The sequence below is a fragment of the Arcicella sp. GW458-12-2-14-TSB2 genome (assembly GCF_059423785.1).
In genome coordinates this window covers 1-52,867 of record NZ_JBWKYN010000013.1, presented here as the reverse complement: position 1 = coordinate 52,867, position 52,867 = coordinate 1, and the positions used below count along the sequence as shown (strand labels likewise).

Genomic DNA, 52,867 nt, shown 5'->3' with positions numbered 1-52,867 from the left:
GAATTAATTCCCTCGCTAGTGATTTTTATTGTCAATTTTTTAATTTGCTTGTACGTACTCAGTAACACTTAAGTACATAGCTATAGACATTTTAAACTTTAAACTCATAAACCTTAAACTCCTAAACGCTATCAATTCTCTTCTTCATCCTCAGGTTTTTTCTTCGCTTTAGGAGCTTCGTAAATGATTTTTCCTTTGTTATCTCGCTCTTGCAGTACCACCGCTTCGGAATTATCAAATTTATCTTTGGCGTATAAAGTCTCTTTTTTCAAACGCCCCATTGCTCCAAACTGATGGTATTCTCGCCAACGTCCCACCTTCACACTATCATCAAATTTGCCTTCCTCTTTTAGCTGCCCACCTTCATAAAAAGAGCGATAATCGCCCGTTACTTTATTGAATCGTACAGGAATTACTTCTTTGATTTTTGTTTCAGCTTTATCGTAATAGCTGACCTTCGAATCTGCTAAAAAACCTCTTTTATACTTTTCTTTCGATAGTAGAATATAGTCTTGGTTATAAGTTTCCCAACGTCCATCTTTTACACCCACATAAAACGAGCCTTCTTCAACCAACTCATCATTTACATACTTTTTATAAGGGCCATGACAAATCTCTCCGTAGTTTTTATCTTTTCTAGGCACATTCGTTACCCTTCTAAGTTTAGGGTCATACCACCAAATCTCCTTAGCATAAATGCTTGGTTCGGCTTCATCAGGGTTTCGTAATACATGAATTTCCTCTACAGTCAATCTTACTCCAGAGCCATATTCACCAATGCGTATTTCAAATTTTATGTTTTCGTATTCGTCTTTTGGCTTTTTCTTGGCTTTACTTTTCTTTTTTGATTTATGGATTTTCAAGCCTAAATCTGCCGTTAAATCATCAACATCATTGCCTAATTTTTTAAATTCTTCTTTATTCTCTTCAATCGATTTTTTCGCATTTTTAACATTATCTAGTATGTCCGACTGTATTAATCCACCCAGCAGTCCCGCTTTTTTCTTGGCCGAACTATCAGTTTTTGGTTTTGCTTTTGTTTTGAATTCATCAGTTTGAGCAAATGTTATCCTGAAAGCAAACGAAAATATAAGTATTAAAAAGCAAACGAGAGACTTCATTTTTATGGGTGAAAAAATAAGCATGGAATCAAAAGAATTGTAAATCACACGGGGCATTATTCAATACCCTCATGCCATCCACATGAAATGGTTGTCCTTATAAACGAAAATATGAATATATTTATTTTTATAGGTAAAGATAAGCATTTTCATGCTATCCTAAGAATAGCGTAATTATTCTTTCAGCAGCACGAGTTTTCAACTCGTAAAAAACATTGACGAGTTGAAAACTCGTGTTACTGAAAAATTAATAAAATGCATCTTCAAAATGCGTTACCTCAAAAGTGTTATTTTTAAAAACAACAGCCACAATATCAAAGCGAATCTGTTGATGCCAGTTGTTTTTATAGACATAAAAGTCGGCAGCCTTGGTTATCATCGCAACCTTATGTTTGTTTACGCCAATTTCGGGCATTCCAAATTTTGTATTAGTGAGGGATTTTACTTCGACAAATACTAAGAAGATTCCTTTACGAATAATTAAATCAATCTCAGCCCGCCCATAGCGGTAATTTCGGTGGAGGATTTGATAGCCTTTTTCTATTAGAAAATTGGCGGAAATGTCTTCGGCTTTTTTGCCTGTTTCAAGGTGTTGTGTCATAGGGGTGTGTAGATTATATGCTTTTGGTCTTCGGTCATCAGCTTTCAGTTATCAAAAATGATAGCCGAAAGCTGATGACCGAAAGCCGACAGCTAATTAATATCCAAATACTTCTTCTAAAGTCAATTTCTTAACTTCTCCGTATTTTTTCAAAGTATCTAAGTTTACTTTTTTCTCAGAAGCCACCACACACATTGCATATGGTTTTTTCGCTAATAAAGTATCCTGAAATTTCTTTAAATCATCTAAGCTTAATTTATCTAAAGCCTTATAAATAGCCTGACGTTCATCTGTAGTTACGCCTTTATCAAGGCCACTTAGATAAGTATAAATAATATTATCTTGTGTGATTCTCTCAGTTTGATAATTCTTTTTCATGCTCGCTATAGCTGTTTCCAAGTTCTTTTCAGACGATGGGAAATCGTTCAACAACTCATCCATACCAGCGATAGACTCATGAATTTTATCTGCTTGTGTACCAATGTAAGCAATCATGCGGTATTTTTCATCCTTGATATTAGGTGTCTGATAATACGCATACGTTGAATAAGCCAACGCTTTAGATTCACGAATAGTTTGGAAAACAATAGAAGACATCCCTCCACCAAAGTAGTTGTTGTACAACTCTACGATAGGTGTTTCGGCTGAATTAAAAGCAATCGTAGGACGAACCCAGTTGATTTCTGCCTGAACCATGTCATAATCAGTAAACAATACTACTGGCTTAGTTGGCGACTCCATTTTGAAATCTGCTACTAAAGGTAAATCTGCCTTGAAAGTACTATTAATTTGGTGAGCACCTTTTAAAGCCACAGCCAGTTCTTCCACTGTTTTTGGACCATAATATATGATTGTATGTTTGTATGAGAACAAATCGTGTAAGAAGCTAATTAAGTCATCCGCGTTCAATGCTTTCAGTTCTGCATCTGTAAACTGTAAGGCATTTCTTGGGTTTTTAGCACCAAACGAAGCATAAGTAGCCAATCCTTGCAAGATGGCTCCTTTGTTCAATTTAGCATCGTTTCTTTGTTTCAATAATCTGCCTTTTAGTAATTCTAAAGCGGCATCATCTTTCTTGCATTTAGTCAATAAATCTTCAAAAAGGCTTACTGTTTTAGCAAAGTTTTCGTTCAAGCCCGACATTCCCAAAGTAATATGGTGGTCGGTATAAGAGGTATTGAAGCTACTAGCCAAACGATAAAATGCTGTACTGATTTGCTCAGCATTCATTTTATCTGTACCTACAAATTGTAAATATTGAAGGGCAATAGGCAATACTTTACTATTCCAAGAACCCATGTCAAAACGGTAGCTCAAACGGAAAAGGTCATTATCTGTATTTTTTACCGTTAGGGCTTCCAAGGCACCAATTTTCCCTTTTTTAATGTCTTTGTTGAAATCCAACCATTTTGGTTCGATGTTCGACATTGCCGTTGTGTTTACATCTTTCAAAAATTCAGATTGTGCCTCACGGTTTACTTCCACTGGCGTAATCGCAGGCTTATCAACCTTTGAAATATTAGGATCAGTACCCTTACGTTTGTAAACAACTACGTAACCATCACCACAGTATTTTTTAGCAAAATCCATTACTTCCTGCTTCGTTACTTTGCTCAAAGCATCGTTGATGGCAACATCTTTATCCCACTTGTTTGATTTATCCAACACAAAGCTTTCTAAAAGTTTATAGGCACGAGAAGAATTGTTTTCTAAACCCTGAATAGCCGTTAATTTATAGTTGGCGGCAATAGCTTTGATAATAGATTCGTCAAAATTACCCGACTTCAATTTATCTAATTCGCCTAAAAGCAATGCTTTTACATCGTCAAGGCTTTGGTCTTTTTTAGGAGAACCCGTCATTTGCCAAACTGAATAGTCTTTGTTCCATTCTGGGCTACAGCTTGCTCTTAATACTTTTTGGGCTTTCACTAAGTTCAAATCTATCAAACCCGCTTTTGAGTTCGACATCAATTCATCTACGATTGTCCCTACAATTTTTTCTTTAGTATTCAATGCACCCGCCCAACGCCAAGCAATAGTAAGGGCATCTGGCGTAGGGCCAAACACTTCGCGTACTAAAGGGGCAGTAATTGGTGCTTCAGGAGCTGGCTTGTATTCAGCAATTGGTTTGCTAACCATGTATTTGAAAGAAGCCTCAATTTTCTTGATTAAAACATCCGAATTGAAATCTCCCACCATAATAATAGCCATGTTGTTTGGCACATAGTATTTCTTGAAGTAATTGCGAATTTCGACTAATGATGGATTTTTTAAGTGTTCAATCGTACCGATAGTAGTTTGTTGTCCATAATTATGCGTTGGAAACAATGCAGCATTTCTAGCTTCATATACTTTCCAACCATCGTTGTCAAGGCTACGATTTTTTTCTTCGTAAACAGCTTCTAATTCTGTGTGGAAAATACGTAAGATTGGATTGCGGAAGCGTTCTCCTTGTAATTTCAAGAAACGGTCGATAGCATTTGCAGGGATGTCTTCTGTATAAACAGTTTGTTCATAAGACGTAAAAGCATTGGTGCCTTGTCCGCCCATCGAAGCCATCATTTTATCGTATTCGTTAGCGATAGCAAATTTAGCTGCCTCGCCCGACACACGGTCAATTTCTTTGTAAATAGCTTTGCGTTGTGCCGAGTCAGTAGTTTTATTATACTTTTCGTACAATGCATCCACTTGGTCTAGCAATGGTTTTTCTTTTGACCAGTCTAATGAACCAAATTTGTCAGTTCCCTTAAACAACATGTGTTCTAGGTAATGGGCAAGTCCAGTATTAGTTCTAGGGTCAGTGTTTGAACCCGCACGGGTAGGAATTAATGCCGCAATACGTGGTTCTTTGTGGTTTTCGCTAAGGATTACAGTCAACCCATTAGAAAGTGTGTAAAAACGAGCTTTCATTGGGTCGTTACTTACGTACTTGTAAGTATAGCCCGCGGAAGAAGCTGTTTTCCAGTCAAAAGTTTTTTGAGCAAATGCGAGAGTGTTTAGAAATAGCGATAACACGACTCCCAGCAGAGATAACCTAAGGTTTTTCATGCGAAGTAGGTTGGATTTTGTAAAAAGAAACAATTAATAGATTTATTGACAAAGTAACTATTGTTTTTTGATAAACGGTATTGTTAGTTGAAAGTTTTACCCCTTACTGTAAAAGATGCTCATTTCATAAGAAAAGTTGCATGGGTGTAATCTTGCACGAGTTAGAAACTTGTGCTACAGATTAAAAGCTCTTTGGTGAAAGCTGATAAAATCTCAACATAAATTACTATCTTTTCCGTTATCTTAACAATGGAATAAAAACCATCTTTATTCGCAATGTATAAGCAGAGAACTCTAACAAAAATAATCATGAAAAAATATATATACCAAGCAATTATCATCTTAGCAAGTGGCTTTCTGCTGATAACAGCATGTTCAAAAAAAGCCATAAATGATAATCCTCCAGCTAGTGAAACATCAAGCTTTAGCTTAATCCAAGATAGAATCATTACGCCCACTTGTGCTACTTCAGGTTGCCATGCCTCTACTTCAGACGGCACTTATGCTCAACACGGATTAGTCTTAGAAAAATCAGTAGCTTTTGCCAATTTAGTAGGAGTTGTCCCCAAAAATGAACTTTCTAAGGCAGATGGGCACCTGAGAGTAAAGCCATACAAATCGTTAGAAAGCTTATTTTACCATAAACTTAATTGGGATGTATCGCATCATGGCGGTAAACAATATGGTTCGCCAATGCCTTTGGGTGGAACGGCCCTTACGGTAGGTCAAATAGAATTCGTTCGTCGCTGGATTGAAGCTGGTGCGCCTAAAACAGGAGATGTTGTCGATAAAACATTGTTGGATGATAAAACACCGAGTGTTTCTAGCACTGATGATTTTAAAACGATGCAAACGCCTCAGCAAGAAGGTGCTACTGGGTATCAGATGCAGGTAGAAAAATTTTCGATTCAACCCAATTTTGAGAGAGAGATTTTTGTACGTAAGGCTGTAGGTAATACTACAGATATATACGTAAACCGTTTAAAATTCCAGTCTCGTACCAATAGCCACCACATGGTATTATACGATTTTAGAGATAAAACACCGAGTAATTTACCAACCATCAATACTATTAGAGATTTAAGGAATCCTGATAATACCTTGAATTTAGTGACAGCCTTACAGATGTCTAACCATGTTTTTTTGGGTGGAGGAACAAATGCTAGTCAGGAATATACTTTTCCTGAAGGAACGGCTTTGTTATTACCAGCAGGCATGACAGTTGATTTAAATCCACATTATTTCAACAAAACGACTGATTTTCATTATGGTGAAAACAATGTAAATCTTTATACGGTGGATAAATCAAAAGTGAAAAATGTTGTAAAAACAATTGACTTTAATAATACCAGTTTTAGTTTACCCGCCAAAACTGTTACTACGATTACGAAAGATTTTAAGTTTAGTGCAGATGTAAAAGTAGTAGCTTTGACATCGCATAATCATAAATATGGACAAAAGTTTGTTATAAAAATATTGGGAGGTACAAGAAATGGTGAAGTAGTGTATGAGAGTACCGACTGGGAACATCCTGCGATGATTAATTATACCACACCGATAGCCTTGAAAAAAGGAGAGGGACTCACGTCGGTGGTTACTTATAATAATACCTCTAACCAAACGATCTCATTTGGCTTAACATCCGAAGATGAAATGGATATTATTTTTGGTTATTATTATGAAGAATAGAGAAAAAATAACTTAGAAATGGAACTAAATTTATAAAAAGACTTCTCAGAAATGAGCGGTCTTTTTTTGAATAATGTAAATAATCCAGAAGAGGTATTATATTTGCTTGTAATACAGACAATAATTTGCCATTTTTTTGAATAAATTTTACTTAACCAACAAAAAATTGTAACAATCGATGTTACAATGGCTTCCTTTTTATGGAACATAAAAGTATGGACAAAGCCACCGCAGCAGGTCTGCTGGTAGCGATGGGAATTATCTATGGTGATATTGGTACTTCACCACTCTACGTAATGCAGTCAATTATTGGGAATGTGCCAATAGATGAAAGAACAGTCCTTGGTGGGCTTTCGTGTATTTTTTGGACATTAACACTGCAAACCACCTTCAAGTATGTAATCCTAATTCTTCGAGCAGATAACCGTGGGGAAGGTGGCATCTTAGCCCTTTTCGCTTTGGTGAGACGTCATGCTAAGTGGTTGACTTTCCCAGCAGTTATCGGAGCATCCACGTTGTTGGCAGATGGTGTTATTACACCACCTATCTCAGTAGCTTCTGCTATTGAAGGATTGCTGAAAATATATCCTGACCTCCAAACGGTACCTATCGTATTGGCTATTATTACGGGATTATTCATGTTCCAAATTTTCGGTACAAAGGTAGTAGGTAGAGCCTTTGGGCCTATTATGCTAGTGTGGTTCTCTATGTTGGGCTTCTTTGGGATTCTGTGGATTGCTAAGGACTGGACAGTACTAAAAGCTTTGTCTCCTTATTATGCCTATGATTTGCTGACAAATTCACATGGTGGTGAAAGTGGTTTCTGGTTACTAGGAGCTGTTTTTTTATGTACAACAGGAGCAGAAGCATTGTATTCAGATTTAGGGCACTGTGGCCGTGGCAATATCAGGATTAGCTGGATTTTTGTTAAAATAACGCTTTTGTTACAATACTTCGGACAGGGTGCTTGGCTCATTTTACATAACGGAGAACTTTTGAATGGTCGTAAACCTATCTTTGAATTAATGCCTGGAGATTTCTTGATTTGGGGAATTGTTATTGCTACAGCCGCAGCAGTAATTGCTAGTCAGGCTTTAATATCAGGGTCGTTTACATTAGTTTCAGAAGCCATCCGTTTGAACTTTTGGCCAAAGGTTCGCTTGCATTATCCCTCAGACCAAAAAGGACAGTTGTATGTGCCAAGTATGAATGTTTTCTTATGGCTAGGTTGCGTTGGGGTTGTGCTATGGTTTAAAGAATCCGCCAATATGGAAGCTGCCTATGGCTTAGCCATTACCCTGACGATGTTGATGACTACCGCATTGATGGCCTATTACCTACATACACGCAAAATTGATATGTGGTGGATTGTAGGATTTATCATTGTTTACGTAGCCATAGAAGGGGCATTCTTGGTAGCTAATCTTCGTAAGTTTGTACATGGTGGATATGTTTCGCTATTTATTGCCTCCGCCATTATTGCATTGATGGTGATTTGGTTTAGGGCGAATATCATTAAAATGCGATTGACAGAATACGTAAAACTGGCTGATTATATAGAACCTTTGAAGGAACTGAGCCAAGATATGAGTATTCCTAAATATGCTACCCACTTAGTATTTATGTCGAATGCGGCTAGAACGAGCGAAATAGAATCTAAAATTATTTATTCTATCTTCCAAAAACGCCCTAAAAGAGCAGATATTTATTGGTTTGTGCACGTAGATACAATGGACGACCCTTATACAATGGAATATAAAGTAAGTGTGATAGAACCCGACGATGTAATTAAAGTAAACTTTAGATTAGGTTTCAGGGTAGAACAACGCATTAACCTTTACTTCCGTAAAGTGGTAGAGGATATGGTGAAAAAAGGAGAAGTGGATATTACCTCTCGTTATGAGTCATTGAACAAACAAAATGTCATTGGCGATTTCCGATTTGTAGTATTAGAGAAATTCCTATCGTTTGATAACAAATTATCCTTGCTGGAAGGCTTAATCATGAAGGCTTATTTCTTTATTAAAGATTTTACGCCTTCGGAAGATAAATGGTTTGGATTGGATACCAGTGCCGTAAAAGTAGAAAAAGTACCATTGATTATCCGTCCAGTTGAAAACGTAGTATTAAAAAGAATAGAGTAAGTTTTAATTATAAATCTAGATATTTTGAAAATTCTTATCACAGGCGGAGCAGGCTTTGTTGGTTCTTCTCTGGCTATTAATATTAAAACGAATTATCCTACTTACGAGGTAATCTGTTTGGATAATTTAAAACGCAAAGGCTCTGAACTTAATTTGCCTCGCTTAGCGAAAGCAGGAGCCATTTTTGTTCACGGAGATATCCGTAATAAAGAAGATTTTGATGCATTGCCAGTGGTTGATTTTGTGATTGAATCTTCTGCTGAACCTTCTGTATTAGCAGGTTTGGAAGGAACGCCTGATTACTTAATCAATACAAATTTGGTAGGAACAATCAATTGCTTGAACTATACCAAAAAGTGTGGTGCAGCGTTTATTTTCCTATCTACCAGTAGAATTTATCCTATCAAAGCCATTGAAAAACTGAACTTTGAAGAAGCTGAAACTCGTTTTGTGTTGTCAGATGAACAGTCAGTCGGTGGGGTTTCATCAAAAGGCATAGCTGAAAACTTCCCCTTGGATGGTGCAAGGTCATTATATGGGGCTACTAAATTAGCCTCTGAATTGATGATTCAAGAATACAACGAATTTTATGGCATGAAAACCGTCATCAATCGTTGTGGCGTGCTGACTGGCCCTTGGCAAATGGGAAAAATAGACCAAGGTGTGATGGTGCTATGGGTAGCTAAACATTATTGGCAACAGCAATTGGCATATATAGGTTATGGTGGTTCTGGTCGCCAGACACGTGATATGCTACACGTAAAAGATTTATACAGACTGATTGATTTCCAACTTCATAACATTGATACTGTAAACGGTGAAATTCTGAATGCTGGAGGAGGCGTTGAAGTAAGTGCTTCTTTACAAGAACTTACACAGATTTGTCAAGAGGTAACTGGTAAAACCATTCCAATTAGCAAAGTAGCAGAAAATCGTGCTGCTGATATTCGTTTATATGTAACAGACAATACAAAAGTAACAGCTTTGACGGGCTGGAAACCTGAAATTTCGATAAAACAAATTGTGACAGAAATTACTGAATGGATTACTGAAAACGAGGAGGCTTTGGCTTATGTATTGAAGTAATAATATTGATTTTTAAAATCATAAAAAAACGGTCTAAACTAATTTAGACCGTTTTTTTTATGATTGATGGACAACGAATTCCTACTGTTTGAAAAGATATACATTATGATAATCTTCCTTGAGATCAACTATTATTTTTTAAATACTCCTTATAATTTTTATAAACTTGAATTACCAGCTATTCTACCTACCTTACATCGTAGCCAGAGCTTTCCGTAAATATACGTATAGGGTTAAATATTTTTAACCCCAAGGGAGAAACGGAATGAGGCTAGTAGAAAAAGTAAATGCTGTAACAAATTTTTATACCGAACTAAATGCCGATTTGGCTAATTTACAAGCAAAAAGTGGACTGTCGTGTTTGAGTGGCTGTTCCAATTGTTGTAAGTCGCCAAATGTTGGAGCCACTATCTTAGAACTTCTTCCATTTGCTTATCATCTTTATCAGGAAAACAAAGCCGAGCTTTTTTATAATGAGCTGATAGCCAATCCCCAAACAGCTATTTGTATGTTGTATAAACCTGCCTTAACTCCTTTAAACAATGGAGGTTGTAGCGATTATACTTATCGAGCCATGATTTGCCGCCTTTTTGGCTTCTCTTTTCGCCGAAACAAAGAAAATAAACCAGAAATGGTTACTTGTAAAGAAATTAAAGCCGCTTATCCTGTAGCTTATCAGGAGCTTACTCAACAAGCAGAAGCAGGAATGCTAGTGCCACAAATAAGTTATTACCATTCAAAACTTTCAGCGATAGACTATCCGCTGTCTCAAGAACAATACCCCATCAACAAAGCCATAGAGCTGGCATTAGAAATGGTTTTAAATCATTTTTATTATGCTGAAAGTCTTGAAACAATAGAAATTTAAGGTCTTTCGGGTATAAAAAATACATTTTCAATACATGCTCAGGTCGTAACTTTAACATAGGTAAATATAATTCTGTCTACTATTATTTCTAAAAGTATTCTTAACTACAGAGCATATTGTTACTGAATCTACTCGACCTAATGACTTTGATTTTTTTGTAAATCATACAGATTTGCTACTAACCAACCAACTATGTACTAAACTTGTATATTCTATGAATGTTAATTCTTCTTTAACCCAACTTTCACTTTCACACAATTGTGGTAAAATATTCATAAAAGCTTCGTACTTATTTAGTAGATTAGGAGAATGAGGAAGTTTTCTTTGCGTTTTATTTGAGAGCCAATCTCTAATACTACGTATAAGCATTTGAGGGTTATTCTGATGAGCTTTTACATCTTGTCCACTAAGGTCAGAAATAAACTTTTTGGATTGATGAGCTTCTTTTTCTAAAATCAAATATTTCTTTTTTTGTTGTTGAACATCTCCAAATTGTTTACATCCAATAAAAATACCTAACTCTAATGGCATATTAAAACGGGGTTCAGATAATGATAAATCATGAATACCATACTGGCAATTTGCAATAAGGCTATTGATTTTTTGAATGCGTACATCATCAGAATCGTCATATTCTAAAGCGCATCTTGGTATAAACCCGCAAGCTTGGATAGTAAAAACAATCGTTTGGAAAAGAGCTTTATAAGTATCATCAAATGGGCAATTGATAAATACATTACTGGTGTAGTTTGGGTCTATATTCTTTTTCACTATTTTTTGCCTAAAACTTTTACTACTGCGCGTTCAGCCTTAGTCGCAGTTGATTTTTTAACAGAAGGGTTTGCTTTATAGTCTATTTCAGGAGCTTCTTTACGAACACCTTTAAAAGGTAGCCCATCTTTTTTTACCTCTAAAATTCTTCCTGTTTCAGTATCACGTTTAATGTAATGACCAGTGGAAGCATTATAAAATTGAGACCTTTTTTTTACCGCACCTGTACGATGTCCTTTATTAGTATTTACTGCCATAGCTTTTAATAGTTGAAGATTTTTAAATATAATACTTTTCGATTAATTAAATAAAAAATATTATCAGTTTCTAGTGGATGTCTGCTCATTTTTCAAACAAGTAAAAAAAATGTGATGATTAATTGTATAATGTTAGGTCGTGGAAAACCCACGACCAGTTTTAGTGACTAACTTGGTATTTCATTAAACATATCTAGCATTATCTGCAAACCATTTGGAGAATGCATCCAATCGGTATTATTCAAGGTTTCTTGTGCTACTTCCGCAAACCTTAAACACATCTGTTTTTCATAATGTGCAATGGCTGATTGTATCGTTGGATATGCTGAAGTAGTTAAAGCCTCGCTTAATTCTACTGCATCCAACATGGCCATATTGACACCCTCGCCAGCATAAGGGGGCATTAGATGTGCTGCATCTCCAAGCATAGTAATATTCGCTTTTGCCTCCCAACTTTGGTCTAAAGGCATACAATATAAAGGTCTTGGAATAAAATAACCTTTATCATATTCAAATAATTCTTGCCAAATAGCATCCCATGCTGCATATTCGTTTTTAAACCACGCTAATACTTGTTTATTATCGGTAAAATCAATACCGCTGTCTTTTACCCAAGTGGCATCCATTTTACAGCCTGTGTAAAAAGCTAAACTGCCATCTCCTTTGGCACTTACTATCAATGTTTTAGCATCACCAAAGGCAAATATTTTTCCTCCCTTTAATAGCTCATGAATCTTAGGAGCATTTTTTGCTGAATCATAAACATTACCTTCTAGGGCTGTTATGCCTGAATAAAAAGGCTTAATGGGCGTAATAAAAGGTCTGATTTTAGAGTTTGCACCATCTGCACCGATAACTATATCAGCGATGGCAATATTACCATTTTGAAAAACTAATTTCCATGTGTTTGCTATCGGTTCAAGGGATAAAATATGACTATCCCATACAACAGTATCAGCTTGTAGGGAATCTAATAGGATTTCCCTTAGTGGACCACGGTCTATTTCTGGTCTAAACCATTCTTCTCCAAAAGCTTCGATGCTCTCTCCTGCGTGTTGGTCATAGAAAATCTTTGCATGCTCGTCTAAGACACGGATTCTATCTGCCCCAGGTCTATAATTTGCTTTAAAGGCATTCATTAAACCTGCTTCTTCTAAGGCTCTAAGTCCTGATTCCAAATGAAGGTCTAAAGTCGCCCCTTGTACTCTTACATTTCTATTAGCATCTCTTTCATATACTTTTACATCAGCACCTTTCATTTGTAAAAGTCTAGCAAGGGTGAGTCCGCCAGGACCACCTCCAACAATTGCGATTTTTTTATCTTTGATTAACATTTTGATAGCTTGTTTTAAATACGCTACAAAGCTATTCAGGTGGTAGTGCTAAAAATTGTATAAATCGGTCGTTTTTATTTTTGCTCAACTCTTTCGGTACTACTCCCGAAAACCTTTTTACCTCTTTAATAAAATGTGCCTGATCAGTAAAGTTTTGTTCTGGGAAAAGCTTTCCTTCTTTCAGATGTGTAAACGAAGCCCTGAAGCGTAGGATATTACAGTAGGATTTTAAAGAGATACCAAAGGTTTGATTAAAATATCGGTTTATTTGTCGGCTACTCCAAGCTACTTCCTCAGATAATGTAGTGATATTCATTGAGCCTTTTGAGGAATAGATTAACTCAAATAGTTTCCGTTTACGGTTGTCAATATTGCCTTTTATCAATTGACTGATTTTATGCGTGGCTTTTTGGCAACAAAGCTCAAAGTTGCTTAAATCTTCTTGTTTAAATTCCCAGAAGCTAGTGGGCAAAACTTGAACATCATCGAGTAAAGAAGAAATACTAGTATGAAGTAAATATTCAATAGCTAAGAGTTTGAGGCTAACACCAAAAATGACTGTTTGGCTGGCAAATGTTGTTTGCGTAGCTTGACTTTCTAAGCCCAAAAGAACAACATGGAAAGGTTCGGAAGCTGAATAGGAAAATAAAATATCGACCCTGCCGTCAGGTAAAACAATAACCTGTTTATCATTTTCAGAATGATTGGCAACCAACCAAAAATAATCAACGTAGTCTGAAAGCAACACATCAGGCTTAATAAATTGATATTCAAAATCGTTTTTCAGCATGGTGAAAACATTAACTGGAGAAAACAAAAACTTATTAGACCGTAATTAATCGTTTAAAATTAATCATATCTACCGCTAGTAACTACCTCTTTTTTCTCTTTTTCAGTTTTATATGAAGAAATTTCAAGATAAGCTCTCAAATAATTGACAGTCAGAAGACTAGCAATATAAAAAAGTTGTATATTCGTTATTGTATATAAACCGAATTGAATATGAAAAAACTGTTACTTATTTTGATATTCTTCCCTCTTTTCCTTCAAGCGCAAATCCAAGTCAGCACGGGAATTAGTTATGTAACAGAACCAACTTTTGGTGACGATGGCAGTTATTCTGGTTCGGGTTTAGATATCAGCCTACGCAAGCACCTTTCTGAAAAGCTAAAATTAACAGCTTATTCTGGCATTAATAAAATGAGAGTCGCATTAGCGGTACAATCTCGGTTTGATTATAGCACAAAAATTTATGGTTATTACTACAAAGATGTTGTTCCAGTATCTTTCGGAGCAGAGTATTATCTCTATAGCAAGAAATTCATTAAACCATTTGTGGGACTAGAAACTGGTGCTTATTTCACCAGTTACGAAACTCAGATAGACCCTAATTATATTGGTTTTGCCAAAAACATTCCTTCTGGAAGCTCAGTCAATTGGGGCTTTTCCCCAAGTGTAGGGATACAGTTTCAAGAAAATGCTGACAGAATGGGATTGTTCTTGAAAATAAAGCATACAGGAATTGTTTATGGCAATACTGGATTATCGAATATGCTTAGTTTTAGTGCTGGTTTTACGTTCAAATTCGGAAGAAAAATTATGTGGAAACCGCCCGTAATAGATGTGCCAAGTCAAGCTCCTTATTATGAGAAAAAAGATTTTGACTAAGCGACTAAATACCAGTCCAGAATTTCATGAGGTTGTATTTTTAGCACATTGGCCAGTACCAACAAAACTAAGGTTCTAGAAGCTAGCCAAAGAGGAATATTGGCTATTTTAGCAAATTCTGGAAGGGTAATTTTTGTGTTTTCTGATAGATATGACATTAGAATTTTTTCCTTATCGCCAAAGGTGAATTGAATACCTTCTTCATTTTCACGGCGTAGGATTTGCTTCATCTCCTTACTAGCCTGTACTGAGCGGTCGGCAACACGCACATAGGCCTTACCCATTTCTTCGGATTCAAGCTGTACGTAATGAGGCTTTTTTTTACTTTTCGGAATCGTGATGACCAAAACCTCACGGTCGTCAGTCACGCTAACTCGTTCAATTTCGTACGAAATAGGAGGGAAGCAGTTTCGTTCAATGGCTCGGACTAAGATATACTCTTCTTCATCGACGAATTTGAGGCCTGGAATACTTTTATCATCACCTACACCAATCAGCAAAGTACCTCCTTTTGTATTGGCAAAGGCTACAACTTCCCGGATAATTTTTTCAGGGTGATTTGCTTTCAGCTTAAACTCAAGTTGAATATTCTCTCCTTGACGAACAAGGCTCTTTAAATCCTTTAATTTCATTCCTGACACGCGACTGTGGTTCTCAGTCTTCTCAAAATAGGATACAAGTGCCTGATTCATACAGATTTATGATTTAGGTATTCTTATAAACAGATATGGATTTGTTTTAAAGATAACAGATTTAGCAGTACGAAATTTTTTTTGCTTTAAAAATATTTTAGCTAAAATCTACCCAATTAATAGACTTTATATGATTTTTTTTAATAGACTTTGTCTAACTTTGTACTCCTAATTACTTAGCTACCAGTTAGAACTAATTGCTAAAGGATTAACAAGTCTAAAAGCCGAAAAGTTTGCCAAGTGTAACTAAGCAGATATGAAATTTTGCCAAGCTCGGATACGAGGATAAAATTCAGGATTGCTTATGTCAGATTTAAGTCAGTTAAAACAAGCCTTAGAAGGTCTTTCACTTACGGAAGGGCTAAGTTATATGGCTGAAAACTATGGAAATGTAGTTTTCTCATCATCGTTCGGTCAGGAAGACCAAGTAATTACCGATGCTATTTTTAAGAACAATCTTCCTATCAAAGTTTTTACGCTTGATACTGGTCGTTTATTCCAAGAGACTTATGAGCTGATGGATACCACCAAAAATAAGTACGGAAAAGAATTTGAGACTTATTTTCCGAACACTGCCAAAGTAGAAGCTTTAGTAAAAGAAAAAGGATTTAATAGCTTTTATTTTTCTGTTGAAAACCGTAAAGAATGTTGTGGTATTCGTAAAATAGAGCCTTTGAAAAGAGCATTGGCAGGTGCCGAAATCTGGATTACAGGCTTGCGTGCGGAGCAATCAGAGAACCGTTCTGATATGGAAATTGTTGAATGGGATAATAACAATAATGTCATTAAATACAATCCGCTTATTCATTGGACTTACGAAGATGTGTTGGCTTATCTGAAAGAAAACAGGGTTCCAGATAGCCCTTTACACAGAAAAGGATTTATTTCAATTGGTTGTGCACCTTGTACCAGAGCCATCCAAGAAGGAGAACATCCACGTGCAGGACGTTGGTGGTGGGAAGCATCACAAAAGGAATGTGGCTTACATAGTTAGTGATGAGTTATGAATTTTGAGTGATGAGTAGTCTAGTCTATCGTTGCAATTGTGATTAATATAAAGTACAAAAAGCTTGTAGCTCATTGCTTAAAGCTGACAGTCAAAGAGTTAATAAAAAATTAAAAATATGGTTGATAATTTAAAAAATCCAAGTCCAGAAGTTTCCACTCCGAAATTTGGTTTTTTCCCTCGTGAATTAGAAGACGAAGCAATCTATATTATGCGTGAGGTTGTAGCTCAATTCGAGAAACCAGCGCTTTTGTTTTCTGGTGGGAAAGATTCTATCACGTTAGTACGTTTAGCTCAAAAAGCTTTTTATCCGGGAAAAATTCCTTTCCCTTTACTTCATGTAGATACGGGTCACAATTTCCCAGAAACCATTGAATTTCGTGATTGGTTAGCTAAAGAGACGGGGGCAGAATTGATAGTACGTTATGTACAAGATTCTATCAACCAAGGAAAAGTAAAAGAAGAATCAGGAAAATATGCTTCTCGTAATGCCTTGCAGACGGTTACTTTACTAGATGCTATCGAAGAGTTTAAATTCGATGCGTGTATTGGCGGTGCAAGACGTGACGAAGAGAAGGCACGTGCGAAAGAACGAATTTTCTCTGTTCGTGATGATTTTGGACAGTGGGATGCTAAGCGTCAACGTCCAGAATTGTTTGATATGTTGAATGGTCGTATTGCTATCGGTGAAAACGTAAGAGTATTCCCGATTTCAAACTGGACAGAATTAGACGTTTGGAATTATATCAAAGAGGAGGAAATGGCGATTCCTTCTATCTATTATTCACACAAACGTCAGGTAATTCAACGTGATGGAATGCTTTGGGCAGATTCTGAATATTTGAATAAAGATGCAGAAGAAATTCCTTTTGAAGAAACCGTTCGTTTCCGTACCGTTGGCGACATGACGTGTACGGCGGCTGTAGCGTCTGAAGCAATAGAATTAGACGATATTATCGGTGAAATCCTATCAGCAGAAATCTCAGAACGTGGTGCCAGAATAGACGACAAACGTTCTGAAGCAGCGATGGAAAAACGTAAACAACAAGGATATTTTTGATGAGTTGTGAGTTAGTGAATGAGTGAGTTGTGATTTATTATATCATCCAAAACTAATAAAGTTTAAAACTCACTCATTCACTAACTCACAATTCACTCAATCACTCAATAGAAAAGATGGATATTTTAAGAATAGCAACAGCAGGTTCGGTGGATGATGGAAAAAGTACCCTCATCGGACGACTTTTATACGAAACAAAATCAATCACGCGTGATAAAATTGAAGCATTAGAAGCTGCTTCAAAACGTAAAGGTTTAGACTTTTTAGATTTATCATTATTAACAGACGGCCTTATCGCCGAACGTGAACAAGGTATCACTATCGACGTAGCCAATATTTATTTCTCGACGCCAAAACGTAAATACATCATTGCAGATACGCCTGGTCACTTTGAATATACCCGTAATATGGTTACTGGGGCTTCAAATACAAAGGTTTCTATGATTTTAGTAGATGCACGTAATGGCGTTTTGGAACAAACTTTCCGCCACTTCTTCATCTCATCAATGCTTCGTATTCCGAAAGTAATTGTGTGTGTGAATAAGATGGACTTAGTAGGTTATTCGGAAGAACGTTTCAACGAAATCAAAGATGCAGTTCAGGCTTTGGCTGATAAAGTATCTTTTGAAGGACAGGAAATTACTTTCATTCCAATGTCTTCTTTGTACGGACAAAATCTTTCTACTCAGTCAACTGAAATGCCTTGGTTTACAGGTGCGCCATTGTTAGAAGAATTGGAATCTACCAATTTCGACGAAATTAAAAAGCCAGCCCGTTTCCCTGTTCAATTTGTGGTTCGTCCAAAAACGGAAGAATTCCATGATTATAGAGGCTATGCAGGTAAAATTGCTAGTGGTTCTTTCTCTGTTGGAGATGAAATCACAGTTTTGCCAACTGGACAAAATTCTAAAATTGCAACGATTGAAAAATTCGGTACGCAATTAGAAAAAGCTGGAGCGAAGGAATCTGTAGTAATTACTTTAGAAACAGACGTAGATGTTTCTCGTGGTAATATGTTGGTGAAATCTACTTCAACACTTGAGCCATTGAAAGAAATCACTGCAAGAATTTGCTGGATGGATTCTAAACCATTGGTTTCAGGTAAAACTTATATCCTTCAGCATGGCATTAATGATTCAAAAGCGAAAGTAGTAGCTTTGAATAATAAAATTGACGTAGTGAACCAAGATACGATTGTAGATGCAGTTGCTGAATTGAAATTGAACGAAATCGGAGAGATCGTCTTGAAAACTGCCAAGCCAATTTTTGCAGATAAATATGAATACAACCCTGCAAACGGCGCCTTTATATTAGTGGACGACCAAACAAACTCAACCGTTGGGGTTGGATTTGTTTTATAGTAATAACATATTACATTTGTTTATAAATCACTCTTTCATTCTTTGGAAGAGTGATTGTTGTTTACGATAAATACTTTTAAGCGATGTTAAGAACAAGTATTATTCCACAACAGAGAGATATTCTTTTATCTGTACCACAAGAATATGTAGGGAAAAAGATAGAAGTACTCGTATATGCGATTGAAGAAATCGTTGAAGAGCTCCCTAAGAAGGTTACCATGGCTGACTTTTGGGGAAAAATGTCAGATGAATCTGCTCAAAAAATTCATGATAATATTAAACAAATGCGTAATGAATGGGAACAAGATATTTAATAGACACAAATGCTATTATTGATTTTTGTAATGGAAAAATTCCTGCTAATGGAAAAGACTTCTTATTGAATATCAATCCAGAAATATCTATCATCACCCATATAGAATTATTTGCCACTAAAAATATTACTCATGAAGAATACGAACTACTTCAAAAGTTTGTATCATTTTCACAGATTCATGACGTAGATACAACCTTAGTTGATATTACCATTAATATCAGACAGGAATACAAAGTAAAACTCCCAGATGCAATTATTGCTGCTACAGCTTTAGCAAAAGATTTAACATTAATCTCACGTAATTTAAAGGATTTTCATGGAATTACTGATTTGAAATTTATCAATCCTTATGAGTTGTAACCGAGGTTGAATCATATTTTGACTTTATTACTTATTCTATCTATCCTCAAATATTATTATCATTGGCGAATGGTCACTTAAATGTTTCCAATTTTCAAAAGGTTCTACTGTAATATTGTTTAGATTATCAACGAATTGCATTGAAGCAAAGCAATAGTCAATATGATACGGTTTTAAAATATTCCTATGTAAGTAAAAGGTAGGTTGAGATTCTTTTCCTTGTTCTTCGTTTGTGAAAGTATGATAAAGGCTTTCAATCCCTATTTCTTTCAACTCCTTTACTACGTCGGAATGATTCCACCATCTGTCCCATTGATCCCATATTGTATTACTATTAAAATCACCTGCAATGATAGCATTACTTACTTTATGTTTATTTATCTGTAAATATTTCCAGAACTGACCTATATAGCCAAAATTGGGTGAATTATTTTGATGTGTCCAAACTGCAAGTAGGTCAAATTTTCCATTTATAGAGCAAGGGAGAAAATGTTTGACTCTATGACCGTTATAAATATCCGACCAATCTAAGGGCTTCAAATCAATGTGCTGTTTGGCAAATACACCAAGACCTTTGTTTTTTGTATCTCCTATCCATAAGTAGTTTATCGCCCAATCGATGTATTTTTTATCTTTTGATTCAGCAGGATTTTCACATTCTTGAACAATAATCAAATCTGCATTAAAGTCTAAAATACTTTCAAACTTTTTTCTCAAAGCTCCATTACAATTCCAAACAATAATTTTCATGCTGTACATGCTGTATATAATATCTAGAACAATTTGTTTTAATGCTTATGACTATTATCCTGCAAGGACGAAAATAATTAGCATTTATTGATAATTATTTTAACCATTCCATCCAATCTTTGGCTACATCATTCCCACGATAAACCTTATCAATTACTTTTCCAGTAGTATCTTTTTTCAATTCAAAAAACTGGTGATTATGGTTTGGATAAGCTTTCAATGTTAGATTCTTTTTTCCTTTTTCTATAAAATCTAGCGGTAAATAATCTAAGCCTATCGTAATTTCATTATCCTCAGTACCATAAGCGATATATAGCGGAGTATTGATTTTAAGCAAATTATCAATATTCTTTGTAGAAAATGAATGCCATGCATAGTAGGTATCACCCAATGTTTTATCTGTTGCCTTTGGATATGTAGTAATATCTTTCCAAAACTTATAAAGTTCTTCTATTTGCTTTTGTCCCTCATTTGCATCCATTTTACCTTGTTTGATTGCATCGCGAATCTGATAGATTTCAAACTCAAATCGTCTGCCAGTATGGCCAGAAAAAAGAATAGTATGGGTTATAGATTTATTATAATTAGCTACCAAATTAGCCCCAATCGTAAATCCTTCAGAACCTCCGCAAAACACGATTTTACGAGTATCAATCCAAGGCTGTTTTACTAAAAAATTAAATACTTGGTTACATTGCTCCGTTGCTTTGTCAAGATTGTTATTTTCTTGGTATTCTTTCGTGAAGAATCTTGGATTGCCAGTTTTTAGCCCATCTTCTAATTGAGCCATATAAGCAGAATCTGCTACAAAAACAGTCCCTGATTTTTGTAGCATCACAAAATGATAATCCTTTTGATAGGGTTTTATACTAAAAGGCATCTGGGGGTAGTATTTGCCTTGATAAATCTCGAGTAATGGTCTTGGCTGTGAACCTTGGCGGAAAAAGAAAAGAGGTTTTTTGATTTTTAAATCTTGTTTTGTACCAAATACAATAAAGGTGATGGTATCTTTTTTATTTGGCAGATGAAAAACTTGACAGAGTTCTTCTAGGTTTTTAGTTTGAGAAAATCCATCAATATTAATAAGAAGAAATAAGAGGAGTAAAACTGTTTTTTTCATGGTTTTCGGATAAAATTATTCATGAAATAAAACAAAGCAATTTAACTTTAAATGACAATCTGTTTAACATCTTTTAAGAAAATTAAATTAGTATCTACCCTCGCTATTTCTAATATTCTTGCTTAGCAATGGTCATCGTGTTCTGCCACAAATAGGAATAAATCTAAGGTTCTCATTGGTGTTTATTCAACATTCGTTATTGATAATAAATCGATAAATACAATGCCTATCAAAGAAATACATTTCCATGATAGGCATTGTAAAGGTAAATCTACATTCCAAACTCTACTCAATTCCCAATAAAATATCCGTAACATTTTCAGAAGAAGTCAAATCTACCCACTTGATATATACCTCTCTCGTTTGGGTGGTTGGCTTATGCCCTTGTGCGAATAAATTGTTGAAAAGCTCTTTATAAACAGGCATAATGTTGCTAAAATCGCCATAATGGGTATAGGCGAAAGCTTTGAAAGCGGGATGTTCAACTAGTTCGTAAGGTGAAGGAACTTCTACTGTTTGATTTCCCACAGGCAATGCAATTTCCAATGTAAATGGTTTTTCTACATCACCTGTAGCTCCCCAATAGATAAACTCAAGAGGTGCTGTGGTGTCTAAGCCCAATTGTCCTGCTGTAGCATACAGCGTGTCAATCTCACGCATGGCAATGGCATTTATGTTCAAAAGCGTAGTCTCAGTACGGTAGATAAAATACTTTTGAGCAGGGATTTCTTTTACTTGTACTTGCATGTTAATTTATATTTTGAGGTTTATGTTTTTTGTTAACAATGCAAAGTAAATAGGGCTTACTGACAACAGTATGTCAGTGCAAAAATCAATTATACATTTATTTTCAATATTTTTTCTTGATGGATTCTACCCCAACGCCTAATTTCCTTTACAATCGGATATAGTGTTTCGCCATATTCCGTTAAACTATATTCTACCTTCAAGGGTACTTCGGCAAATACCGTTCTTGTTAAAATACCATCGGCTTCAAGTTCGTCTAATTGCTTGGCTAACATTCTTTCGCTAATGGTTGGCAAGGTTCTTTTCATTTCGCCAAAACGGTTTATTCCTTTTTTTATCAAAACAATCAAGGTGGTTTTGCATTTTCCCTTCAGGATTTTCATAAATACATCCGAAGGACAATCGTGTTCGATATAGTTTTTTTCTAGTATCATAAAAATTAAGTACTTGATTATCAGAAGAACTGTACTTTTTGTAAGTAACTGTAAGGTTTGTAACTACTTGACTTTCAATGTTTTTTTGTAGAGGTTTACAATATAAATATAGCTTGTTTCACCAAACAAACACAAAACCATGAGCCATTCTTTTAAAGCCTTAGTGATTTCCGAAAATGCCGAGAAGCAGTATGTCAGGAATATTATAAAAAGAGAGATTTCAGATTTGCCTGTAGGTGAAGTATTAATAAAAGTAGAGTATTCAGCCTTGAATTATAAAGATGCCTTGTCGTCAGTAGGAAATAAAGGTGTAAGCAAAAACTATCCGCATACCCCAGGCATTGATGCCGCAGGTGTCGTTGAAGCCAGTGATTCTGCTGATTTTCAGGTAGGAGACCAAGTAATAGTTACTAGCTATGATTTAGGGATGAATACTGCTGGAGGTTTGGCAGAATATATTCGTGTACCAGCCAAGTGGATTGTGAAATTGCCTGATGGATTAACATTAAAAGAAGCCATGATTAACGGAACGGCTGGTTTTACGGCTGGTATGTGCATCAATGCGTTACTTAATCATGGATTAAATCCTGAAAAAGGGAAAGTATTAGTAACAGGCTCGACGGGCGGAGTAGGAACGCTAGCCATTGCGATGCTTGCAAAATTAGGTTTTGAAGTTGTAGCAGTCACAGGGAAACCTGAAGCCGTTGATTTTTTAAAGAAAATAGGCGCTAGTGAAATAGTCGGAAGAGAAGCATTAGACGACCAGTCGGGGAGACCATTGTTAAAATCTGTTTACGCAGGGGTGGTTGATACCGTTGGCGGGAATATTTTGGCAACAGCGTTGAAGTCTTTAACGTATGGTGGCTCGGCGGCCATTTGTGGATTAGTGGCTTCTGCTGAATTACATACTACTGTATTACCTTTTATTTTGCGTGGCAATACATTGTTTGGAATAGATTCAGCAGAATGCCCAATGCCTTTACGACAGAACATTTGGCAAAAATTAGCGACAGACTGGAAACCAAATAATTTAGCATTGCTTGCCCATGAAATTTCCTTAGAGGAAGTACCCGACAAATTAGATTTGATGTTGAAAGGAAAAGCTGTGGGGAAAACGATTGTTAAGCTATAATTTAATCCGTAGCACGAGTTTTCAACTCGTCAAATTAATGTGACACGAGTTGAAAACTCGTGCTACGGATTTATTATTCTTCCCACTCAAAGCTACGAGTCACGGCTTTTTTCCAATAATGATAAAGTTTATCTCTTTTTGATGCCTCCATATTAGGAGTCCACGTTTGTGCAATACCCCAGTTTTGTTTTAAGTCTTCTAGGTCTTCCCAATAGCCAATGGCTAAGCCTGCGGCATAAGCAGCACCCAAAGCGGTGGTTTCTATCATAGCAGGACAAACCACAGGGACATCTACCATATCTGCCTGAAATTGCATTAACGTTTCGTTTACTACCATCCCGCCATCTACTCTTAGCGAAGAAATTTCAATGCCCGCATCCTTTTCCATCGCCTCTAATACTTCCAAGGTTTGATAAGCGGTAGCTTCCAAAGCGGCCTTAGCAATATGGGCTTTGGTAACATAGCGTGTCAATCCTACAATTACACCACGTGCATCTGCTTGCCAATAAGGGGCATACAAACCAGAGAAAGCAGGGACGAAATAACACCCTCCGTTATCTTCTACAGCATTTGCCAATATTTCAATTTCCGCACTATTTTTAATGATTTCTAAATTATCACGAAGCCACTGTACCAATGCCCCCGTAATGGCAACCGAGCCTTCCAATGCATATTTTACAGGCTGATTTCCGAATTGATACGCTACCGTAGTGAGTAACCCAAAAGTCGAAGGCGTTATTTTCTCGCCTGTATTCATCAACATAAAACAACCTGTACCATAAGTGTTTTTGGCTTCACCAGCCGCAAAACACGTTTGCCCAACAAGGGCCGCTTGCTGGTCGCCTAAATCTCCTGCTACGGGTACACCAGAAAGTACACCACGAGCTTCGCCATAGACTTCACTGCTTGATTTTATGGCGGGCAACATTGCTTTAGGAATATTTAATTTTTGGAGTATCTCATCGTCCCAAGCTAAGGTTTTCAAATTCATCAATTGGGTTCTACTCGCATTGGTTACATCGGTAATATGGATTCCGCCATCTGTTCCGCCCGTTAAATGCCAGATGATAAACGTATCCATATTCCCAAAAATAGCCGTTCCTTCTTCAGCATCTGCTCTTAGTCCTTCAACGTTTTCTAAAAGCCATTTTAGCTTCAAACCGCTGAAATAAGTAGCTAAAGGCAACCCTGTCTTTTCACGGAAACAATCGGCTCCGCCTTCTTTGGCTAAATCTGCTACCATGTTGCCAACGCGGGTATCTTGCCATACAATGGCATTGTAATAAGGCTGACCAGTGAATTTATTCCATACTACTGTTGTTTCTCGTTGATTGGTAATGCCTACCGCTGCAATATCTAAAGGCGAAAGGTTGGCTTTGCCCAATGCTAGCCCGATTACTTCCTGTGTATTGCTCCAGATTTCGTCTGAGTCGTGTTCTACCCAGCCAGCTTGTGGATATATCTGAGAATGTTCTTTTTGTCCGACAGAAATTTGATTGCCTTGTTTGTCGAAAATGATGAAGCGGGTACTGGTAGTCCCTTGGTCAATAGAGCCTATATACATTTTAAAGAGTGTTTTTGATAGTTAATTAGGTAATTGAATAAATTAGAGCGTTGTAAATAATTGATTAATTACTAATATTTTGATGATTGATAAATGTTTTTCCAGTACTTAAAAAAGCCTCTACCAAACCTTCTGATTCTTTGGCGGCTTGCGCATCTCTTAATCCTAATCCTAACCTCCTGTTTAGCACGTCTTGGGTAGTAACAGCCATTTCTTCTTGGATAGCATATACAATCTCAGCTTTGATAAATGGATGATTAGGATGAACCAACTCTTTCAGTTCAGGCTGATTGTTCGTTAAACTTAATACTGTTGCTGCCAATGAACCATATTTTTTCATTAAGTGCTGTGCTATTGTTGGGGAAACATGATATTGACTGACAAGTTGTTGCCAATCCTCAAAATGATACCCTTCTGCACCATGCAATAATTGATGTTCAGATGTACAAAGTACAGGTTCTTTATGCCAGATGGTTTCATAGATATGGTCAATGGTGTCTTTAGCCATTAAGCGATAGGTAGTCCATTTTCCACCCATGATACTTACTAATTGACTGCTCTTGTCAATCTCCACCTCGTGGTCACGAACTAGCGATTTGGTATCAGAACTTTTTTCAGCTTTTCCGAGCAATGGTCTTTGTCCCGCAAAACCACTGGTGATTTCTTCGGGTGTTACGTTTTTTTCTAAATAACGATTTACATAACTTAATAAATACGGAATTTCGTATGACTCTAAGTCTGGATTTTCAGAAAGTTTATCTTCTTCGTCGGTTGTACCTACCAACAAATGGTCTTGCCAAGGAATGATAAACAAAACTCTTCCATCATCCGTTTTGGGTACTAAGATAGCAGTTTCATTTTTCATCAAACTGGTAGGCAAAACAATGTGAGCCCCTCTGCTTACTTTCATCCGAGGTTTCAATTTTGTGTTAGCCATCTTACGGATATGGTCTGCAAAAGGCCCCGTAGCATTGATAAATACTTTCGCCTGAACAGTTAATGTATTATTGCTCACATTATCTTTAATCGTCAAAGCAGTTAGCTTTCCTTCATTATCTTTTTCAAACCGAAGGGCTTCTGCATAGTTCAAAACGGTTGCTCCCAAGGCTTCTGCTTTTTGGATAATCGCTAAACAATAACGGGCATCATCCAATTGTCCATCGTAATATAATACTGCGGAGGTTAGGTTTTCTTTTTTTAGTTCAGGAATGGTTTTCAACGCTTCTTTTCTTGATAGCCATCTACTAGCACCAATACCATGATTACCTGCTATCCATTCATAGAGTTTTAAGCCGATTGTGAGGTAAATACCTTCAATCCAAGAATAACAGGGTGTTAATAAGGCTAATGGACGAGTGAGATGAGGGGCATTTTTGATAAGGGTATCTCTTTCATGGAGACTCTTTTGTACCATTTTGTACTGTTCCCAATCCAATTTTTTTACAGCTTGCTCAAGATAGCGTACTCCACCATGAATAAGTTTGGTAGACTTAGATGTAGTTTGACCTGCAAAATCAGCTTTATCAATTAACAATACTTTTAAACCTCTTAGGCTTGCATCTAATGCAATACCTGCACCTGTTGCTCCGCCACCTATGATGCACAAATCAAATTGTTCTATTGACGAGATTTTACTTAATTGTTCTATACGATTCATAATGGATAATTTACCTGAATATTAACAAAATATACTCATAAAAAAGGACTGACAGCAATAAGCAAAAATAGAGGATATTTAATAATTTACAGCAATGATATGCTGTAAGTTATCTAATGGTATAACAAACCTAAATGCCATAACATTTCATAAAACATAAAAACAAAAAAGCGGCTCATCTACTTACAAAAATGTAAATAAATGAGCCGTTTGAAGATTAAATTTTTCATGAATGACTAACTATAGAATAACCACTCTATCGCTTTAGGGAATTCTTTGCCCCATTGGTCTTCGTTGTGCATTCCATCAGGGTCATACGAAAGATGAATATCCGTTTTTCTGATGCCTTGTCTCTGGAAAGTCTGCTTTAGTTTTTCCACATTTGGTAACATCATCGTTCCTTCGTCACCACCCGCATATACATAAATGTCGGTTGGCAAATGTGAAATGAAATCAATCGCATCAAAGTAAATATTAGGTGAAACCCACAGTGATGGCGAGAAAACCATCAATTTCCCGAATACTTCTGGAAACATCAAGCCTGAATAAATACTGATTAAGCCTCCTAGCGAGCTTCCGCCAATACCCGTAAATTCTCTTTCTGGGCGTGTACGAAAGTTTTTGTCAATATATGGTTTTAGCGTTTTAGCCAAAAACTGAGTATATTTTCTACCCTGTCCTTTTCCCATTTTTGGGTTGTTATAGGGCGAATATTCTTGATAGCGTTGTTCACCACCGTGTGCTACTGCCACAACAATGATATCGCCATGCCCACGAGCTGCCAAAACGGCTAATTGCTTATCAATTCCCCAGTTTCCAAATACAGAACCTCCGCCAAATAAATTCTGAGCGTCTTGTAAATAAATTACAGGATAGTGTTTGTCGGATGTTTCGTAATCATGAGGCAAAAGGATATATACAGCACGTTTTCTATCAAACTGCGGCATCTCAAAAGCATCAGAAATTAAGCGGATTTCAGGCATTAAATCCCCAGAAAGATTTTCGCCATCTAGTCGCCAGTGTGGTACAAAGTCTTTTAGAACTCCTGTTTTTACTTTAGATATTCTGTTGGCTGTAGGTTTACCAAATTCATCTAATTCTACTTGATTCCATCCTCCTTTGGTATATTTATACTCAAAGCTTTCTGGCAGTTTGATATTATCTGGTAACTTGAATTCATATTTTCCGTCTTCAACTTTGTTTAAACGGAATTCTTCTTTATTGGGCAGCCATTCGTTGAAACTCCCTGAAATAAATACGGGTCTATTGTCTTCAACGGGGGTTGTTAGTTCAAAATATAATACGCCTTTACTCATTAGTGATTTATTTGTCGAACCACAAATTTAATTAATAATATTTGCTTTTTTATAACAATATTCCAATATAGAATATTGTGTGTAACAAGCTGAGCATCAGTTATGAGACCTTTCTTTTCGATATACAAGTATTAATGCAACTATTGTACCAAACGCATCCTTGTTCTTTAGCGATAGTCTAAAGCTTTGTACTGCACTATTCACACAATACATACAAATCTGCCAGATTTCTTCCTAATCCATCATAATCTAATCCATAGCCCAATACAAATTTATTCTCCAAATCAAATCCGACATATTGCACATCAATAGGCACTTTTAAAGCTTCTGGTTTTTGAAAAAGCGTAGCAATTGACAAAGAACTTGGATTTTGAGCCAACAATTGTTTTTTGATTTCAACCATCGTTAGTCCAGTATCAATAATATCTTCAATAATGATGATGTCTCGATTTTCTATATTTTCAGTTAAGCCCAAAATCTGATGTACTTTCCCTGTAGATGCTGTTGCTTGATAAGAAGAAACTCGCAAGAAAGTGATTTCGCAACTCACCGAAATAGATTTCATCAGTTCAGCAGCGAACATGAATGAGCCATTCAGAATAGCTAAAAACAAAGGTTGTTTTCCTGTGTAGTCTTGGTTGATTTCAGTAGCAAGGGCATTGATGCGCTTTTCTAAAATGCTTTGTTCGATAAATACTTCAAAATGTTTATCGTGTACTTGTATCGTGGATTTCATAAATACTTGATTTCTAATTTGTAAAAATACGCTAATCTATAGAGCTCGCCAAATCATTAGAAAGCAAGTAATTACTCTTGTGAATAGAATATCTGGATAAATGACACTTTTTAATAATGCTTTTCGTTGTATCATTCGTTAGAGCAATACTTAAAATTTCCTTAAATTTACATCCAGAAAAGACAATCACCATGAAAAAAGTATTTGATTTATCGATTTATATAAAAGTATTCCTCTTGTGCAGTTTGTTGGTTTCACAACAGCAAATGGCTAACGCACAATGGTGGAAAGATACAGAGAAAGCAGAACAGGAACGTTCAAAAGGAATGCTTTTGCTTACGACAGAGGTACAAATAGAGGCGACACAGGCTATTAATCACATGTATAATTTCAAGTTTTATGAAGCCGAACGCGAGTTTAATTATTTGAAAGTAAAATATCCCGACCATCCTCTTCCTGAATTTTTATTGGGATTGATGGAGTGGTGGAAAATTGTGCCTAATACTGAAAATGTCATTTACGATGAGCGATGTATAGAATACATGGATAAAAGTATTGAAAAGGCTGAGAAAATATGGGATGATTCTGAAAACCCCGAGGCGGCATTCTTCATGGCGGCAGCCTATGCTTTTAAAGGTCGTTTGCATTCTGAAAGAAAACATTGGACGAAGGCTACTTTTGCTGCAAAAAATGCACTAAAATACCTTGATAGGTCAAGAAGTTTCTCTGATTTTAGTCCAGAATTGATGTTTGGTGATGGTCTTTATAATTATTACTTCCATTATGTAAAAGAAAATTATGCCATGCTTCGTCCAGTACTTTGGTTGTTTCCTAAAGGAGATAAACCAAAAGGAATAAGTCAGTTAGAAAAGGTAAGTTATAATGCTTTTTATACCCGTACAGAGGCACGCTACTTTTTATTACAGATTTATGGATTAGAAAACATGAATGAAAAAGCGTTGAATTTGTCAAAATACACGTATGAGACGTACCCAGACAATCCGTTTTTTCAACGATTCTATGCTAGAAGTGCCTTTGTTGCTGGTCGTGTTACTGAGGCTAAAACCATTGCCAAAAGTATTTTGCAAAAAATAGACGAGCATTATCCTGGTTATGAAGGCGTGAGTGGTAGATATGCTGCTTATATTCTGGGTTATTATGCAATGAATTATGATAGAGATAACAAAGAAGCAAAGACGTATTTTCAAAAAACAATAGACTTTGCTAAACAAACTGGGTCGACTAATTCTGGTTATTATTGGTCATCGATGATAGCCCTAGGAAAAATAGCTTCGCAAGACCAAGATTATGATACTGCGATAGAGTATTACAAACAGGTAATAGATGATTCTGAGCGAAAATCTTCCCAAAGAGAAGAAGCAAAAAAATTACTAACCGAAGCAAAAAAGGCACGAAGGAAGAAAAAATAATTAAAACTAAAAAAAGTCGCTTTATTCTATAAAGCGACTTTTTTATTATCAAGCCTTAAATTTGTGATTAATTATTTGGTAAAACCCATCAAGTTTAGCTATATTTAGGATTCATTATCTTAAAAAATAATGACTTCTTTGCTTTATTGAATAACTTTTTTAGTTAACTAAAACCTCTACTTGGTCAAAAAAATGAATTTGACTAATCTATCATGAAAGTTTCTACTTCTCAGCCATTTCAGATTATTTATTCGATACTCAACCACGAGTACCTCGGCTATCTCTTTGAGGCCTTTGTCGTTCAGTTAGATGACAAACAAGAATTGACTTTGCTCAACCAAAATGTTTCGATAAAAAACATCAACGAGTTTGCACACGGCTTAGACGAAAACGATTTGCAGTTAGTAAAGCTCATTGATTACCTTCAATCAGAAAATATTTATAAAAAATTCGTTGGCTCAAAAAAAAGAACAGTCGTTGATTTTTTCTTGAAGGTATATGATCAGCAAAAAGGAGAGAAGGCTTTACAAGAAATTATAGCCTCGTATGTAGAAAAAATAAAAGCAGAAATGTTGCCTTTGTTGCTAGGCAAGCAATTGTTTATCATGGGAGGAGACGGCAACCCCATCTGGCAAAAAGTAGAAGTATTGCCCGAAAAAGCAACGGTATTTTTTCATTTTATGCGCAATGAAGAAAATACTCATTACTATCCTACGATTAAATATGAAGGGGAAAAAATAGATTTTCAATATAAGAATGCCTACATCGTTTGTGACGAACCCGCATGGATGATTCTTGAAAATAAGCTTTATCATTTTGCCAAAGAAGTGGATGGTAAAAAGCTAAGGCCTTTTTTAAAGAAAAAATTTATTGTAATACCAAAGACCATTGAGGAAGATTATTACCGCAAATTCGTTACATCTATCATCAGTATGTTTGATGTGCGACCGAAGGGTTTTAAAATTTTGAACGAAAAATATGCCGTTATTCCTATTTTAAACCTAGCCGAACAAAAGAGTCATCAAACAGTATTGGTTGAAGCGAATGATGTGGATGTTCAGAAAGAAGAAGATGTTACGTTAGCCATTAGCCTGTCTTTTCAATACGGGAAATTCACTTTTAGATTCGATAGTTTTTCTACCGAAGTAAATGTGAGTATGGAAAAAAATGGAGACGATTATGTCTTTCATAAAGTAGAAAGAAATTTGACGTTTGAGAAAGCTACTTTAGCAAAGCTTGAAGCGTTGGGCTTAGAACTGAAAAATGGGCGAATGATTCTCCCTAAAAGTGATGCATTGGCACTCATTCAGAAAAATTATGCTGAACTAACAGCAACAGGTTTCACCATAGAACAAAGTGTAGAAGAGGATGCTAAAAAATATTTCTTAGGTTATTCAAATATTGAAGTAAATATTACCGAAGGGAATGATTGGTTCGATATTCATGCGATTGTACATTTTGGTGATTTTGAAATTCCTTTTCTGAAACTCAGAAATTTGATTTTACAGAAAAAGAGAGAATTTACGTTACCCAATGGTGAAATCGCTGTGATTCCAGAAACTTGGTTTACTCAATATTCTGAGCTTTTTGCTTTTATTGAACATCATTCAGAACGAGATGGCTTTATCTTGAATAAACACCATCTTTCATTGGTGCAAGATTTACAAAGTGAGTCATTGGCATCGGCAGTGTTGAGTAGAAAGTTGGAGAAACTGAGGGATTTTGAAGAAATGCAAACCTATCAGTTACCCAAAGGCTTTACTGGCAGTTTGCGTCCCTATCAAAAAGCAGGATACGATTGGATGCGATTTCTGAATGATTATCATTTTGGCGGATGTTTGGCGGATGATATGGGCTTGGGTAAAACCGTTCAAACCCTTACGTTGTTACAATCACAAAAAGAACAAAAGAATAATCAGCCAAGTTTGTTGATTTTACCTACTTCCTTGATTTATAACTGGGAGATGGAAGCACGAAAATTTACGCCAGAACTTAGGATACTGACTTATACAGGCACTTATCGTGATAAAAATATTGAAGTTTTTGATAATTATGATGTAGTCCTTACCACTTATGGCATCATCAGAATTGATATTGATTTACTGAAGAACTATCGTTTTAATTATGTGATTTTGGATGAATCACAGGCCATTAAAAATCCATCTTCTTATATCACTAAAGCCGTAATGCAATTGAATTCTCGGAATCGATTAGTATTAACAGGAACGCCTTTAGAAAATAGTACAATGGATTTATGGTCACAGATGACTTTTATTAATCCGGGGTTATTAGGCTCACAGCATTTTTTCAGGAATGAGTTTCAAGTGCCGATTGAAAAAAAAGGGGACGATGTGAAAATGCAAAGGCTTTATTCTATCATCAAGCCTTTTATGCTGAGACGACATAAGTCGCAAGTAGCCACCGAACTACCACCAAAAATTGAAAGTATTCATTATGCCCAGATGACAGAGCAACAACAAAAGGAATATGAAGAAGCAAAATCGTACTTTAGGAACTTAATTTTAGAACATATCGAAGAAGAAGGGATGGCGATGTCACAAATGGTTGTGTTGCAAGGCTTGACAAAATTACGTCAATTGGCGAATCATCCACGAATGACCGAACCTGATTATCAAGGAGATTCTGGTAAGTTGGAAGATGTGATGGAAAAGCTAGATACAATTCTAGAAGAAGGGCATAAAGTATTGATATTTAGTCAATTTGTAAAGCATCTCGATCTGTTCAAAGAACGCCTTGACCAAGAATCAAGAACGTATGCGTATTTAGATGGAAGTACCCACGACCGACAAGCGCAAGTAGAGAAGTTTCAGAATAACGAAGACATACAGATTTTTTTAATTTCTTTGAAAGCAGGAGGACTGGGATTAAACCTCACAGCGGCTGACTATGTATTTATTTTAGACCCTTGGTGGAATCCTGCTATTGAGGCTCAAGCAATAGATAGGGCGCATAGAATAGGGCAAATAAATACTGTTTTTACGTATAAATTTATTACTAAAAATACTGTTGAAGAAAAGATATTAGCATTACAGCAAAGCAAACAACGCCTAGCGAACGAATTGATTACAACGGAAGAGAGTTTTGTGAAATCCTTGACGAAGGATGATGTATTGGCTTTATTGGAGTAGATAAGTAGAACTTTTAATATAAAATGATAACGTCATTAAATGATATTGATTTAAATGGGCATTATACTTATGCAGACTATGTTAAATGGCAGTTAGATGATTATATAGAGTTGATTAAAGGAAAGATATTCAAAATGTCACTAGCTCCTCTAAGTCAGCACCAAGTATTGGTTCATCGGTTGGATGTTGAGCTAGGATATTATCTCAAAAAGAAGACTTGTCAGGTCTTTCCTGCTCCATTTGATGTACGTCTTACTACCAATAATCTTCTTTCAGATGAACAAATTACGACAGTTGTTCAACCTGATTTATGTATCATTTGCGACCCATCAAAAATAGATAGAAGGGGTTGTATCGGTTCGCCAGATTTAATTATTGAAATTATTTCAAGCTCGACAGCTAAAAGAGATTTAGATGACAAGTTTCATTTATATGAAGAGTCTGGCGTAAAAGAATATTGGGTTGTTTTCCCTGATGAGCAAGTCATAAGTGTTTATCTGCTCGACGAAACTATTTCTGAATATCATTTATTGAAGCATTACGAAAAAGGAGAAAAGTTAAAGGTTAATATTTTGGAAGATTTAACAATAGACTTGAATGATATTTTTGATTAATAAAAAAGCCGTAACCAGCAAATTGTTGATTACGGCTTTTCATTTTTACTAAACAATTTTATTTTTTAGCATCAATATCCTTCAATAGTGTTTCCACTGCTACTTTCAATTGTTCGTCAGTTCCTTTGGCAATCCAGTCTGGTGTGTTTTCAACGATAACATCAGGAATGGCAGCACCTAACTCTTGGTTTTTATCAGTTGTTTTAGTGTACCAACCTCTTCCCGGCAATCTAACAAATGAACCATCCATTAATGATTTTCCTCCTGTTGAAATTACCGAACCATTTGTTGGTAAGCCTACTAATTTACCTATACCCAAAGATTTGTATGCGTGTGAGAAAATCTCAGCATTAGAATAACTTCCTTCATTACAAAGTGCAATTGATGGCTTTGTCCAAGCTGCATATACCAAACGTTCGCCTATTGGGTAGTAGTCTCTAAATTTTTTCTTGTCTTTCTCTAAATCAGCACTTGCTCCTCTTGGAATAGTATAAGCATGTTGTTTATAATTTAAAATAGTCATTAAATAATCCGTTGTCGACCCTCCGCCATTATAACGAACATCAATCAAAATACCTTCTTTACCATAACCAGCAGCAGTGAATTCTCTTTCTACGACTTCAAAACTAGGGAAATCCATGCTTTTAATGTGAATATAACCCAGACGACCATTCGAGAATTTTTCTACTAATTTCTTTCTGCCTTCAACCCATTCATTGTATAAATTATCACTAATGCTTTGTGTAAGACGTACTACTACTTCCCTACTTTTACCTGAGGCATCAACTACACTGACGATTACTTTTTCGTTCGCTAATCCATTTAACAAACTATAAAAGTTTTCGTTTTCACTTACTTGTTGTCCGTTGATAGCAGTAATGGTTTCGCCTTCGTTGATAACACTCTTAATTTTTGTTACAGGTGTTTCTGGTACAACATGGTTTACTTTCATACCCGTTGGCGTTGGAATAAGTTCCGTTCCTAACAATCCTGTCAATTCTCTCTGCGTTTCAGCACGGTCTGGTGCGGTTAAGCCCATGTGGCTAGAATTTAATTCACCCAATAGTAAATTAAACATATCTCTAAAGTCATTAGAGGTACTAGCATTGATACAACGCTCTTTGTATTTATCATGCAATTGTACCCAGTTGTTTCCGTGGAATTTAGGGTCATAAAAACCATCGCGAATGGTTCTCCAAGCTTCTTCAAATACCTGTGTGCGTTCTGCTAAATAGTCTATTTTCATTTTGGCAACAAATGGCATAGGTTCAGACACACCCGTTTTTACATCAACGCGAGATAAACTACCACCCATTTTTGTATAGTAGATATATTTACCTTCCTTATCTAATGTTAGGTTATTAGGATTACTGCCACCTTTGGTAATTTCTTTTAATTCTTTCCCATCCCATTTGACACTGTATAAATCTCTGCCTTTTGCCGAGCTAGTTGATGTAGTATAAAAGAATGTTTCACCATCTTTTGAAATCACAAAATCGTTTTCATCTCCAGGGAAATTGGTTACTTGTACTACTCTTTCGTGGATATTATCAAAATCGATAACGATTGGTTTTACACTTTTTTTCTCTGGTTTAGCATCAGGAGCAGGTGCTTCTTTTTCTTGCCAGTCTTGTGTTTCTTTTTCCCAATCTTCTTTTTTCAACCATACGAACCAAACGTCAGCACTACGACCAGCACTTCTTTCTGAAACAAAACCTAATTTAGAACCATCAGCACTCCAGAATGGATTGCTATCACCACGTGGGTGCATACTAACATTGACAGGTTTGCTCGAGTTATCAGCAGTTCTGATATACACTTCTTGGTTATAATATAAATCAGATTGACTATAAGCGATGTATTTGCTATCAGGACTCCAAGCGATGTCTGAAGGATTATTCCAACCTTCTGATAAGATTTTTTCGTTCGTTAGTTTTCCATCAGCACTAATATCAGCAACAATAAAGTTGCCTCTGCCTCTTACGTAAGCAATCTTTTTGTTATCTGGTGAAACTGTAGGAGAAGTCTCGTCGTCTGGCGTTTTAGTAAGTTGTACGATTTGATGTTTTAACGATTTGAAGATATTATGCTCAGCACCATCAGCAGAATTTACTAGGTATAAGTCAAAATTGCCATTGCTACGGTCGCTAGTAAACAACAAAGTTGAGTCATTCAACCAAGCTGGTGAAACGTCACGGAAAGCATGTTTAGAAACATTAATGCTTTTTGTTTTTTCCTTATCAGCTTCCTTGATGAAAATTTCTCCACGAATGCTATAAGCAAGTAATTTACCGTTCGGAGAAACTTTGTAATTATCTAGACCAGTAGCCAATGTTTTTTGTTCTGATGCATCAAAACGCTCATCTGCATTGATGATTACGTTGATTTTATCAATAGCTCCATTCGCAATTTTATAGGTGAAAAGTGCCATTTCTTTTTCAAATACGATAGTATTACCATCATTTGAAATACTAAAATGACGAATAGATTCATCTTTGAATTGTGTCAATTTTTTAGGAGTTCCTACGGCTTTGCCTTCGTCCGAAATTTTGATTTGGTATAAGTTATACGCTCCGTCAACGCTACTCAAAAAGTAAAGTAAGCCATTCTTGCCCCATTGAGGAATGATGTCGTTGGTATCAAAAAGGGTTATTTTATTAAAGCTCTTGTTTTTGGTATTGTACATCCAAATATCTCTGTTCGAGCTACCATTATAAGCCTGACGAGCTACAGGGTTAATGTCTCCACGGACAAAGGCTACCAATTTTCCATCAGGTGACAGCACAGGGTCGAAACCAACGGCTTCTAATAAACGAGACTCTGTTCCCCCTTTGGGACTAATCGTATAAACTTCTTGTGGGCGTTCAATTTGTTTAAATTCACGGCTTGTAGAGAATAATATTTTATCGCTCTGTGTCCAGCTAGCTACTACATCTTGACTTGAGTGATAAGTCAACCGTTTAGGCAAGCCACCTGTTGCAGGTATTACAAAAATATCGTTATTGCCAAAGCGAGTACCTGAGAAGGCTATTTGCTTGCCATCTGGACTAAAAATAGGATTACTCTCGTAGGCTTCATGAATGGTAAGCCTTGTCGCATTCCCACCTGAGCTTGGTACAGTCCAGATGTCTCCTTGATATGAAAATGATACTACCGAACCGTCGTTATTAATACTTGGTTGGCGAAGTAACAGCGGGCTTTGAGCTATAGTACTTCCTGCGGAAAGCAATGAAAAAAGTAATAAGAAATGTTTTTTCATGAATTTGTTAATGATTTGATGAAGATTTAAGCCACAAATAAGTAATAATTTGCCAAATTAATAAATTATCAAAAGAATATTCGCCCAACAGCCCTTTTTATGCGATGTTTGCTGGGAGACCGGTTATGGACTTTAAGATTAGAAGACTTTAGGATTAAAAGATTAATCAATGCTGAATGAACGCTGTTATTCGTTTATAATATATCATAAAAATAGGCTATCCATTGCTGAATAGCCTAATAGAAAAAACATATTTTTAGTGCGACTGCTCTAGTTTAACATCTAACATCTTCTAGTCTAACATCTAGCATCTTTTAGTCTAATATCCAGAGTCCTCTAGTCCTTAAGTCTAAACATCTTCAAGTCCGCCCAAAAAGCTATCGATTACAAGCCTTACAAACCCCTTGTACTAACAAATTAGTCTCAACACGTTTATATCCTTCGGGCAGAATAAAATTAGGAATCACCACATGATCTAAACAAGTTGTTAAACCACAAGTAGTACATTTAAAATGCACATGGTCGTGGTGATGTGTATGGTCTTCTGAATGGCAATTATCTTTACAAAGCGCATATTTAATACTACCCTCATCGTCCAGCACTTTATGAATTAATCCCTTATCTACAAAAGTTTTTAATGTTCTATATACCGTTACTCTATCAAACTGTTCAGTTAATTGCGATTCCACATCTGCATGAGCCAAAGCATGTTCTTTGCTCATAAAAACATCTAAAATACCTTCACGACAGTCTGTTTGGCGAAGGTTATATGATTTTAATGTGTCTTTTATTGCTGGTTTCATTCTATTATCATTGCATTTTCAAACTGCAACTTTACTAAGTTAGCATAAATTCCTTCATCAATCAATACCAATTCGTCATGTGTTCCTTTTTCGGCTACTTTGCCATCTTTCAATACATAGATTGTATCTACATTACGAATAGTTGCCAAGCGATGGGCAATAATTATTGTAGTACGGTTTTGCATCAAGCGGTCTAAGGCATCTTGTACCAATCTTTCAGATTCCGAATCTAGTGCACTTGTTGCTTCGTCTAACACCAAAATGGCAGGGTCTTTTAAAATCGCACGAGCAATGGCAATACGTTGACGTTGCCCACCCGAAAGTTTTACGCCACGTTCACCCACAATCGTTTTAAAACCTTCAGGAAATGAATTGATAAAATCTAAAGCATTTGCTTTTCTGGCAGCTTCAATGACCAAATCCTCTGTTGCTTCTGGATTACCATAGGCAATGTTTTCATAAATTGTGCCACCAAAAAGCATTACTTCTTGCGGTACAATGGCTATATTTTTTCTTAATTCTGTAATATCAAAAGTGTTGATGTTTTTACCATCTACTAAAACTTCTCCTTTAGCAAGATGATAATAACGCATTAATAATTGCACAATGGTTGATTTTCCAGCCCCCGAATGACCAACTAAAGCTATTTTTTCACCAGATTTTACAGATAATGAAATATTCTTCAACACTTCCATATCTGGGCGAGAAGGATAATTAAAAGCAACATTCTTGTATTGAATTTTAGGGATAGCAATCTCTCCATTTACCTTCGCAGGTGATGCTATAACGGCTGTCTTTGATGCTGTAATATCAACAATTTTTACTTCCGATTCTTCATCCAAAATTTCTAAAATACGTTCAGAAGCACCTACTGTTTTCTGAATCTGGGCATACATATCGCCCAAACCACCTACAGAACCTCCGATAAAACCTGTGTAAATGATAAATGTGAAAAGGTCTTTGAAGGATAATTCGCCTTGCAATACCAAATTACCACCATACCATACTACGCCCACTACGCCACCAAACAGTACGAAAATGATAAACGAAATAAAGCCTCCTCTGAAAGTGGCAGCCTTTAAGGCATAATCTACTACTTTTTGAACAGATAGCCCATATCGATACGCCTCTAGACTTTCATTGGTGAAAGCTTTTACAACATTGATAGACTGTAACGTTTCTTCAACAATGATGTTAGTAGCGGCTAGTTCGTCTTGTACTTTTTTAGAATTTTTACGAATAAATCTCCCAAAAACAATGGCAGCAATGACCAAGAATGGGAAAGTAAGCAACATAAAAAGCGTTAGTTTGCTCGATAAATAAGAGATTAATACAATACCACCGACTAAAGTAAATACTTGACGAAAAAGTTCTGCCAGTGTAATAGATAGGATATCTTGTAGCTGACCAATGTCTGTTGTAATTCTACTCATTAATTCACCCACACGATTTTTTTCAAAAAAAGGAACTGGTAACGTAATGATTTTGGAATAAAGGGCATTGCGTAAATCACGCATTGATTGTTCAGAAACCCTTGTGAACGTATATACCCTAAAAAATGAGAAGATGGCTTGTAGAATAAGTAATCCAACAAAGATAAGGGTTACTTCATTTAACGTAAATCTTGGAGCTTCATGAAAAACGCGTTGTAGTTTATCCGTCATCATACCACTACTTATTCCCGAACCTGAGTCTGGCATTTGTTGTGGCGAAACGATTGATCCCACCATCTGACCCATCAATAAAGGGATACTCATCGTAGTAATCTGTGAGAGAATCAGAAAGATGAAACCTATTAAAAATGTGCCTTTATAGGGAAGGGTAAATCTAAAAATCTTGAAGGCCTTCTGAAAGCCTTCTTTACTTACTTTTTTCTTGTCTTCTGGAGAAACCTCTGCTCCAAAATTGCTACTTCGCTTTGCCATTTTTTGGTTTAATTACTAAAAAGCTATTAATTTAGTTATGAATTAGTGATTAAGTGATTGTTTAAATATCAAGCATAAAGCTCGAGTATGTAACCCTAAATTTAATAAGTGTGCAAAAACTTTAGGTATATTTATCACACACGTACAATATTCACTTTCTATTAGGGGGCGACTTAAGTCGCCCCCTAATAGAAAAATTGGAGAGTTTGCTGTTCAAAGCCTAAGCCAAAATTACTCTTCCTCGTCTGGTAATCCTTTATAATGAGACTCTTCAAAAATCTTCTGGGCATTTGTTTCCTTCATCAATTGTTGAATCGTCAGTTTATCATTTTCGTCAAAATATTTTCCTACAATTCGCCAACCTAGCCAACGACCGATTCCTCCTGGACAAGATGCTCCAATCTCAGGCGTTGTAGGTCTATCCATGATATACTTTGCTTTGATAGGGTCTTCATTGGTGTACAATAATTTATTATCAATAAAATGAGCCCAAATATCTTTTTGGAACGTATAACAGTCCGTCAGTTGTGCATCTGAATAACCAATAAACAGGCTGTCAGCCTTTGATGGCATCATCGTATGACCAAAAACATAACTTTTTCCATACCAAACCATATCTGCTAATAACGATTTTTCAGAAGGTTTGGTTGCATTGTATTTGGCAGAAAGTAAAAGCACAGCTTGTGGCACAATAGCATGAGGAGAAGCTTTCCTTAATTGATAGTCATAAATGTCTGGTAAGAATTTCCCTTTTTTCCCCATGAAATAATCTAGTCCGATAATAATTAAAGAGTCCGAAATTATTAATTCTGGACTACTTAGGATATCCTGCGCAAAAAAACCTGTAAAAATTGTAATAATTTTAGGCTCTTTGAAGTCAGGATAATAATATTTCAGGTGCTGAAAAGCTTCTTTAAAATCATCTTCAAGCTCGGTATTTCCAAAAAAAGCTGGTTCTTGAGATTGTTTATAAAAGTCTTGAAAAGCCTGATTGGTGATTACTGGGAGTAATCTTTCAGCTAGTTTATCAAAGTCTTGTGGTAAAACTTGAAAGTAAGTACTCACAAAGCTTTTATGTGCATTGAAGAAATTTATTAACTGATTTTTGTCTTTACACGCAAGTAAATCTTTGTCAAGTCGTTGAATAGCTACATTTACTTTTATCGAACTAACGTCGGGTTCAGAAGAACTATCTTGTTCGGAAGTACAAGCAAAAACTAAGCTTGAAAAGAGGAGGATAATGTAATATTTATACTTTTGAAGCATAAGTTTTTTAGATTAATAGTTTTAAGCAGTAGTATTCGTCTAAGTTTCAAAACCATATTTAACAGTACAAAATTATGAAGAAAAACGCATTTTTAGTCCTTTTTATTCTGTTGATGATAACCAGAGGTTACGCTCAAAATTACGGATACGGTTCTGGATATGGCGGAGGGTATCGTAACGGACTATATAAATTAAAAATAGGGTTTAAATTTTCACCCACTATTACACTCAACGAAGTAGATGCTTCAAAGGAGTTCCGTAGTTTTGATGCTTCGGGAATCAACCTGAAAATGAGCTTAGGGCCTGTGATAGATTGCTATTTTGCCGAAAAATATGCTTTTAGTACGGGACTGTGGTATAGTGTCAAAGGAGTTAGTTATGCTGTTGGAAGCAATTTTTATGATAATGATTTGTTTGGTACGTATCCCCTCACTGCTGATGAGCATATAGGAAATAAAGCGGCTTATAACCTGCAATATTTACAAGTACCCGTTACACTCAAGATTTTTAGTGATGGAGTTTTTTCAGATACACCTGTTTATTTACAATTTGGAGGTACGTTCGATTTAAAAATTGCCGAAAAACCCATTGATAGAACCTCCAATCCACTTTATCAATATAGCCAGCGTGTATCAAATCAGCCAGATGTTTTTAGTTTGGGAGATATCAATCTGTTATTAGGATTTGGGATTGAAAAGCGGATAAATGGTGGAGACGACTCTTTTATATTTGGCATTCAATACCAAAGAGGCTTAACCGAAATTAATCACACCAAGGGGTATAGCAATTTAATTACTAAAAATGGGCTAATTTCTCTAGACTTAGGCTTGAAGTTTTAATACTTCTCGGCCTTGAATTCAACGAGTTTTTTGTTTTTTATTTTTACGACATACAAATTGTCATATTCGCTCTCTGGAATTATTTTTAGGTCAAAGTTTGCACCCAAAAGCCTAACAATTTCAGGAACAGTATTCGAATGTCCAATAATTAGAATATTCTTACGAGGCTCAACTTTATCCAAAAAATGGGCATTTCTAGCGCTATAAATAGTGGTATCTATTTGATTATTGATTCGTAGAGAGTCGCCAGTCTGTTGTACTCTTAGGTATTCAGTAGCATAAATTTTAGTGATTTTTTCATTCGCTAAACGCTTGGCAAGTTTACCAGCACGTTGATGCCCCGAAGTACTTAAAGGACGAAAATGGTCATCACCTTTATAGACTAAATCTTTCTCTGCATGGCGTACCACAAAAACTGTAGAGACTTTGCTTGTACAAGCAGACAAGAAGATAACAATTGCTAAAAAGGGTATCCATTTTTTCATAAGAATAGTCAATGAGAAATATAAATTTGGAAATCGGATGTCAGCTGTCGGCTATCAGTTTTTAACAATAGCTTTTAACGATTGTAATTTACCTAAAACCAAAAACATAAAAAAGGGCTTCTCGGTTTAAAACCTAAGAAGCCCTTTGTATATTTCAACATCTATTTGAATTCAATCACTTCTGGCATTAAAGCCATGATACCTTCACGGGCTTTCAAGTCTTGAATTTGTTTTACGTAAGGTGCTAATTCACCAAATTGTGCTTTCATTATTTTAGCTTGTGCTTCTTCCTCTTTTTTCTCGAAAACCTCTTCAAAGAAAGATTTTGGTTGTGGATAAAACTTCGCTTTATAATCACCATCTTTTAGTTTTGCTTTTTTCGCTGCAATCTTAATCGCATCGTCCAAGCCTCCTAATACATCTACCAAACCATTCGCTTTTGCTTCTATTCCCGACCAAACGTGTCCACCTGCTAATGATTTCAATTTCTCAATCGTCATTTTTCTACCTTTTGCCGCTTTAGAAGTAAAGGTTTCGTAGCCTGCATCTACACTTCTCTGAAACCAATCTTTTTCAAAATCAGTCATTTCACGCGTAACTGTTGGGAAATCAGAATGAGCATTCGTATTTACACGGTCGTTGGTAATACCTAATTTATTCTTCAAGAAGTTTTCAAAGTTGAAAAACTGAGCAAAAATCCCGATAGAACCTGTAATAGTCGTTGGCTCAGCAACGATAGTATCAGCCGCCATTGCCATGTAGTATCCTCCAGACGCTGCGTAGTCTGCCATTGAAGCAATCACAGGTTTTACTTTTCTGGTTAATTCTACTTCACGCCACATAACATCAGAAGCTAATGATGAACCCCCTGGGCTATCAATTCTTAATACAATGGCTTTTACTTTTTTATCTTCGCGTGCTTTACGAAGTTCAGCTACCCAGTCGTCAGAGCCAATATTTCCTTTATCTGCTTTTGCTCCGATAATTGCTCCTTCACCTACAATTACGGCAATTTTGTTTTGAGACTCGTTAAAAGGAATAGCAGATTCTGCTTTTAAGAATTTTGAAAGACCTACAAAGTCAATTTTATCTTCTGTTTCTTTCTTTAACTTCTTCTTGAAATCAGCCTCAAATTCATCGTAATATCCCACATCTGTCACCAATTTTGATGCTAAAGCTCCTTTAGGTTTGTAGGCAATTAATTCATCAGCAACCTTTTTCAACGTTGCAACGTCGATGTTTCTTGATTTTGCAATTTGCTCAAAGATATGATTGTTGATACTGTTTAGTAGTAATGAGTATTGTTGCTTATTGGCATCACTCATGTTTTCGCGTAGATATGGTTCAACCGCTGATTTATATTCGCCTACTCTGAAAACTACGGGCTTGATATCTAGTTTATCTAAAGCACCTTTATAAAAACTTACTTCAGCACTGATACCGTTAAAATCCATTCCGCCCGCAGGGTTCAAATAAATTTTATCAGATACCGAGGTAACATAATATCCTTTTTCAGTAAATGATTCGCCGTAGCTATAGATAAACTTTCCAGATTTTTTGAAATCTAACAGCGCATTGCGGATTTCTTCTAATTGAGCATAGCCTGCCTGAGGGTAATGTGCTTGTAAATAAATCCCTTTGATATGACTATCAACGGCTGCACGTTTCAAAGCCTCTCTGATTTGAACCATACCAATGCTTTCATTATTGTCCATGAATGCTCCACCTAAATCCTTGAAAGGATTTTCATCGTCGCTAACATTTTCAACAATGCTATGATTGAGGTCTAATTTTAAAACAGAATTATCCTTAAGCGTAGTTTCGGCTTTAGAAGAGCCAACTGCGGCAGCAATACCAATAATTATAAAAAGGCTAACAATAGAGAAAACTATTAATCCGACTATGGTAGCTAAAACATATTTAAGAAATTGTAACATGAGTTTTCGTTTTGGTTTTAATACTTACAACCTACAAGATTAAGAACTTTTATGCTAAGTCGTAAACCCAAAAATAAATTGACTTGTTTCCAAAAAAAAGTTTATGTGTTCAATGGAGAATTGGCTTGATAGGAGGGTGTATTAAAGAAAACAGAAATCCAGAAAGGATTGTTATTGACAAAAGTATTTGTCATTTCGTAAATTTGTATATTTGTAACAAATGGAAAAATTCGGAGATATAGAGATAAGAGTTATTGGTAACTATGGTAATATCAAGCTTTCACCAGAAAGTTATGATATAAAGGAGATTTCTTTGCTTCTGCAAAATGTTGAAGATTTACTCTATCCGATTAATAAAAAAGACAGACCTCTAATTAGTTATAATCTTGAAGAAGGTTCGGTAAGGAATGTCTTTAGAACTGGTCTCCAAGCTATCATCAGTTTAAGTGCTGTTTTAACTCAAATCAACAATGTTAATTCAATAGACTTTTTAGAATTGAAAACAGCTCAAGCTATTGAGAATATTCAAGCATTATCAATACAAAAGAACTATGAATTTGAGTTTAGAACTTCATTAAAAAAAGAAAATGAAGTAGAGTTAAGAATTACCCCACAAACGAGTTTTGTTAGAACAAAAAATATCTGGGTAGATGCAGAGCTATATTTTTATGGCACTCTTACCAATGCTGGCGGGAAAAGTAAAGCTAATATTCATATCGATACTCCAGATTTTGGCTCTTTAACAATAGATACATCAAAGACATTTTTGGAGGGTCAAGAAGAAAATATGCTATATAAAAAATATGGTGTCAGGGTATACGGAAAACAAAATATAGATACAGGCGAAATTGATAAAAGTACTTTAACGCTCTTGGAGTTAATAGACTTTAATCCTAAATATGATGATTCATACCTCAATGCTTTAATTGGTAAAGCAAAAAAGAATTGGAATGGAATTGATGCAAATGAATGGTTATTTAATTTAAGAGGGACGTATGAATTATAGTGTTTTGTTAGACACCAGTTTCTTCATTAGATTATTAAATGATGAAGACCCATTACATACTAATGCAAGAGGGTATTTTAAATATTTTCTTGAACAAGGAGTTATCTTAAAAATATCTACTATTTCTATAGCAGAGTATTGTGTTTTGGGTTCAATTAATGAGTTGCCTTTAAAGAATATTCAGATATTACCATTTAATTTGAATCATGCTAAAAGAACAGGAGAGTTTGCTAAGATAGTTTTTACCGAAAAGGGTAAAACAAGAGAAGAATTAAAACCTCGAACTGTTATACCAAATGATTCCAAACTTTTTGCTCAGTCAGATACTGAAACGTCAATCAATTATTTTGTGACTTCTGATGCTCGTTCGTTGGCAATCTATAATATCCTTAAAAACGAAACCAAATTGAATTTTCACATTATAGATATTAACCATTCTCATAGTGAAGTTTTTGGACTGCTAGACCTTAAGTAATTAATTCCTTTCTACCTAATTCCCTCAACTCTCTATCCTTTTACAGCTTTAGTTCCTACCTTTGTAGTATGAATTATTTATCAGCAGAAAATATCTCGAAAAACTACAGCGAAAAGTGGTTATTTCGTAACATAAATTTTGGTATCTCGAAAGGAGATAAAGTAGCTTTAGTCGGACAAAATGGAGCAGGTAAAACTACTTTAATGAACATTCTGGCAGGATTGATTCCTTCTGATGAAGGAACTGTAAGTATCCGTAAAGGTATTTCAGTAGGATATCTTTTCCAGAATCCAGATTTTAATGAGCAATTAAGTGTAATGGATACGCTTTTTACTGGCGATTCTCCAGCCAATCAAGCCTTGAAAATGTATGAAAAGGCGATGGAAAATCCAGAAGATTCAGACCTTTTGTCGGATGCTTTAGAAATGATGGATAAGCACGATGCTTGGGATTATGAAAGTAGGGTAAAGCAAATTTTAGGTAAACTAGGTATCCATGATTTCGAGCGTAAAATATCTCAACTTTCGGGCGGGCAACGCAAGCGTGTTGCCATGGCGAAAGTATTGATAGAAGAGCCCGATTTGATGATTTTCGATGAGCCTACCAACCACTTGGATTTAGAAACTATAGAATGGTTGGAACAAACGCTTTCTGCTCAGAATATCACCTTGTTATTGGTAACTCACGACCGTTATTTCTTAGACAGAGTGTGTAATAACATTGCTGAATTGGATAACGGAACGATTTATCCTTACCGTGGAAATTATAGTTATTTCTTAGAGAAAAAAGCTGAACGTGAAGCCTCGGAAGCTGCAAGTATTGATAAAGCAAAAAACACGTTAAGGACAGAATTGGAATGGATGCGTCGCCAACCGAAGGCTCGTGGTACAAAAGCGCAGTATAGAATTGATGCTTTCCATGAGTTGAAAGAAAAAGCTTCGCAGTCTAAAGATGACTCAAAAGTTACTTTGAATGTAAAAATGTCTCGTCAAGGCAGTAAAATTCTTGAAATTGAGGGATTGAATAAAGGATTTGGCAACCAAAAGATTGTAGAAAACTTCTCTTACATTTTCCAACGTAAAGACCGCATTGGTATTATTGGTAAAAATGGCATCGGGAAATCTACTTTCTTGAATATGATTACGCAAAACCTAAAGCCAGACTCTGGTAGCATTACTACGGGTGAAACCGTAGTATATGGTTATTATACCCAAGGCGATTTAGATTTTAAACCGGGCGATAAAGTAATTGACGTTATCAAAGATATTGCGGAGGTAGTGACGGTAGGAACGGGCGAAACCATTTCTGCAAGCCAGTTTTTAACGCACTTCAAATTTGAACCAAAGGTTCAATATGCAGCGGTTGATAAACTGTCTGGGGGAGAAAAAAGACGTTTGCAATTGATGAAAGTACTTATCAAGAACCCCAACTTCTTGATTCTTGATGAGCCTACTAACGACCTTGATATTCAGACGTTGAATATCTTGGAAGATTTCTTGATTGCCTTTGGAGGGTGTCTATTATTGGTTTCTCACGACCGTTACTTTATGGATAAATTAGTTGAACACCTTTTTGTATTTGAAGGCGATGGACAAATCAGAGATTTCCCTGGAAACTACACTGACTATAGAGAATGGTTGGAAGAAAACGAAATTACTTTAGGCGAAAAACCAAAAGTAAAAAGCGAGCCAGTTTCAACGAATAATCATAAGCTAGAACCTTCTGTTCAGGTTTCAACGACGAAAAGGAAACTTTCTTTCAAAGAACAAAAAGAATACGAAGATTTAGGCAAAGCCATCGAAAAAGCAGAAAAAAAGAAAGCAGAATTAACGACACGATTAAACAATGGCGGTAGTTATGAAGACTTAACTGCTTGGGCAAAAGAAATAGAAGAAATCAATAATGATTTGGATGAGAAAGAATTAAGATGGTTAGAGCTTTCGGAATAAGGTAGGGGCTGTCGGATTTCGGAGGTAAGCTTTCGGATAAAATGGGGGTACAACTTTTAACGTTGTACCCCCATTTTTTTGATATAGCATTATTACTAAAATCCCTTATTTTACTGCTGTCAATTCAATCACTACACTTGTTCTTCTGCGTGTAATATCTGGATTGATACCTACATTCATTAAATAATCGCCAGAGTAAACAAGCTCTTTTGCTAAGCTAGACTTCGTATCAGGATAAATATTAATTTCCTGAACCTTGTATCTTTTCTTAGGGTCTAATCCTTTTAATTTCACAGGCGTAATACTGAATACTTGGTCGTATCTGTTGGTAGTTAAGTATGAAAATACTACCGCATGGTCATGTTGTGCATTACTAAACATCAACGAAGCATAAGGATTCTCCCAAGGGTTTTTCAAACGATACAAATCACCATGCCAGATAACATCACTAACATTCTTATAATTTGCCAAGGCTTGTTGACTAAACTGTAAATCTTTTTCAGATAACTCACTTACGACAATATCATAACCCATTTTACCCATCATCGCTACGTCAGTACGGTATTTAATACCTACTTTACTCCAATCTGTAATATGGTTACACTGTGCGATAGCGGGATAAAAATAAGAATATTCCCATTGTAAAAATACTCTTTCAAGTGGGTCGGTATTATCACTTACCCAAAATTCCGTAAAGTATTTTAAGGCTTCGTAGTCTACTCTACCACCTCCGCCAGAGCATAACATCATAGGTACTTTAGGATATTTAGCCCTGATTTTTTCTAATACTTTATACAACCCTCGGACATATTCTACATACAAATGGGTTTGAGGTAACCCCTTTTTCTGTAAATATTCTGAATGAGCATTATACGTTACCGCGTTACAATCCCACTTAATAAAAGCAATCTCTGGATTTTTAGTAAACAAGTTATCAATCACACCATATACAAAATCTTGTACTTCTGGATTCGACAAGTCTAAAGGCAATTGATTTCTAAAATATTGCTCTGGACGCTCAGGTTCACGAATGACCCAATCACGGTGTTTTTCATATAATTCAGATTTCGGATTTACCATTTCAGGCTCAACCCAAATCCCGAATTTAATGCCTGCCTTTGTGGCTTCCTTTACTAAATAGCCAATGCCATTCGGTAGCTTTTTGCGGTTTTCTTGCCAATCGCCCAAACCTGCATTATCGCCATTTCGTGGGTATTTGTTAGCAAACCAACCATCATCCAACAAAAACATATCGACGCCCAACTTTTTGCCATCTTTGAATAGTGTTGTAAGTTTAGGCTCATCAAAATCAAAATAAGTAGCTTCCCAGTTATTCAGCAATGTTAGTCTTGAACCTTCACCATCCAAAATCCTGTATTTTCTAGCCCAGTTGTGCATATTCCTACTGGCTTCACCTTTTCCGTTATCAGAGAATGTAAAAATAAAAGATGGTGTTTTGAAATCTTGGTTACTAGCCAGAGAGTACTCAGAGGCAAAAGAATTGATACCAGCCAATAAACGAAGATTATGATAAGTATCCAGTTCAAAATCAATCTTGAAATTACCAGACCAAGCCAATGTGCCTAACAATACTTTTCCGTAGTCTTCTGTAGCAGGTTTATCAAACGACAACATAAACGTAGGAGGCTGAAATAAATTAGCTCTTGTACCTAACTTAGAATCCAACGTTTTGATACCAGCCGTTAGCTTTGTTTCTTCTGGCTTCATTTCCTTTGCCCAACCTCCATGATAGTGATTGAGGTAATAATCATCTGCCATGAAATACAAATTGGCAGAAGCATACTTTTGTAAAGTAATATTTTTAGCTTCTTGATGCTTGATAACAGACCATTGCTCGATGACATTCTCTTTGAAATAGGTCTTGTAAAAAAGCCTAACTTCTACCGCATAAACAGGATCTTTTAGGATAATCATTGTCTGAGAAACATTCTCGTCAATTTTTGTTACTTCATGGCTTACGTATTTTAGCTCTAATGAAGTGTTGCCGTCAGCATGTTTTACTTGAATAGCAGGTTCTACTAAATTCCAAGTACCACTAGGCGTGTAAACGGAGTTGAAAATCCCCGAATTTTCATCGCTGATTTTATATTCCTTAGAAACAACAGGATATTCTGAGGCTTGAGCGAGTTTCTTGCCGAAGAATACTGTTCCGAGACGATTTTCTTGATCTGTTTGAAAAACCAAGGCGTTCTGAGCCGTTTGAATAGGAATAGTAACAACGGGCTTTTGGGCTGAAAGACCAAAGCTGATGAGAAAAAGACCTAAAATGATATAAAACGTTTTCTGAGAGTGATTAAACATATTATTGTTTTTTAATTATTTATGCCAAATTAAATCATTTTATATACTTGAATAACCAATCCTATCATGAAATATACTTAAACTTCATTAGATTTCTGAGAGTATTGCCTTTATGCTCTCAACAACCATAATACATTTAAGCATGAAAAAAATTAAACAAAGCTCTTTTATCTTTCTGTTATGTTTAGGTACAGCTTTACCTTCTTTGGCACAGCAAAAGTTTCTTCATTCAGAAATGCTTCATACGGCTCAGCCAGATTACCCTGTGGCTTATACTACACCTAAAGTAGAGGAGGTTACCCAGTTGCTCAATAGAGTACATAAATATTTGGATGCCGTAACACCTACCAAAGTAATTAGCAATACGACTAAAAAGGAGATTACAGATTTTTCTAAAATAGATACTAGTGCCGTTGTAGAAAGAGGAACTTTTAGCTTAACTAGCTACGAATGGGGCGTTACTTACTCAGGAATGTTGGCAGCTAGCGAGGCTACTGGTGATGACCGCTTTAATGAATATACCCGTAAAAGAATGACTTTTCTAGCAGAGAAAGCTCCTTATTTCAAAGAAGTATTAAAGCAAAATCCAAGTAGTAAAGGGCTTCGTCAGGTATTGATGCCACATGCCTTAGACGACTGTGGTGCGGTGTGTTCTGCTATGATTAAGGCAACCACAGGGAAGGTCATCAAAACAGATTTACGTCCTTTGATTGATAACTACATAAATTATATCAGCACTAAAGAATTTCGCTTTGCTGATGGTACGTTAGCACGTAACCGTCCACAAGCCAATACGCTTTGGTTAGATGATTTATTCATGGGAGTGCCTGCATTAGCACAAATGGGTAAACTAACAGGCGATAATCGTTATTTTGATGATGCTGTTAAACAAGTTTCTCAGTTTTCGAAAAGAATGTTTAATCACCAGAAAAACGTATTTATGCACGGTTGGGTAGCTGATATGGAAACGCATCCTGAATTCCACTGGGGACGCGCCAACGGTTGGGCTGTTTTGACGATGGTTGAATTATTAGATGTTTTACCAGAGAATCATGCAGGACGTGCAGAAGTATTGACATTGTTAAAAGCCCATGCAAAAGGCTTGGCTTCATACCAAACAGGTAGTGGTTTCTGGCACCAATTATTGGATCGCCCAGATTCATACCTTGAAACATCGGCAACGGCTATTTATGCATATTCGTTTGCTAGAGCCATTAACAAAGGGTGGTTGGATGCTAAAGCGTATGGCCCAGCGACCTTATTAGCATGGAATGCTGTAGCTACCAAAGTAAATGCAGAGGGGCAAGTAGAAGGGGTTTGTGTAGGTACAGGAATGGGTTTTGACCCAGCCTTTTATTATTACCGTCCAGTGAATGTTTTGGCAGCACATGGTTATGGTCCTGTGTTATTGGCGGGTGCAGAAATGCTAAAGTTGATGAAATCTGGAAAATATACTATTAACGATAGTGCTTTGCAGTACAACAAATAATAACAGTCTATTTTTATCCAAGAGCCACAAATTGAGTATTAATCTCAATCTTGTGGCTCTTTATTTTTATCTTTATGTGCAATGTTAATCTTTTGTTAATAAAATACTTTTCACACAAAAGGCTCGTTTCCCTGTCAAATCAAATTAAACAATCAGATGAAAAAATTAGCTAAACTATTAATGCTCGTTGTTCCTTTCGGACTAGGAGCTTTTGCAAGCACTGCACAACAAGTAATCGTAGAGAAACCTCAACCTAAAAAAATTGAAGTAACAGGAAGTGCAGAACAAGAAGTATTGCCAGATGAAATATATGTATCTGTAACGCTCAGAGAGTACTTTAAGGACAAAGACAACAAAAATAAAGTGGATATTATGACTTTAGAGAAACAACTCCAAAAGGGTGTTGAAGAGGCTGGTATTGCGAAAGAAAACTTTACTGTAGGAAATATCAATGGCTATCGTGAATGGTTTGGTAAGAAAAAACCAACGATATTTTTAGAAAGTAAAAACTATGTCATTAAGGTTTCTAATCTTTATAAAATCGACGGAATCATTGCTAAGGTAGATGATAAGGGCGTTGCCTCTACTAATATCGAACGCTTTGAATATTCTAAAATAGAGCAATTAAGAAAAGAGATTAAAATAAAAGCCTTGCAAGCGGCAAAAGATAAAGCAAAGTATTTACTTGAAGGAATTGGCGAGCAATTGGGCGAAGCATTAGAAATCTATGAAATAGATAATGGATATGCCCCTGAACCGATGTATTCAAACATGAGGATGAAATCAGCAAGAGTAGAGTCAGCAGACGCCATGCCTGAAAGTACTATTGATGTACAGAAGATTAAAGTGAGATATGAGATGAAGACTGTTTTTAGAATTAAGTAGACTTTCTCAAGACGCAAGATGTTAGACGTTAGACACAAGATTTTAAGATAATTGTGTTTAGGTAAATAAAAGAGACATCTAAAGTCTTGTTTCTAAAGTCTAGAATCTTGTATCTAACATCTAAAAAAAAACATTTTAATAGCACGATTCTCACGAGTCGTGCTATTTTTGTTTATAAACTAACTTCTTCAGCAAA

43 protein-coding genes are annotated in these 52,867 nt (G+C 36.0%); 20 read left to right on the top strand and 23 right to left on the bottom strand.

Features of this window, described 5'->3' with window-relative positions; translation table 11 throughout:
- Nucleotides 1-131: 131 nt before the first annotated feature.
- From AC07XN_RS03435 to AC07XN_RS03425, 3 genes are all read right to left on the bottom strand, one after another.
- A complete protein-coding gene (locus tag AC07XN_RS03435; protein ID WP_494742040.1) occupies nt 132-1,121 on the bottom strand; it encodes a toxin-antitoxin system YwqK family antitoxin in 990 nt (329 codons plus the stop codon).
- Nucleotides 1,122-1,368: 247 nt separating this feature from the next.
- The gene (locus AC07XN_RS03430; RefSeq protein ID WP_309924580.1) at nt 1,369-1,722 is read right to left on the bottom strand and encodes a YraN family protein; all 354 of its coding nucleotides are present in this window, start codon (nt 1,720-1,722) and stop codon (nt 1,369-1,371) included.
- 96 nt (nt 1,723-1,818) lie between these two features.
- Complete coding sequence (locus AC07XN_RS03425; RefSeq protein ID WP_494742039.1) at nt 1,819-4,770, bottom strand: M16 family metallopeptidase; 2,952 nt, start codon at nt 4,768-4,770, stop codon at nt 1,819-1,821.
- Nucleotides 4,771-5,079: 309 nt separating this feature from the next.
- Here AC07XN_RS03425 and AC07XN_RS03420 point away from each other — a divergent pair, with 309 nt between their 5' ends.
- From AC07XN_RS03420 to AC07XN_RS03405, 4 genes are all read left to right on the top strand, one after another.
- Complete coding sequence (locus AC07XN_RS03420) at nt 5,080-6,459, top strand: monooxygenase (protein ID WP_494742038.1); 1,380 nt, start codon at nt 5,080-5,082, stop codon at nt 6,457-6,459.
- 215 nt (nt 6,460-6,674) lie between these two features.
- Nucleotides 6,675-8,603: a KUP/HAK/KT family potassium transporter gene (locus AC07XN_RS03415; protein ID WP_494742037.1), complete on the top strand. Its 1,929-nt coding sequence runs from the start codon at nt 6,675-6,677 to the stop codon at nt 8,601-8,603.
- A 24-nt stretch (nt 8,604-8,627) separates the two neighbouring features.
- Nucleotides 8,628-9,689: an NAD-dependent epimerase/dehydratase family protein gene (locus AC07XN_RS03410; RefSeq protein ID WP_494742036.1), complete on the top strand. Its 1,062-nt coding sequence runs from the start codon at nt 8,628-8,630 to the stop codon at nt 9,687-9,689.
- A gap of 265 nt (nt 9,690-9,954) precedes the next feature.
- The gene (locus AC07XN_RS03405; RefSeq protein WP_494742035.1) at nt 9,955-10,557 is read left to right on the top strand and encodes a YkgJ family cysteine cluster protein; all 603 of its coding nucleotides are present in this window, start codon (nt 9,955-9,957) and stop codon (nt 10,555-10,557) included.
- Nucleotides 10,558-10,719: 162 nt separating this feature from the next.
- Here the strand turns inward: AC07XN_RS03405 and AC07XN_RS03400 are convergent, their stop codons facing one another.
- The 4 genes from AC07XN_RS03400 to AC07XN_RS03385 form a co-directional block, all read right to left on the bottom strand.
- Complete coding sequence (locus AC07XN_RS03400) at nt 10,720-11,328, bottom strand: hypothetical protein (RefSeq protein WP_494742034.1); 609 nt, start codon at nt 11,326-11,328, stop codon at nt 10,720-10,722.
- Nucleotides 11,328-11,585, bottom strand: coding sequence for a hypothetical protein (locus tag AC07XN_RS03395; protein ID WP_494742033.1), 258 nt, complete (start codon nt 11,583-11,585; stop codon nt 11,328-11,330). The genes AC07XN_RS03400 and AC07XN_RS03395 overlap by 1 nt, the downstream gene beginning before the upstream one ends.
- A 167-nt stretch (nt 11,586-11,752) precedes the next feature.
- The gene (locus AC07XN_RS03390; protein ID WP_494742032.1) at nt 11,753-12,919 is read right to left on the bottom strand and encodes an FAD-dependent oxidoreductase; all 1,167 of its coding nucleotides are present in this window, start codon (nt 12,917-12,919) and stop codon (nt 11,753-11,755) included.
- 31 nt (nt 12,920-12,950) lie between these two features.
- Nucleotides 12,951-13,709 (bottom strand): helix-turn-helix domain-containing protein, encoded by a 759-nt coding sequence (locus AC07XN_RS03385; RefSeq protein WP_494742031.1) that lies wholly within the window; start codon nt 13,707-13,709, stop codon nt 12,951-12,953.
- A 212-nt stretch (nt 13,710-13,921) separates the two neighbouring features.
- Here AC07XN_RS03385 and AC07XN_RS03380 point away from each other — a divergent pair, with 212 nt between their 5' ends.
- Nucleotides 13,922-14,587: a hypothetical protein gene (locus AC07XN_RS03380; protein ID WP_309924567.1), complete on the top strand. Its 666-nt coding sequence runs from the start codon at nt 13,922-13,924 to the stop codon at nt 14,585-14,587.
- Here AC07XN_RS03380 and AC07XN_RS03375 read toward each other — a convergent pair.
- A complete protein-coding gene (locus tag AC07XN_RS03375) occupies nt 14,584-15,279 on the bottom strand; it encodes an AlbA family DNA-binding domain-containing protein (RefSeq protein WP_409014251.1) in 696 nt (231 codons plus the stop codon). The two genes, AC07XN_RS03380 and AC07XN_RS03375, sit on opposite strands and share 4 nt — an antisense overlap.
- 304 nt (nt 15,280-15,583) lie before the next feature.
- Here AC07XN_RS03375 and AC07XN_RS03370 point away from each other — a divergent pair, with 304 nt between their 5' ends.
- From AC07XN_RS03370 to AC07XN_RS03350, 5 genes are all read left to right on the top strand, one after another.
- A complete protein-coding gene (locus AC07XN_RS03370; RefSeq protein ID WP_309924566.1) occupies nt 15,584-16,273 on the top strand; it encodes a phosphoadenylyl-sulfate reductase in 690 nt (229 codons plus the stop codon).
- 130 nt (nt 16,274-16,403) lie between these two features.
- Nucleotides 16,404-17,345, top strand: a complete 942-nt coding sequence (gene cysD / locus AC07XN_RS03365) for a sulfate adenylyltransferase subunit CysD (RefSeq protein ID WP_309924564.1) — start codon at nt 16,404-16,406, stop codon at nt 17,343-17,345.
- A 116-nt stretch (nt 17,346-17,461) separates the two neighbouring features.
- Nucleotides 17,462-18,706, top strand: a complete 1,245-nt coding sequence (locus tag AC07XN_RS03360) for a sulfate adenylyltransferase subunit 1 (RefSeq protein ID WP_309924563.1) — start codon at nt 17,462-17,464, stop codon at nt 18,704-18,706.
- A gap of 83 nt (nt 18,707-18,789) precedes the next feature.
- Nucleotides 18,790-19,020, top strand: a complete 231-nt coding sequence (locus AC07XN_RS03355; RefSeq protein WP_323251845.1) for a hypothetical protein — start codon at nt 18,790-18,792, stop codon at nt 19,018-19,020.
- A complete protein-coding gene (locus tag AC07XN_RS03350) occupies nt 19,002-19,382 on the top strand; it encodes a type II toxin-antitoxin system VapC family toxin (RefSeq protein ID WP_494742030.1) in 381 nt (126 codons plus the stop codon). Before AC07XN_RS03355 ends, AC07XN_RS03350 begins: the two co-directional genes overlap by 19 nt.
- A gap of 36 nt (nt 19,383-19,418) precedes the next feature.
- Here AC07XN_RS03350 and AC07XN_RS03345 read toward each other — a convergent pair whose 3' ends face one another.
- The 4 genes from AC07XN_RS03345 to AC07XN_RS03330 all read right to left on the bottom strand — a co-directional run bounded on the left by AC07XN_RS03345 (nt 19,419) and on the right by AC07XN_RS03330 (nt 22,433).
- Complete coding sequence (locus tag AC07XN_RS03345; protein ID WP_494742029.1) at nt 19,419-20,132, bottom strand: endonuclease/exonuclease/phosphatase family protein; 714 nt, start codon at nt 20,130-20,132, stop codon at nt 19,419-19,421.
- Nucleotides 20,133-20,226: 94 nt separating this feature from the next.
- On the bottom strand, nt 20,227-21,252 hold the full coding sequence (locus tag AC07XN_RS03340; RefSeq protein ID WP_494742028.1) for a dienelactone hydrolase family protein: 1,026 nt from the start codon (nt 21,250-21,252) through the stop codon (nt 20,227-20,229).
- 285 nt (nt 21,253-21,537) lie between these two features.
- Nucleotides 21,538-21,999, bottom strand: a complete 462-nt coding sequence (locus AC07XN_RS03335) for a GyrI-like domain-containing protein (RefSeq protein ID WP_494742027.1) — start codon at nt 21,997-21,999, stop codon at nt 21,538-21,540.
- An 89-nt stretch (nt 22,000-22,088) separates the two neighbouring features.
- Nucleotides 22,089-22,433, bottom strand: a complete 345-nt coding sequence (locus tag AC07XN_RS03330) for a winged helix-turn-helix transcriptional regulator (RefSeq protein ID WP_494742026.1) — start codon at nt 22,431-22,433, stop codon at nt 22,089-22,091.
- Nucleotides 22,434-22,572: 139 nt separating this feature from the next.
- On the opposite strand from AC07XN_RS03330, the gene AC07XN_RS03325 reads away from it, so the two are divergent.
- The gene (locus AC07XN_RS03325) at nt 22,573-23,565 is read left to right on the top strand and encodes a YhdH/YhfP family quinone oxidoreductase (RefSeq protein WP_494742025.1); all 993 of its coding nucleotides are present in this window, start codon (nt 22,573-22,575) and stop codon (nt 23,563-23,565) included.
- Between the two features lie 73 nt (nt 23,566-23,638).
- Here the strand turns inward: AC07XN_RS03325 and glpK are convergent, their stop codons facing one another.
- The 4 genes from glpK to hpt all read right to left on the bottom strand — a co-directional run bounded on the left by glpK (nt 23,639) and on the right by hpt (nt 28,838).
- Nucleotides 23,639-25,129, bottom strand: coding sequence for a glycerol kinase GlpK (glpK, locus tag AC07XN_RS03320; protein WP_494742024.1), 1,491 nt, complete (start codon nt 25,127-25,129; stop codon nt 23,639-23,641).
- A 64-nt stretch (nt 25,130-25,193) separates the two neighbouring features.
- Complete coding sequence (locus tag AC07XN_RS03315) at nt 25,194-26,786, bottom strand: glycerol-3-phosphate dehydrogenase/oxidase (RefSeq protein WP_309924680.1); 1,593 nt, start codon at nt 26,784-26,786, stop codon at nt 25,194-25,196.
- A 236-nt stretch (nt 26,787-27,022) separates the two neighbouring features.
- Complete coding sequence (locus AC07XN_RS03310; protein ID WP_494742023.1) at nt 27,023-28,102, bottom strand: alpha/beta hydrolase; 1,080 nt, start codon at nt 28,100-28,102, stop codon at nt 27,023-27,025.
- Nucleotides 28,103-28,298: 196 nt separating this feature from the next.
- A complete protein-coding gene (gene hpt / locus AC07XN_RS03305) occupies nt 28,299-28,838 on the bottom strand; it encodes a hypoxanthine phosphoribosyltransferase (protein WP_309924682.1) in 540 nt (179 codons plus the stop codon).
- Between the two features lie 191 nt (nt 28,839-29,029).
- Between hpt and AC07XN_RS03300 the strand changes: the two genes are divergently transcribed.
- From AC07XN_RS03300 to AC07XN_RS03290, 3 genes are all read left to right on the top strand, one after another.
- Nucleotides 29,030-30,268 (top strand): tetratricopeptide repeat protein, encoded by a 1,239-nt coding sequence (locus AC07XN_RS03300; RefSeq protein ID WP_309924684.1) that lies wholly within the window; start codon nt 29,030-29,032, stop codon nt 30,266-30,268.
- A gap of 212 nt (nt 30,269-30,480) precedes the next feature.
- Nucleotides 30,481-33,417 carry a DEAD/DEAH box helicase gene (locus AC07XN_RS03295; protein ID WP_494742022.1) on the top strand — a complete coding sequence of 979 codons (2,937 nt, stop codon included), beginning with the start codon at nt 30,481-30,483 and terminating at the stop codon, nt 33,415-33,417.
- A 23-nt stretch (nt 33,418-33,440) separates the two neighbouring features.
- Nucleotides 33,441-34,031 carry a Uma2 family endonuclease gene (locus AC07XN_RS03290; protein WP_494742021.1) on the top strand — a complete coding sequence of 197 codons (591 nt, stop codon included), beginning with the start codon at nt 33,441-33,443 and terminating at the stop codon, nt 34,029-34,031.
- 58 nt (nt 34,032-34,089) lie between these two features.
- On the opposite strand, the gene AC07XN_RS03285 is transcribed toward AC07XN_RS03290, so the two are convergent.
- From AC07XN_RS03285 to gldB, 4 genes are all read right to left on the bottom strand, one after another.
- Nucleotides 34,090-37,290, bottom strand: a complete 3,201-nt coding sequence (locus AC07XN_RS03285) for a S41 family peptidase (RefSeq protein WP_494742020.1) — start codon at nt 37,288-37,290, stop codon at nt 34,090-34,092.
- A 377-nt stretch (nt 37,291-37,667) separates the two neighbouring features.
- Nucleotides 37,668-38,093, bottom strand: coding sequence for a Fur family transcriptional regulator (locus tag AC07XN_RS03280; protein ID WP_309924688.1), 426 nt, complete (start codon nt 38,091-38,093; stop codon nt 37,668-37,670).
- Nucleotides 38,090-40,018, bottom strand: a complete 1,929-nt coding sequence (locus AC07XN_RS03275) for an ABC transporter ATP-binding protein (RefSeq protein ID WP_494742019.1) — start codon at nt 40,016-40,018, stop codon at nt 38,090-38,092. The genes AC07XN_RS03280 and AC07XN_RS03275 overlap by 4 nt, the downstream gene beginning before the upstream one ends.
- Nucleotides 40,019-40,249: 231 nt before the next feature.
- Nucleotides 40,250-41,284, bottom strand: coding sequence for a gliding motility lipoprotein GldB (gene gldB, locus AC07XN_RS03270; RefSeq protein ID WP_494742018.1), 1,035 nt, complete (start codon nt 41,282-41,284; stop codon nt 40,250-40,252).
- A gap of 74 nt (nt 41,285-41,358) precedes the next feature.
- On the opposite strand from gldB, the gene AC07XN_RS03265 reads away from it, so the two are divergent.
- Nucleotides 41,359-42,123: an outer membrane beta-barrel protein gene (locus tag AC07XN_RS03265; RefSeq protein WP_494742017.1), complete on the top strand. Its 765-nt coding sequence runs from the start codon at nt 41,359-41,361 to the stop codon at nt 42,121-42,123.
- On the opposite strand, the gene AC07XN_RS03260 is transcribed toward AC07XN_RS03265, so the two are convergent.
- Entirely contained in the window at nt 42,120-42,608 is a 489-nt protein-coding gene (locus AC07XN_RS03260; protein ID WP_494742016.1) for a SixA phosphatase family protein, read from the bottom strand. The genes AC07XN_RS03265 and AC07XN_RS03260 overlap by 4 nt on opposite strands.
- 161 nt (nt 42,609-42,769) lie before the next feature.
- Nucleotides 42,770-44,545, bottom strand: a complete 1,776-nt coding sequence (gene sppA, locus AC07XN_RS03255) for a signal peptide peptidase SppA (RefSeq protein WP_494742015.1) — start codon at nt 44,543-44,545, stop codon at nt 42,770-42,772.
- 220 nt (nt 44,546-44,765) lie between these two features.
- On the opposite strand from sppA, the gene AC07XN_RS03250 reads away from it, so the two are divergent.
- The 3 genes from AC07XN_RS03250 to AC07XN_RS03240 all read left to right on the top strand — a co-directional run bounded on the left by AC07XN_RS03250 (nt 44,766) and on the right by AC07XN_RS03240 (nt 47,975).
- Nucleotides 44,766-45,551, top strand: coding sequence for a hypothetical protein (locus tag AC07XN_RS03250; protein WP_309924695.1), 786 nt, complete (start codon nt 44,766-44,768; stop codon nt 45,549-45,551).
- Entirely contained in the window at nt 45,541-46,026 is a 486-nt protein-coding gene (locus AC07XN_RS03245) for a type II toxin-antitoxin system VapC family toxin (protein ID WP_494742014.1), read from the top strand. The genes AC07XN_RS03250 and AC07XN_RS03245 overlap by 11 nt, the downstream gene beginning before the upstream one ends.
- Nucleotides 46,027-46,094: 68 nt before the next feature.
- Nucleotides 46,095-47,975 (top strand): ABC-F family ATP-binding cassette domain-containing protein, encoded by a 1,881-nt coding sequence (locus tag AC07XN_RS03240; RefSeq protein ID WP_494742013.1) that lies wholly within the window; start codon nt 46,095-46,097, stop codon nt 47,973-47,975.
- A gap of 105 nt (nt 47,976-48,080) precedes the next feature.
- On the opposite strand, the gene AC07XN_RS03235 is transcribed toward AC07XN_RS03240, so the two are convergent.
- On the bottom strand, nt 48,081-50,297 hold the full coding sequence (locus AC07XN_RS03235) for an alpha-galactosidase (RefSeq protein WP_494742012.1): 2,217 nt from the start codon (nt 50,295-50,297) through the stop codon (nt 48,081-48,083).
- Nucleotides 50,298-50,439: 142 nt separating this feature from the next.
- Here AC07XN_RS03235 and AC07XN_RS03230 point away from each other — a divergent pair, with 142 nt between their 5' ends.
- Entirely contained in the window at nt 50,440-51,786 is a 1,347-nt protein-coding gene (locus AC07XN_RS03230) for a glycoside hydrolase family 88/105 protein (RefSeq protein ID WP_494742011.1), read from the top strand.
- A 156-nt stretch (nt 51,787-51,942) separates the two neighbouring features.
- Nucleotides 51,943-52,671 (top strand): SIMPL domain-containing protein, encoded by a 729-nt coding sequence (locus AC07XN_RS03225; RefSeq protein ID WP_309924559.1) that lies wholly within the window; start codon nt 51,943-51,945, stop codon nt 52,669-52,671.
- Nucleotides 52,672-52,867 lie beyond the last annotated feature (196 nt).

Bases quoted from the DNA above. Each gene is read 5' to 3' on its own strand.
- AC07XN_RS03250 (WP_309924695.1), top strand. From the start codon at position 44,766: ATGGAAAAATTCGGAGATATAGAGATAAGAGTTATTGGTAACTATGGT.
- cysD (WP_309924564.1), top strand. From the start codon at position 16,404: ATGGTTGATAATTTAAAAAATCCAAGTCCAGAAGTTTCCACTCCGAAA.
- AC07XN_RS03260 (WP_494742016.1), bottom strand. From the start codon at position 42,608: ATGAAAAAATGGATACCCTTTTTAGCAATTGTTATCTTCTTGTCTGCT.
- sppA (WP_494742015.1), bottom strand. From the start codon at position 44,545: ATGTTACAATTTCTTAAATATGTTTTAGCTACCATAGTCGGATTAATA.
- AC07XN_RS03375 (WP_409014251.1), bottom strand. From the start codon at position 15,279: ATGAATCAGGCACTTGTATCCTATTTTGAGAAGACTGAGAACCACAGT.
- AC07XN_RS03340 (WP_494742028.1), bottom strand. From the start codon at position 21,252: ATGAAAAAAACAGTTTTACTCCTCTTATTTCTTCTTATTAATATTGAT.
- AC07XN_RS03245 (WP_494742014.1), top strand. From the start codon at position 45,541: ATGAATTATAGTGTTTTGTTAGACACCAGTTTCTTCATTAGATTATTA.
- AC07XN_RS03415 (WP_494742037.1), top strand. From the start codon at position 6,675: ATGGACAAAGCCACCGCAGCAGGTCTGCTGGTAGCGATGGGAATTATC.
- AC07XN_RS03280 (WP_309924688.1), bottom strand. From the start codon at position 38,093: ATGAAACCAGCAATAAAAGACACATTAAAATCATATAACCTTCGCCAA.
- AC07XN_RS03360 (WP_309924563.1), top strand. From the start codon at position 17,462: ATGGATATTTTAAGAATAGCAACAGCAGGTTCGGTGGATGATGGAAAA.
- AC07XN_RS03395 (WP_494742033.1), bottom strand. From the start codon at position 11,585: ATGGCAGTAAATACTAATAAAGGACATCGTACAGGTGCGGTAAAAAAA.
- AC07XN_RS03235 (WP_494742012.1), bottom strand. From the start codon at position 50,297: ATGTTTAATCACTCTCAGAAAACGTTTTATATCATTTTAGGTCTTTTT.
- AC07XN_RS03385 (WP_494742031.1), bottom strand. From the start codon at position 13,709: ATGCTGAAAAACGATTTTGAATATCAATTTATTAAGCCTGATGTGTTG.
- AC07XN_RS03355 (WP_323251845.1), top strand. From the start codon at position 18,790: ATGTTAAGAACAAGTATTATTCCACAACAGAGAGATATTCTTTTATCT.
- AC07XN_RS03435 (WP_494742040.1), bottom strand. From the start codon at position 1,121: ATGAAGTCTCTCGTTTGCTTTTTAATACTTATATTTTCGTTTGCTTTC.
- AC07XN_RS03300 (WP_309924684.1), top strand. From the start codon at position 29,030: ATGAAAAAAGTATTTGATTTATCGATTTATATAAAAGTATTCCTCTTG.
- AC07XN_RS03315 (WP_309924680.1), bottom strand. From the start codon at position 26,786: ATGAATCGTATAGAACAATTAAGTAAAATCTCGTCAATAGAACAATTT.
- AC07XN_RS03390 (WP_494742032.1), bottom strand. From the start codon at position 12,919: ATGTTAATCAAAGATAAAAAAATCGCAATTGTTGGAGGTGGTCCTGGC.
- AC07XN_RS03420 (WP_494742038.1), top strand. From the start codon at position 5,080: ATGAAAAAATATATATACCAAGCAATTATCATCTTAGCAAGTGGCTTT.
- glpK (WP_494742024.1), bottom strand. From the start codon at position 25,129: ATGTATATAGGCTCTATTGACCAAGGGACTACCAGTACCCGCTTCATC.
- AC07XN_RS03225 (WP_309924559.1), top strand. From the start codon at position 51,943: ATGAAAAAATTAGCTAAACTATTAATGCTCGTTGTTCCTTTCGGACTA.
- AC07XN_RS03325 (WP_494742025.1), top strand. From the start codon at position 22,573: ATGAGCCATTCTTTTAAAGCCTTAGTGATTTCCGAAAATGCCGAGAAG.
- hpt (WP_309924682.1), bottom strand. From the start codon at position 28,838: ATGAAATCCACGATACAAGTACACGATAAACATTTTGAAGTATTTATC.
- AC07XN_RS03290 (WP_494742021.1), top strand. From the start codon at position 33,441: ATGATAACGTCATTAAATGATATTGATTTAAATGGGCATTATACTTAT.
- AC07XN_RS03370 (WP_309924566.1), top strand. From the start codon at position 15,584: ATGTCAGATTTAAGTCAGTTAAAACAAGCCTTAGAAGGTCTTTCACTT.
- AC07XN_RS03350 (WP_494742030.1), top strand. From the start codon at position 19,002: ATGGGAACAAGATATTTAATAGACACAAATGCTATTATTGATTTTTGT.
- AC07XN_RS03425 (WP_494742039.1), bottom strand. From the start codon at position 4,770: ATGAAAAACCTTAGGTTATCTCTGCTGGGAGTCGTGTTATCGCTATTT.
- AC07XN_RS03310 (WP_494742023.1), bottom strand. From the start codon at position 28,102: ATGAGTAAAGGCGTATTATATTTTGAACTAACAACCCCCGTTGAAGAC.
- AC07XN_RS03295 (WP_494742022.1), top strand. From the start codon at position 30,481: ATGAAAGTTTCTACTTCTCAGCCATTTCAGATTATTTATTCGATACTC.
- AC07XN_RS03230 (WP_494742011.1), top strand. From the start codon at position 50,440: ATGAAAAAAATTAAACAAAGCTCTTTTATCTTTCTGTTATGTTTAGGT.
- AC07XN_RS03265 (WP_494742017.1), top strand. From the start codon at position 41,359: ATGAAGAAAAACGCATTTTTAGTCCTTTTTATTCTGTTGATGATAACC.
- AC07XN_RS03405 (WP_494742035.1), top strand. From the start codon at position 9,955: ATGAGGCTAGTAGAAAAAGTAAATGCTGTAACAAATTTTTATACCGAA.
- AC07XN_RS03240 (WP_494742013.1), top strand. From the start codon at position 46,095: ATGAATTATTTATCAGCAGAAAATATCTCGAAAAACTACAGCGAAAAG.
- AC07XN_RS03275 (WP_494742019.1), bottom strand. From the start codon at position 40,018: ATGGCAAAGCGAAGTAGCAATTTTGGAGCAGAGGTTTCTCCAGAAGAC.
- AC07XN_RS03335 (WP_494742027.1), bottom strand. From the start codon at position 21,999: ATGCAAGTACAAGTAAAAGAAATCCCTGCTCAAAAGTATTTTATCTAC.
- AC07XN_RS03430 (WP_309924580.1), bottom strand. From the start codon at position 1,722: ATGACACAACACCTTGAAACAGGCAAAAAAGCCGAAGACATTTCCGCC.
- AC07XN_RS03285 (WP_494742020.1), bottom strand. From the start codon at position 37,290: ATGAAAAAACATTTCTTATTACTTTTTTCATTGCTTTCCGCAGGAAGT.
- AC07XN_RS03380 (WP_309924567.1), top strand. From the start codon at position 13,922: ATGAAAAAACTGTTACTTATTTTGATATTCTTCCCTCTTTTCCTTCAA.
- AC07XN_RS03330 (WP_494742026.1), bottom strand. From the start codon at position 22,433: ATGATACTAGAAAAAAACTATATCGAACACGATTGTCCTTCGGATGTA.
- gldB (WP_494742018.1), bottom strand. From the start codon at position 41,284: ATGCTTCAAAAGTATAAATATTACATTATCCTCCTCTTTTCAAGCTTA.
- AC07XN_RS03345 (WP_494742029.1), bottom strand. From the start codon at position 20,132: ATGAAAATTATTGTTTGGAATTGTAATGGAGCTTTGAGAAAAAAGTTT.